This is a genomic window from Streptomyces sp. NPDC005784 (assembly GCF_042871525.1).
Taxonomy (GTDB): domain Bacteria; phylum Actinomycetota; class Actinomycetes; order Streptomycetales; family Streptomycetaceae; genus Streptomyces.
Genome location: NZ_JBIAIQ010000003.1, coordinates 1 through 57100, shown reverse-complemented (window position 1 = coordinate 57100; position 57100 = coordinate 1). Strand labels below are relative to the sequence as shown.

Here is a 57100-nt window from a genome sequence, read left to right as displayed (position 1 = left end):
TGGTCCGCGACGGCCGGCTCGTGCTCCGGCTGCACGTGGAGCGGGCGTACGGGATTCCCGGACGCTGACGTACTCTCCCGCTGCCGGTCCGCGGTCCCAGGGCTGCGGCGACGGCACCCGACGAGGGCTCCGCGCACACCGGCCGTCCCTGAATCCGGCCGGGGTACGCGGAGTCTCCCTCCCAAGGGTGCCGCAGAAGCGAGCGTTTCGGGGAAGGTGATCGTCGGGCCCGGTGCCACGGCGTACCAAATGCCCTACAGGGCGCGGATGTTCCGGTCGGACCGGGGGCCGGTGCGCACGGATGTTCCGGTCGGACCGGGGAGCCGGTGCCGTGACAGCGACGCTCGCCCGGAAGGGCGCGCGCCGGTTCCTACCGGTGTGAGGTGACCTTGTAGCTGCCGTGCTGCTTCACCTTCAGGTAGACGTAGCCGGATTCAAAGTGGCCACCGGTGACTCCGGCCGCAGCGGCGAAGGCCCCGTGGCGCCACACCACCTTGCCGTTGACGGCGACGGTGTCGGCCCGGCCGGAGACCGGGATCGCGATGGTGCCACTGGTGGCCTTGGGGGCATTGACGGTCAGACTGAACCGATCAGCGCCAGTCCTGGCAGTCCAGCGGACGTCGATGACGCCGTGCGGGGTGGGAACGCTTCCTCGCGTCCAGGTGAGGTCTCCGGGGTGGGGCTGGACTGTCCAGCTGGTGTATCCCGCTGTGTCCGGACGAACGCCCAGGATGTAGGTCGACAACGCGGATGTCGGGGCTGTGGACCACCCGTGGGACAGACTCGTCCCCGACCCCAGGCCAGGTGTCCCGTCGCGGCCGGAGATGTTCTCCCACATCGTCCCGGTCTGGTTCGGGCCTGGAGCGATCATGTGACCCCACACATTGTGCAGGAGCTCCTGCGCGTTCGCGGTGTCGCCGGCCGCCAGGCGTGCCTGGAGTTCGAACCCGCTGATGAAGGGGCTGACCAGGTCTTTGTTGCCTGCGTCGGAGGAGAAGGGAAGTGGTCCGTAAGGGGTGCTCCACAGGGCCGACTTGAGCTTGGCCAGGATCTCCTCATGCTTCGAGGACGGCGCGACTCCGTACAGGACGGCCAGGGCGTTGGCGTCCTGCGCGACTCCTGACTGGGTGTCACTGATTTTGTAGAGGCCGCTCTTCGAGTCGTAGAGACGCTCATTGATCCGCGTCTTCAGCGTCTCGGCATCCGCCCTGTAGGCAGCGGCTTGGGAGGCCTCTCCTGCGGCTGTCGCCAGTGCCGCACCGTCAAGCAATGTCTTGTAGTAAAGGATGTTGTAAGCGGAGACCTCGCCGCCCTTGTCGCTGTCGTAGAAGTTCCAGTCCGCGCCGTCGATTCCGGCTCTGGTCGAGAACAAGCCGTTCCCGTCGAGCCGCGTCGCGTTCCAGGCGAGCTCACGCTTGATGACGGGCCACTGCCTGTCGACGAAGTCCTTGTCGCCGGTGTGAAGGTAGTAGCTTGCCAGGCCCGCGACGAAGTACATGGAGTACGTGGCCGAGTAGGTGGTCGTGTCGCCCGGGGTGAGCGGTCCGAGGTGCGGCACGGTCGCCGGGTGAAGGGCGCCGGGAACGAACCCGCTGGAAAGCTGCCGGCTGCCCAGCAGGTTCAGGGACTGCTTGATGTACTCCGGGTTGTTCACGGAGTAGTAGTCGGTGAGGCCCTCGACCAGGATGTCGCCGCTCCAGATCGCACGGTCGCGCCTGGCTCCGTCGAGGACCGACGCCAGCGCGTTGGACCCCGGTGGAGTGAAGTCGGCGAGCGCGGCGGGAGTGCTCAGAGGGGTGCTGTAGAGCGTCGTGCCTGTACCGCTGACGACAGTGAGGTCCTTGAAGGCAGCCTTCTCGTCGCCGAACTCACGAAACCCTATGGTCCCAGCGGGATCGGCAACGGCGCCGGAGGGCAGGGCCGACGTGTCGACGCGGTCGATCTGCCTGCCGTCCAGCGAGATCGTCATGCCGGTTCCGGACACCGTGGTAGCCACTGTGTGCCAGGTCCCCTCGTCCACGGAGGACGGCAGTGCCACGGAGCCGAGGCTGGTGTAGGCCCCGTCATGGACGTTGAACTTCTGCAGCGTGTTCGGGGCACCGCCGGTGTCGGTGCTGTCATCAAGAATGAACAGGTAGCCGTTCTGAGAGTTCTGCGCGCGGACCATCCATCCGGCCTGGTTGTGAAGAATCTTCGTCCGGAAGGTCGTCGTGTAGTCGCTCCAGGAGGCTCCACGATTCAGGACCCCGGCACCGTCATTGATCTTCGAACCGCCGGCATTCAAGGCGCCGTCCTGGACGGACCAGGACCCGGGAAGGGAGTCGGCCGGAACGAGATCGGTCTGCAAGGTGTAAGCACCGGCGTACCAGATCTTGTTCAACTCGTCCGAACTCGAGAGGAAGTGGCCCCCGTACCCGTCCGCCTGGGTGCGGTCGGCGATGTAGTTGATTCCCACCTTGCTCAGTGTCAGGCGGCCCGGGGTGGAGAGCGTGATCTGCTGGTACCGCTCGCCTCCCTGTGCGGAGCGGTTGGTGATCGTGCCCGGCCCGGAGACCTGGTAGGTGTCGGATCGAGAACTGTCGCCGTCGGCCCATGGCGGCGACCCGTCACCGGACGGGCTCATGTACTGCAGGCCCTCGCTGTACGCGGCCTTCAGGGTCGGGGACCCGGATTTGGCGGCGACGTTGAAGTAGGGCAGGCCGCCTACCTCCTGGGCATAGTCGAGAAGGATGGTCGGTGCTTCTCCGCCGTCGACGTAGGTCAGCGTCGCTCCGCCCGACCCGCCGCACAGAAGGTTCCGGGCGCCTTCGACAGCACCCGACGTGCTGACCACGGAAACCGGGCACACATCGGAACGCTTCGGAGTCCGGACGTACTCCCGCCAGTCACTGGGGACCCGGGGCGCCTTGGAGTCCGCCGCATGCCCTGCGGAGACGAGAACCGGCGCGGACAGTGCCATCGGCTGCGCGAGCATGGCGAGGACGAGGGCGAGGCCCAGCGAGATGGCTGCGCCGACCGGGCCGCGTCTGCGGGGTAGATGCCTGCTGCCGTAAATGATCATGCGTACTCCGAGGTTGCGGGTGCTTCCCTTGATGATCCGGACGCGACGAAGCTCCGCCGAGGAATGTGCAGGCCAGGGCGGGCGGATGACGGCTCGAATTGTTTTGAAACGATTCAATCCGATTCTGCAAGACGCAAGCTATGCAGGGGCTGCAAGTACGTCAACCCATAGCGCAGGCCTTGTCGTGACAACCAGGCCTGGCGGCGGGCCGAGGAGGCTCTCGGGACCGGTGGGTGCTGCTGGACCGGTCCGGTGATCACCGAGCGTTCGGCCTCGGTGATCCGTCGTTTGCGGCCCTGCCCACCCAGATCCTCCGGCCCGTCCAGGCCCAGGCGGAGGGTGTGCGACTACGGACGAGATTGTTGTGGTGCGTGGTGAGCCGGAGACGTTCGCGACGGAGGCGTCCGGACCGTTTGCGCGCACGGACCAGCGCCGGTGGGGGCAGACGGGTCCCACCGAAAGATCTTCCCGTGCTCAGTCCGCCGCGCGGTCCGCCGTCAGATAGGCGATGACCATGTCGCCGAGCATCGCGCGATAGTGTTCCCGCTGGTCCGGTGCGATCAGATCGCGGCCGAACAGGGCGCCGAACGTATGGCGGTTCGAGACCCGGAAGAAGCAGAAGGCGCTGATCATCGCGTGCAGGTCCACGGCGTCGACGTCGGCGGTGAACAGGCCCGACTTCCGGCCGGTCGCCAGGATCCGGCCGATCACGTCGAGCGCGGGCGAGCCGATTCTGCCCAACTCCTCGGAGGTGACGATGTGTTCGGCCTCATGGATGTTCTCGATGGTCACCAGGCGGATGAAGTCGGGGTGCGCCTCATGGTGGTCGAAGGTCAGCTCGGCGAGCCGGCGGATGGCCGCGACCGGGTCCAGATGCTCGACGTCCAGCTCCTGTTCGGCCTGCCTGATCACCGAGTAGGAGCGCTCCAGGACCGCCGTGAAGAGCTGCTCCTTGCCGCCGAAGTAGTAGTAGATCATCCGCTTCGTGGTGCTGGTGCGGGCGGCGATCTCGTCGACCCGGGCGCCCGCGAAACCGGCGCGGGAGAATTCCTGGGTCGCCACGTCGAGAATCTCGGCCTTGGTGCGGGCGGCGTCGCGGACGCGCCCGCCGGGTCGTGCCGGTTCTTCGACGCTGGTCATCGGGTTCCTTCGGGCGGACGGTCGGTGCCCGCGATTGTAGAAGCAGGGCGCGGCGACGTGGGGTCGCCCAGGCTCCCTCTCCGCACATCGCCCTCGCCACCGACGACGTGACCGACGCCGCCAGGCGCTTTCGCGCGGCGGGCGGCCGTCCGCCGGCGATGCCCGCGAACCACTACGACGACCTGGCGTCCTCGGACGCGCCGGAGCCCCGGCCACCGGGTCGGCCCGCCCGCCCCACCGGAGGTGTCGAGCGGGTCGGAGACCTGGTGCGCCGGGGCCGGCCAGCGGGAGGACCCGGAGTCGCGGTCCTACAGGTCGAACTCGTGCGGCGGCAGCTCGAGCGTGAAGCACGCCTCCCGCACGACGGCCTGCTCGGTCTTGTCGAAGTCGCCGTCGGCGCCGCCGATGACGATGCCGATCTGGATGACGGCGCGCGCCTCGGCGGGCTTCTTCTTCGCCTTGGCGATCTCCTGGAGGACGCTGACCTTGCCGAAGGCGAAGTCGGCGGTCAGCTTGTTCAGGTTCTCGTCGAAGCGGCGCTGGAGGTCAATGGCGTCGAAGTTCTGCAGCACCTCGTTCGTGGCGATGAGCTGGGCCACCCGCTGCCGCTCGGACGGGTCGATCGAGCCGTCCGCCGCGGCGACGAGCGCGCACATAGCCATGCTCGCATCACGGAAGGCGCCGCTCTTCAGATCGTTCTTCTTCGCCACGAGCTGGGTCTGCATCGTCGACGCGGACTCCTTGATGCGGTCCCACAGAGCCATGAGAACTCCATATGTAGTCAAGAGTCCGGTCCGCCCGAGCGGGCGGACCGGAAACCTCTTCGGTTTCCACGGACCGGAAACCTCTTCGGCTTCTACAGCACCGTGGAAACTACTGGACCGCGACGGAAGTTCCCGGTTCGTTCCACGTGGCGATCACCGGATCGCCGTGCTCCGTGGAGAGCCGGCTGACGGTCCCGGTCGAGAGCTGGAACAGCCGCCCCGACTCGGGCGGCAGCCCCAGCCGGCGGGCCGTGAGGACGCGCAGGAAGTGCGCGTGCGCCACCAGCACCACATCGCCGGGGTGGTTGCAGAGCGCGGCGTCCACCCGGGAGAGCACCCGGTCGGCGCGCACTCCCACTTCGCGGGGCGACTCGCCGGGGTGGCCGTCCGGGCCGGGCGGCACCCCGTCGTTCCACAGCACCCAGTCGGGCCGGGCCCGGTGGATGGCGATGGTGGTGATTCCCTCGTAGCCGCCGTAGTCCCACTCGTGCAGATCGGGGTCGATCCGCGCGCCGGACAGCCCCGCGAGCTCGGCGGTCCGGACGGCGCGGCCGAGGGGACTGGTGAGGACCTGGGCGAAGGAGTGCCCGGCGAAGAACGGCGCAAGGGACTTGGCCTGCTCCTCGCCGTGCCCGGTGAGCGGAAGATCGGTCCAGCTGGTGTGCTGCCCTGTCAGCGTCCACTCGGTCTCTCCGTGGCGGACCAGGATGAGATCGCCCATGGTCCGGCCTACTTCGCCGACTCGACGGCGTGACCGCCGAACTGGTTGCGCAGCGCCGCGATCATCTTCATCTGCGGCGAGTCGTCCTGGCGGGACGCGAAGCGCGCGAAGAGGGACGCCGTGATGGCGGGGAGCGGAACGGCGTTGTCGATGGCGGCCTCGACGGTCCAGCGGCCCTCGCCGGAGTCCTCCGCGTGGCCGCGCAGCTTGTCCAGGTGCTCGTCGCCGTCCAGGGCGTTGACCGCGAGGTCGAGCAGCCAGGAGCGGATGACGGTGCCCTCCTGCCAGGAGCGGAACACCTCACGTACATCGGTGACCGAGTCGACCTTCTCCAGGAGCTCCCAGCCCTCGGCGTAGGCCTGCATCATCGCGTACTCGATGCCGTTGTGGACCATCTTGGAGAAGTGGCCCGCGCCCACCTTGCCGGCGTGCACGAAGCCGAAGTCGCCCTCCGGCTTGAGCGCGTCGAAGACCGGCCGCACCTTCTCGATGTTCTCGGCGTCGCCGCCGACCATCAGCGCGTAGCCGTTCTCCAGGCCCCACACACCGCCCGAGACGCCCGCGTCGACGAAGCCGATGCCCTTGGCCGCCAGCTCCTCGGCGTGCTTCTCGTCGTCGGTCCAGCGGGAGTTGCCGCCGTCCACGACCGTGTCACCGGCCTCCAGCAGGTCGCCGAGTTCGTCGATGACGGACTGGGTGGGGGCGCCGGCCGGCACCATCACCCAGACCACGCGCGGGCCTTCGAGCTTGCCCACGAGTTCGGTGAGGCTGTGCACGTCGGCGAGGTCCGGATTGCGGTCGTAGCCGACGACGGTGTGTCCCGCGCGGCGTATCCGCTCGCGCATGTTGCCGCCCATCTTGCCGAGACCGATGAGTCCGAGCTGCATTGTCAGTTCTTCTTTCGGAGAGTGCGGTAAGCGGCCACCAGAGCGGCCGTGGAGGGGTCGAGACCGGGTACGTCGGCACCCTCGGTCAGGGCGGGCTCGACGCGTTTGGCGAGCACCTTGCCGAGTTCGACGCCCCACTGGTCGAAGGAGTCGATGTTCCAGATCGCGCCCTGGACGAACACCTTGTGCTCGTAGAGGGCGATCAGCTGGCCGAGGACCGAGGGGGTCAACTCGCCCGCGAGGATGGTGGTCGTGGGGTGGTTGCCCTCGAACGTCTTGTGCGGCACCAACTCCTCGGGCACCCCCTCGGCACGTACCTCGTCCGGGGTCTTGCCGAACCCCAACGCCTGCGTCTGCGCGAAGAAGTTCGCCATCAACAGGTCGTGCTGCGCGGCCAGTTCGGCGCTGAGTTCACCGACCGGGTTGACGAAGCCGATGAAGTCGGCGGGGATCAGCTTCGTGCCCTGGTGGATCAACTGGTAGTACGCGTGCTGACCGTTGGTGCCGGGCGTGCCCCACACCACCGGGCCGGTCTGCCACTCGACCGGACGGCCGTCGCGGTCCACGGACTTGCCGTTGGACTCCATGTCGAGCTGCTGGAGATAGGCGGTGAACTTGGACAGGTAGTGCGAGTACGGCAGCACGGCGTGCGACTGCGCGTCGTGGAAGTTGCCGTACCAGACACCCAACAGGCCGAGCAGCAGAGGCGCGTTGGACTCCGCGGGAGCGGTGCGGAAGTGCTCGTCGACGAGGTGGAAGCCGTCGAGCATCTCGCGGAAGCGGTCCGGGCCGATCGCGATCATCAGCGAGAGGCCGATCGCCGAGTCGTAGGAGTAGCGTCCGCCGACCCAGTCCCAGAACTCGAACATGTTGGCCGTGTCGATCCCGAAGTCGGAGACCTTCTCGGCGTTCGTCGACAGCGCCACGAAGTGCCGCGCCACCGCCTTCTCCTCACCGAGCCCGGCCAGCAGCCAGGCGCGCGCGGAGGTGGCGTTGCTGATCGTCTCGATCGTGGTGAACGTCTTGGAGGCGATGACGAACAGCGTCTCCGCCGGGTCCAGGTCCCGCACGGCCTCGTGCAGGTCGGCGCCGTCCACGTTCGACACGAAGCGCACGGTCAGCGAGCGGTCGGTGAACGAGCGCAGCACCTCGTACGCCATCGCCGGACCGAGGTCCGAGCCGCCGATACCGATGTTGACGACGTTCTTGATGCGCTTGCCGGTGTGCCCGGTCCACTCGCCCGAGCGGACCCGCTCGGCGAAGCCCGCCATCCGGTCGAGGACCGCGTGCACGGCCGGCACCACGTTCTCCCCGTCGACCTCGACGACCGCGTCCCGCGGCGCCCGCAGTGCGGTGTGCAGCACCGCCCGGTCCTCGGTCACGTTGATCTTCTCGCCCCGGAACATCGCGTCCCGCAGCCCGAACACATCGGTGGCGGTGGCCAGTTCCTGGAGCAGCGCCAGGGTCTCGTCGGTGATCAGATGCTTGGAATAGTCGATCCGCAGGTCGCCGACCCGTACGACATAGCGCTCGGCGCGGGCCGGGTCGGCGGCGAACAGGTCACGCAGCCGCGGGTGGAGCAGCGCGGTGGCGCGGTGGTCCTCCAGGGCCACCCACTCCGGACGCCGGGTGGGCTTGGGGTAGTCAGACATGGCGGGGGGTCTCCTTGGGGGCCTCGCCGCGCAGGGCGATGGCGTACATCTCGTCCGCGTCGAGGCGGCGCAGTTCCTCGGCGATCAGCTCGGAGGTGGAGCGCACCTTCAGCGCGAGGGTGCGGGAGGGCTGGCCGGGCAGGGACAGGGTCGCGAGGGGGCCTTCGGGGCGGTCGATCACGATCTCGCCGTTGTCGGTGCCGAGCCGGACGGCGGTCACCACGGGGCCCGCGGTGACGACGCGCTCGGCCTTGACCTGGAGGCGGGCCTCCAGCCAGCGGGCCAGCAGTTCGGCGCTCGGGTTCTGCGCCTCGCTCTCGACGGTCGCCGCGATCACCTTCGTACGGGCCTGGTCGAGGGCCGCCGCCAGCATCGAACGCCACGGCGTCAGCCGGGTCCAGGCCAGGTCGGTGTCGCCCGGCGCGTACGAGGCGGCGCGGGCGTCCAGTGCCTGGAGCGGGGTCTCGACGGCGTACATGTCGGTGATCCGGCGCTGCGCGAGGGCGCCCAGCGGGTCCTTGACCGGGATGTCGGGCGCGTCCACCGGCCACCAGACGACGACCGGGGCGTCCGGCAGCAGCAGCGGCAGGACCACCGAGTCGGCGTGGTCGGAGACGTCACCGTACGTCCGCAGCACGACCGTCTCGCCGGTCCCCGCGTCGGATCCGACGCGCACCTCGGCGTCCAGACGGGAGTTGGTGCGGTCGCGCGGGGTGCGGGCGACGCGCTTGATGACCACCAGAGTGCGGGAGGGGTGTTCGCGGGAGGCCTCCTCGGCCGCCTTGATCGCGTCGTACGCGTTCTCCTCGTCGGTGACGATGACCATCGTCAGGACCATGCCCACGGCGGGGGCGCCGATGGCACGGCGCCCCCGTACGAGTGCCTTGTTGATCTTGCTTGCCGTGGTGTCGGTCAGGTCGATCTTCATGGCCTGCGCCAGCTCCGTCCGTCTCGTGCGAGCATCTCGTCGGCTTCCTTCGGGCCCCAACCGCCCGAGGGGTACTGCGCGGGCGTTCCGTGCGTGTCCCAGTACCCCTCGATCGGGTCGAGGATCTTCCAGGACTCTTCCACCTCCTGGTGACGGGGGAAGAGATTGGCGTCGCCGAGCAGGACATCCAGGATCAGCCGCTCGTACGCCTCCGGGCTGGACTCGGTGAACGACTCGCCGTACGCGAAGTCCATGGTGACGTCCCGGATCTCCATCGAGGTACCCGGCACCTTCGATCCGAAGCGCACCGTCATGCCCTCGTCGGGCTGGACGCGGATGACGATCGCGTTCGCGCCGAGTTCCTCGGTGGCGGTGGAGTCGAACGGGGAGTGCGGGGCGCGCTGGAAGACCACCGCGATCTCCGTGACGCGTCGGCCGAGGCGCTTGCCGGTCCTGAGATAGAACGGGACGCCCGCCCAACGGCGGTTGTCCACCTGGAGCTTGACGGCCGCGTAGGTGTCGGTCGTCGACCCGGGGTCGATGCCGTCCTCCTGGAGGTAGCCGCGCACCTGCTCGCCGCCCTGCCAGCTCGCCGCGTACTGGCCGCGCACGGTGTGCTCGCCGAGGTTCTCCGGCAGCTTCACCGCCTTGAGGACCTTGAGCTTCTCGGCGAGCAGCGACTCGGCGTCGAAGGCGGCCGGTTCCTCCATGGCGGTGAGCGCCATCAGTTGGAGGAGGTGATTCTGGATCACGTCCCGGGCGGAGCCGATGCCGTCGTAGTAGCCGGCACGGCCGCCGATTCCGATGTCCTCGGCCATCGTGATCTGGACGTGGTCGACGTACGACCGGTTCCAGACGGGCTCGTACATCTGGTTGGCGAAGCGGAGCGCCAGAATGTTCTGGACGGTCTCCTTGCCGAGGTAGTGGTCGATCCGGAACACCTGGTCCGGGTCGAACACGTCGTGCACGATCCGGTTCAGTTCGCGCGCGCTCGCCAGGTCGTGGCCGAACGGCTTCTCGATGACCGCGCGCCGCCAGGAACCTTCCGGAGCGTCGGCCAGCCCGTGCCTCTTGAGCTGCTGGACGACCTTCGGGAAGAACTTCGGCGGTACGGAGAGATAGAAGGCGTAGTTGCCGCTGGTGCCCCGTGAGGCGTCCAACTCCTCGACAGCCGACCGCAGTTGCTTGAACGCGTCGTCGTCGTCGAAGTCGCCCGGGATGAACCGCATGCCCTCGGCGAGCTGCTGCCAGACCTCCTCGCGGAACTCGGTCCGCGCGTGCTCGCGCACCGAGTCGTGCACCACCTGCGCGAAGTCCTCGTCCTCCCACTCACGACGGGCGAACCCGAGGAGCGAGAAGCCCGGCGGCAGCAGACCGCGGTTGGCGAGGTCGTACACGGCCGGCATCAGCTTCTTGCGGGACAGGTCGCCGGTGACACCGAAGATGACCAGACCGGAGGGGCCCGCGATCAGGGGGAGCCGGCGGTCGCGGGGGTCGCGCAGCGGGTTGTCCCAGTCGGGCGCCGGGACGCCGAGCGCCTCGGCGAGGTCCTCGGGCGTCAGGCCGCCCGGTTCCACGGACGCGTCACCAGATCCCTGCGGCGCGGTGGCCGCACCCTGCGGGTTGCCGTCGGAAAGCGCCTCACCCTTGGTCATTCCCCCTCAACTCCCTTGCCGCGCAGCGAGGTCGCCACCGCGTCGAGAAGATCTTCCCAGGCCGCCTCGAACTTCGAGACGCCCTCGTCCTCCAGCTGCCCGACGACCTCGTCGTAGGAGATCCCGAGCGCTTCTACCGCGGCCAGGTCGGTACGGGCCTCGGCGTAGCCGCCGGTCACCGCGTCGCCGTGGATGTCGCCGTGGTCGGCGGTGGCGTTCAGTGTCCCCTCCGGCATGGTGTTGACCGTGCCGGGCGCGACCAGTTCGTCGACGTACAGAGTGTCCTTGTACGCGGGGTCCTTGACGCCGGTGGAGGCCCACAGCGGACGCTGCTTCTGGGCGCCGGACGAGGCGAGCGCCGTCCAGCGGGTGCCGCCTTCCGCCGAGCCGTCGGCGGAGCCGAACACGCCCTCGTACGCCTCGTAGGCCAGCCGGGCGTTGGCGAGCGCCGCCCTGCCCTTGAGCGCGAGGGCCTCGTCCGTGCCGACCTTCGCGAGCCGCTTGTCGATCTCGCTGTCGACCCGGGAGACGAAGAAGGAGGCGACCGAGTGGATGCCGGCAAGGTCGATGTCCGCGGCCTGCGCCCGCTCCAGGCCCGCGAGGTAGGCGTCCATGACCGCGCGGTAGCGCTCCAGGGAGAAGATCAGCGTGACGTTGACGCTGATGCCGAGGCCGATGACCTCGGTGATCGCCGGGAGTCCGGCCTTCGTCGCCGGGATCTTGATCATCACGTTCGGGCGGTCGACCAGCCAGGAGAGCTGCCTGGCCTCGGCGATCGTGGCGGCCGTGTTGTGCGCCAGCCGGGGGTCGACCTCGATGGAGACGCGGCCGTCGCGGCCGCCGGTCGCCTCGAACACCGGGCGCAGGATGTCGGCGGCGGCGCGCACGTCCGCGGTCGTCATCATGCGGACGGCCTCGTCGACCGTCACGCCGCGCACGGCCAGGTCGGCGAGCTGCCGCTCGTATCCCTCGCCGGAGCCGATGGCGGCCTGGAAGATGGACGGGTTGGTGGTCACGCCCACCACATGGCGGGTGGCGACGAGTTCGGCCAGGTTGCCGGATTCGATCCGCTTGCGGGAGAGGTCGTCGAGCCAGATGGAGACGCCTTCGTCGGAGAGGCGCTTCAGGGTTACCGCGGGCGCGGTTGCTTCGGTCACAGTGATCATCTTCCTTCGTGCGATCGGATCAACCGCGCAGGGCGGCTATGGATTCCCGCGCGGCGGCGGCGACGTTCTCGGCGGTGAAGCCGAACTCGGCGAACAGCGTCCCGGCGTCGGCCGAGGCGCCGAAGTGCTCCAGCGAGACGATGCGTCCTGCGTCACCGACGTACCGGTACCAGGTCAGACCGATGCCGGCCTCGACCGCCACGCGGGCCTTCACGGACGGCGGAAGGACGCTCGCCCGGTACTCCGCGGACTGCTCCTCGAACCATTCGACGGACGGCATCGACACCACGCGGGTGCCCACGCCCTCGGCTTCGAGCCGCTCGCGGGCCGCGACGGCGAGCCGCACCTCGGAGCCGGTCGCGATGAGGAGGACGTCCGGGGTCTCGGTGGAGGAGTCCCGGAGCACGTAACCGCCGCGCGCGGCGTCGGAGTTGGCCGGGTAGGTCGGGACGCCCTGACGGGTGAGCGCGAGACCGTGCGGGGCCGGGTTCGTGGCGTGCCGCTTGAGGATCTCGGCCCAGGCGATCGCCGTCTCGTTGGCGTCGGCCGGGCGGACGATGTTCAGGCCGGGGATGGCGCGCAGCGAGGCGAGGTGCTCGACCGGCTGGTGCGTCGGGCCGTCCTCGCCGAGTCCGATCGAGTCGTGCGTCCAGACGTACGTCACCGGGAGCTGCATCAGCGCGGAGAGCCGGACGGCGTTGCGCATGTAGTCGGAGAACACCAGGAAGGTGCCGCCGTAGATACGGGTGTTGCCGTGCAGCGCGATGCCGTTCATCTCCGCGGCCATCGAGTGCTCGCGGATGCCGAAGTGGATCGTGCGGCCGTACGAGTCGGCCTCCGGCAGCGGGTTGCCCTCGGGGAGGAAGGAGGACGTCTTGTCGATCGTGGTGTTGTTCGAGCCGGCCAGGTCGGCCGAGCCGCCCCACAGTTCGGGGAGTACGGCGCCGAGCGCCTGGAGGACCTTGCCGGAGGCGGCGCGGGTGGCGACGGACGTGCCCTCCTCGAACACCGGCAGCGCGGACTCCCAGCCCTCGGGCAGCTGGCCGGCGACGATCCGGTCGAAGAGCTTCGCGTTCTCGGGCCGCTCGGTGCGCCACGCGCCGATCCGCTTGTCCCAGGCGGCGTGCGCCTCGGCACCCCGGTCGAGTGCCTGACGGGCGTGCGCCAGCACCTCGGCGTCGACCTGGAAGGTCCGCTCCGGGTCGAAGCCCAGGATCCGCTTGGTGGCGGCGATCTCCTCGGCGCCGAGCGCCGAACCGTGCGAGGCCTCGGTGTTCTTCGCGTTCGGGGCGGGCCAGGCGATGATCGTGCGCATCGCGATGATGGAGGGGCGCCCGGTCTCGGCCTGCGCCGCCCTGAGCGCCGTGTACAGGGCGCGGACGTCGATGTCGCCGTCGGACGCGGGGTCGATCCGCTGCACATGCCAGCCGTACGACTCGTAGCGCGCCAGCACGTCCTCGGAGAAGGCCGTCGCCGTGTCGCCCTCGATGGAGATGTGGTTGTCGTCGTAGACGAAGACGAGGTTGCCGAGCTTCTGGTGGCCGGCGAGCGAGGATGCCTCGGCGGAGATGCCCTCCTCCAGGTCGCCGTCGGAGACGATCGCCCAGATGGTGTGGTCGAAGGGGGACTCGCCCTCGGGGGCCTCGGGGTCGAAGAGGCCGCGCTCGTAGCGGGCGGCCATCGCCATGCCCACCGCGTTGGCGGCACCCTGGCCGAGCGGCCCTGTCGTCGTCTCCACGCCCGCGGTGTGCCCGTACTCGGGGTGACCGGGCGTCTTGGACCCGTGGGTACGGAACGCCTTCAGATCGTCGAGGCCGAGTTCATAGCCTGACAGGAAGAGCTGCGTGTAGAGAGTCAGGGAGGTGTGGCCGGGGGAGAGGACGAAGCGATCGCGGCCGGTCCACTCCGGATCGGCCGGGTCGTGACGCATCACCTTCTGAAAGAGCGTGTACGCCGCCGGGGCCAGGCTCATCGCGGTCCCGGGGTGACCGTTGCCGACTTTCTGAACGGCGTCGGCGGCCAGAACGCGGGCGGTGTCGACGGCGCGGCGGTCGAGCTCGGTCCAGGTGACTCCGTCGGAGCTCTGCGTACTCATCTTCAAGAAGTCCTCACGGGATGGGGAGTGGCTAGGTCAATGCGTTCAAACCTAAAAGTCAGACTTTTGCTGGGGAAGGTGCCCGTGTGTCAGCCTTCGGTGAAAGTGGGACACGCAGAGTCGTGGCGAGCCGACGCGAGAAGGACATGGCAGACAGAACCACCCAAGGCGGCACCGGGAGCGAAGGCGGCCAGGACGGGATCAGGACGTTCCCCTTCCCGGCCGATCTGAGCCTGCCCGGCGTCGGCATGCAGGTCGGCGCGATGGGGACCGGCCGCACCTGGCACGCGGACGCCCCGCTGGAACGCGTGCACCGCATCGACTTCCACGTCGTGATGCTCTTCCACGAGGGCCCCGTCCGGCACATGATCGACTTCGCCGAGTACGAGGCCCGCGCGGGCGACGTCCTGTGGATCCGGCCCGGCCAGGTGCACCGCTTCTCCAGCACCGACCGCTATCGCGGCACCGTGCTGACCATGCAGCCCGGCTTCCTTCCCCGCGCGACCGTCGAGGCGACCGGCCTCTACCGCTACGATCTGCCCCCGCTGCTGCGCCCCGACGCGGGTCGGCTGGCCGCCCTGGAGCACTCGCTCGCCCAACTGGAGCGCGAGTACGTCGACACGACCACGCTGCCGCTCAGCCTGCACACCTCGGTGCTGAGGCACTCGCTCACGGCGTTCCTGCTGCGCCTCGCGCATCTCGCGGCGAGCTCCGACGAGGCGGCCCGCGAGCACACGGACACCACCTTCACCCGCTTCCGGGACGCGGTCGAGAAGGACTTCGCCGTCAACCACAGCGTCAGCGCCTACGCCGACACCCTCGGATACTCGCGCCGCACCCTGGTCCGCGCGGTGCGCGCCGCCACCGGTGAGACGCCGAAGGGGTTCATCGACAAGCGGGTCGTCCTGGAGGCCAAGCGGCTCCTCGCCCATACGGACATGCCGATCGGGCGCATCGGGGTCGCCGTCGGCTTCCCGGACGCGGCCAACTTCTCGAAGTTCTTCCACCAGCACACGGGGGCGACCCCGGTGGCCTTCCGGGCCGAACTGCGCTGAGAGGGGCGGACCTCGTGGGTCCGCCCCTCTCGGTCGGCCGTACGGCGGTCGATCACCGCCGCCCGGTGCCGGTTGGCTGCCCGGTCGGGCCAGGAGTGATCATCCGTCAGTTCGCCCGTCGGCGGCCGAAGGCGCGGCCGCCGAGGTCCTGGCCGCCGAAATCTCGGCGGCCCAGGGCTCAGTGCCCGAAGTCGAACCAGTTGACGTTCACGAAGTCCGCGGGCTGGCCGCTGGTGAAGGTCAGATAGACATCGTGGGTTCCGGTGACGGAGCTGATGTTCGCGGGCACGGTCCTCCAGGACTGCCAGCCACCGGTGTTGCCGAGCGCGAAGCTGCCGACCGGAGTGCTCGTACGGCTGTCGAGGCGCACCTCGACGAGGCCGCTGACCCCGCTCGCCGCGCCGCTCGCGACCCGGCCGTAGAACTGTGTGGCCGCCGAGGAGCCGAAGTTGACGCCCTTGTAGAGCGCGTAGTCGCCGTTCGCGAGCGAGGCGATGTTCTGGCCGCCCCCGGTGTCCGTGGTGGTCTCGGTGCCGACGCCCGCCTGCGAGTCGTACGACTCCGCCTGAATGGCGCTGTACGCGTCACGGTTGCCGGTGGGCGGCGGAGTGGTGCCGCCACCGCCGCTGCCGGCCGACTGGAGCACCTGCACGTAGTCGACGACGAGCGGGTGGCCGGGTACCGTGCCGCTGTCCGGGCCGCCGCCGAAGGCGCCCGGGAAGCCGCCGCCCATCGCGACGTTCAGGATCATGAAGTAGCCGTGGTTGGTGGCGTTCGCCCAGGTGGTCGCGTCGACCTGGTTCGCCTTCACCGTGTGGAAGTTGACGCCGTCGAGGTAGAAGCGGATCTCCTCGGGGCTCGTCGACTTGTCCCACTCCATCGCGTACGTGTGGAAGCCGGCCTGGCAAGTCGTCCCGGTGCAGGGTGTGTTGTTGCCGATGCCGCTGGTCTCGTTGCACGGGCCACCCGGGTTGGTGCCGCAGTGCATCGTGGCCCACTCGGTGTTGAGGCCCTGGACGTTCTCCATGATGTCCAGTTCGCCGACGCTCGGCCAGTTCTGGTAGTTGCCGCGGTAGGGCGCGCCCAGCGCCCAGAAGGCGGGCCAGTAGCCCTTGGCGGCGGCACCGGTCACGTTCGGCATCTGCAGCCGCGACTCGATGCGGAGCTTGCCCCCGGCGGGCGGCTGGAAGTCGGTGCGCGTGGTCTCGATGCGGCCCGAGGTCCAGTTGCCCGAGGCGTCGCGGCGCGGGGTGATCTGCAGGTTGCCGCTGCCGTCCAGGGCGACGTTGTTGGTGCTGGAGGTCATCGTCTCGACCTCGCCGGTACCGAAGTTGGCGGGCCCGCCGGGGTAGCTGGTGCCCGTCGTGTACTGCCAGTTGGCGGTGTTGACGCCACTTCCCGCGGCCCCGTTGAAGTCGTCGAGGAAGACCTGGGACCAGCCGGTGGGGGGTGTGGGGGCGGACGCGTTCGCGGGCAGGGTGGCCGCGGTGGCGGCAGCCGCCGCCAGGCTCAGCGTGCTGAACACGGCGATGAGCACGCGCCGGACGGAGCCGCGTCTGGGTGTGCCGGAAGTTTCACTCATGGGTGCCTCTTCGCGTACGGAGTGTGGGGTGCGCGGGTGGGGGTGTGAGAGCGCTCCCATGGCCATTTGAGAGCGCTCTCACAGCAGCTGCGCGGCCAATGTGCTCTCTGTCACTCCGGTCGTCAAGAGGTGAAGCCGAGAAAGTCCTTTCGCTGTAAGGGAGTTCACGCCGTGAAAGAAGGGACGGCTCGAACGGGCCTGCCAGCACGGCCCGTTGGGGCCCGTCGTTCGGGTGCGGCCGTCAAAGGGCGCTCCCGGCCGTCCAGTCGGCCCACGACAGGTTCCAGCCGTTCAGGCCGTTCGACGCTTCGACGGTCCGCTCGCCCGAGTTCTCGACGACCACCACGTCACCGAGCATCGAGCTCTCGTAGAACTTGTAGCCCGGCACGGAGCTGTCGTTCGCGCCCTTCGTGTCGTGCAGGCCGACGCAGCCGTGGCTGGTGTTGCTGCTGCCGAAGACCGAGGCCGAGGCCCAGTAGTTGCCGTGGATGAAGGTGCCGGAGGTGGTCAGGCGCTGGGCGTGCGGCACGTCCGCGATGTCGTACTCGTCGCCGAGCCCGACCGTCGAGGACTCCATCCGGGTCTCCTTGAACCGCTCGCTGATCACCATGATCCCGGACCAGGTGGTGTGGTCCGCGGCGCCGCCGCTGACCGGGTAGCGGGCGAGGGTCGCCCCGTCCCGTTCGACCGTCATGGTCTTCTTCGCGAGGTCGATGGTGCTCACCTGGCGGCGGCCGATGCGGAAGGTGACGTCCTTGGACTGGACGCCGTAGACGCCGTCCGTTCCCTCGACGTCCTTGAGGCGCAGGCTGAGCGTGATCTTCGTGCCCGCCGCCCAGTACCGCGCGGGACGGAAGTCGAGCCGGGTGTTCCCGAACCAGTGACCGACCAGCTCGACCGCCGGCTCCGCCGTCACCGTGATGGCCTTTTCGACGGCGGCACGGTCCGTCACGGCCTTCGTGAAGTTGATCGACACGGGCATGCCCACGCCGGAGGTCGAATTCGCCTCGGGCGTGAAATAGCCCGCGAACGTCTCGCCCGGGGACTTCGTGACGAAGGTCGCGGTGTGCTCAGAGGCACCCTCCGCTTTCGCCGTGACCGTGTATTTGGTGCCCGAGTACGGATTCCTGGCGGACGTCCAACGCGTGCGGTCGTCATTGAAGGATCCGGCCAGAGTGGAACCGTCATTGCCCGACACCTCGACCGTCGAGAGCGTGCCGTCCGCCACGGAGACCTCGACCGGACTGGTGAAGTCGGCCTTCTTCGTGCCGTCGGCGGGGGAGACGGTCACGGTCGGCGTCCTCGCCTGGGACTTTGTCTCCGTCCCGGCCCCGGTGCCGCCGGTCGCCGTCGCGCCCTTCCCCTCGGCGGCGTCCGCCGGGTCGCCGCACCCGCTCAGCGCGAGAGCCGGTACGGCGGCGCCGAAGGACGCGAGGATTCCGCGCCGCGACCAGGCAGGACGCCCCGGACGAGGCCGCGCCCGTCCCGGGGCACCTGGCGCGTACTCGGGCCGATTCGATATCTCAGGGACGCCCACGGAACGCCTTTCCTCGGTTCTTCGCTCACCACCACTGCGGGTGCATCCTGCGCGACTTCCATGGGTTGATTCTTTGAATCCGGCTGCTCCAACCTGAGATTCCGGTGAAGACGCCCGGAGAGACGGCCTGAATCCACGGTTGCCGGGCCGCGTCGGATTGTGAACAGAGTATGAAGCGCCCTACCGGATCCCTGAATTTTCCGTGAGATCCCCCTTCCGGGAGCCCTTTCCGGTCTCTCCGGCCGCACGAGTGAAGGAGAAGTTCCGCTTGCCGGTTCCGCCCCAGACCACGCCGGAGGTATCCGTGAATCCAGCCCGTGAGCGGCACACCGTGGCCATCGTCGGAGCGGGTGCCGCCGGTACGCTCACCGCCTTGCAACTGTGCGAGACGGCGGCCCGCCGCCGCACCCCCCTCGATCTCGTCCTGGTCGACCCCGCCCCCGAGGCCGGACGCGGCACCGCCTACGCCACCACCGATCCCCGGCACCGGCTGAACGTGCCCGCCGGCGGCATGAGTTGCTACCCCGACGACCCCGGCCACTTCACCCGCTGGCTGTGCCGGCACGGCGAACCCACCGTCAGAGGAACCGACTTCGCCACCCGGTACCGCTACGGCGCCTACCTCGCCGACACCCTGGCCCAGGCGATCGTCCACGCCCACGGCACCGTCGCCGTACGCCGGCTGCGGACCAGGGCGGAGGGCTGCGCCCCTGCCCCGGACGGAGGGCTGGAGATCCGACTCGCCGACGGGGAAAGCCTGCTGGCCGACAGCGCGGTCCTCGCCACCGGACCGGCGGCCACCACCGGCGACTGGGCCCCGCCCGGACTCCATACCTCCGAACGGTTCATCGGGTCACCCTGGGCGCCGGGAGCCCTCGACGGGCCGCTCGCCGAACCGACCGCCGCCCTCGCGGAGGGCGACCTGAGGGACGGCGTGCGTGCCGACGTCCTGCTGGTGGGCACCGGGCTCACCGCGGTCGACCTCGCGCTCAGCCTCGACCGTCCCGGACGCACCGTGCACGCACTCTCCCGGACCGGACTGCTGCCGCAGCCGCACGCGCTGAGCCCCGCCCCGGCGATGGCCGCACCCGAAGGGCTCGACGCGCCGACCCTGTCCACGCTGCGCCGGACCGTCTACCGCCACATCGGCCGCGCCGTGCGCGCCCATGGCGACTGGCGCCCCGCGCTCGACAGCCTGCGCCCGCACACCGCGCGCCTGTGGCGCAGCCTCACACCCGAGGAACGTGCCGCGTTCCTGCGGCGGGAGGGCGCGTTGTGGAACACCCACCGGCACCGCATGGCACCGACGACGGCCGAGTCGGTGGCCCGCGCCCGTACCGCCAGACGTCTGCGGGTGCACACCGGCAGGATCACCGACGCCGCCGCACGGCCCGACGGCTCCTTGCTGCTCACGCTCTCCAACGGCCCTCGCATCACGGTCGGTTGGGTGATCGACTGCACCGGACCGGGTCCGCGCCCCGAAGACCCCTTGTGGCGCTCGCTGTTCGACACGGGTGCCGCCGTGCCCGGCCCGCTCGGCCTGGGCGTCGCGACCCGCGACGGCCGGCTCCTCGACGCCGATGGCCGGGCCCCGCTGCCGGTGTTCACCCTCGGAGCCCCGCGCCGCGGCGAACTCTGGGAGACGACCGCCGTTCCCGAGATCCGCGTCCAAGCCGCCGCGCTGGCAGCGGAGTTGCTCGCGCCACTGACCCCGCGGCCACGCCTCGCGCGCCGTCGGCCCGTCGACGCGCACGGGCTTCCGCTGTCCACCCACGCCGAGGCGGCGGCCGCCCACCGCACCGGCCTCGAACGGGTCCTCAAGGTCAGGGCCGGCGCCGAGGACGCCTTCGCGCGCGCCGTCGCCCTCGACCCCGGCTTCGCGCTCGGGCACGCCGCCCTCGCCCTGCTCGGCCATGAGTGCGGCGCGGACGTCGACGTACCGCGGGCGCTGGCCGACGCGCAGCGCTGCGCGCGGGAACGGGCCGACGAACGCGAGCGCTCCTTCGTCGCCGTGGTGACCCGCCGCGTGCACGCCGACTCCCCGGACGGAGGCGCCGGTGCCCTGCTCGGGCACCTCGCCGCGCACCCGGCCGACGCGCTGGCGCTCGCCGTCGCCGTGCCCACCATCGCCTTCTCCGGCATCAACGACCTCGACTCTGCCTACGCGTTGAGCCTGGTCGAGCGCACCTCGCCCGCTTACGACGGACACTGGTTCCCGGCCTCGCTCCTCGCCTTCCTGCGCCAGGAACAGGGCCGCTACGACGAGGCCGCCGAGCTGGCCGGTCGTGCACTGGCCGCAGAACCGGCCTCCGGACACGCCGTGCACGCACTCGCCCACGTCCACTACGAGTCCGGGGCCCACGAGACGGGCCGCGACTGGCTGGACGCCTGGCTGTCGGGGCACGGACGCGGCGCCGTCCACCGGGCCCACTTCTCCTGGCACATCGCCCTGCACGAACTGGCCCTGGACGATCCCGCCGCCCTCCGCAGACGCTGGTTCGCCCAACTCGCGCCGGGGCGGGTGACGGGCGTACGCGCCCTGGTCGACTCGGGGTCGCTGCTGTGGCGGGCCCGCCTCAGCGACAGCTGGCAGGGGCGGGTGCCGGCCGCCGACGTCCTCGACAGCGTCGCCCGCGAGATCGTGGAACGGCCCGCGACCGCCTTCACCGCGCTGCACGCGGCGGTCGCCCTCACCGCCGCTGGTGACCTCGCGGCGCTGCGTCGGCTGCGCGACCATGCCGCCGGGGCCGACCCCGTGCAGCGCGAGGTCGTCGTCCCCCTCTGCGAGGCCTTCGCCGCCCTCGTCGAGGAACGCTTCCACGAAGCCGCCCGGGGACTGGGCGCGCTACTCCCCGTTCTCGGCAGGGTCGGCGGCAGCGCGGCCCAGCGCGAGGTCGTCGAGGAGACGCTGCTGTACGCCCTGGTCGCGGGGGGGCGCGGCGGGGGGGGCCCCCCCCCCCCGGGCCCCCCCCCCCCCCCGCGCCCCACCCCCCCCCCCCCCCCCCCGCGGGGCCCGCGGGGGGGTTGGGGGGGGGGGGGGGGCGCCCCCGGCCCCGGGGGGGGGGGGGGGGGCGCGGGGGGTGCCCGCGGGGGGGGGGGGGGGCGGGGGGGGGGGGCCCCCCCGCCTCCTGGACACCCGCCTCGACCGGAGCCATTCCCCCCGCGACCGCCGGCTGCTGGCCGCGCTGACTGATTGAGGCGGCGCGGGGGCCGCCCGGTTGGGCGGCGGTCGCGTGATGGGGGAGGTTGGCCGCCTGGTGGGGTGTTGGTGGTGCGTTTGCGTGATGGGGACGGTTGGCCGCTTGGCGGGGTGGTTTGCGGGATGGGGACCGTGCCGGGTGTGCCGAGGTGGGCCGGCACTTCTCCATCGGCGAGGGGCGCCGGACCGCCTCGGGTTCGCTCCTGCTGCAAGGGCGTGGCGGCAGGGGTCGATCCGCGTCCGTGCCCCTACCTTGCCCCTCCCGTGCCCGTGCCCGCGTTTATGCTCGGCTCCGTGTCGGCGTCCGTGCCCGTGCCCGCGTTTATGCCCGGCCCGGTGCCGGCGTCCGTGCCCGGGCCGACGTCCACGGTCGGCTCTGTGCCCGCGTCCGCGTCAAGCGTGCGGATCCGGCCGGGTCGTCGGGCGCCAGCCGAGGGCCCGGGAGATTCCGCGGGCCGCCAGCCGTATCGCCGGGATCAACGCCGGTACCTGCGCGTCGGCCTCGGGCACGACGAGCGACACGGCAGCGACGACCGAGCCGTCCGTGCCGCGGACGGGCGCGGCCACCGACAGGGCGTCGTCGGTCACCTGACGGGTACTCACCGCAACTCCGGTACGCCGGACTTCGGCCAGAGCGCGCCGCAGGCGGACCGGATCGGTGATGGTGTACGGCGTGTAGGCGGCCAACGGTCCGGCACAGTAGGCGTCCTGGAACGCGGGCTGCGCGTGCGCGAGCAGCGCGAGCCCGACGCCCGTCGCGTGCAGCGGCCAGCGGGCGCCCACCTGGATGCGTACGCCGACGGACGAACGCCCGGCGATCCACTCGATGTAGACGACCTCGGCGCCGTCGCGGACCGCCAACTGCACGTTCTCGTGCGTCGCTTCGTACAGGTCCTCCAGGTACGGCAGGGCGATCTGCCGCAGCGCGAGACCGCGCGGGGCGAGCGCCGCGACCTCCCACAGGCGCAGGCCGACGTGGTACACGCCGTCCGCGTCCCGCTCCAGCGCACCCCACTCGGTGAGCGCGGCCACCAGTCGGTGGGCGGTCGTGAGACTGAGGCCGGCCCGGCGGCTGATGTCCGTCAGGGAAAGCGCCGTGTGCTCGTGGTCGAAGGCGGCGAGCACGGCGAGGAGGCGGCCCGGAGCGGACAGGGCGGTCATGAGTTCAGTTCGGTGTCCGCGATCCGTTGCAGCAGCGCGTGCAGGGTCTCCCGCTCGGCGGGATCCAGGGGCTGGAGCAGGTCGTTCGTCACGCGCAGTCCGGCCTCGTCCGTGTCGCGCAGGAAGGCGCGGCCGTCCGAGGTGAGAACGACGATCCGGCTGCGGCGGTCGTCGGGAGAGAGCCTGCGCTCCGCGAAGCCGAGCTTCTCCAGGTCGTCGACGAGCCCGACGATCGCGCTCGGGTCGTAGCCGAGCCGTGAACTCAGCTCCCGCTGCAACGCGCCCTTCGAGGTGGCGAGGAACCGCAGCAGCGCGTAGTGGCGCAGCCGCAGCCCGGACTCCTGGAGGAACGCGTTGAACAACTGGCCCGAGCGCAGGCCCAGCCGGTACAGCAGATAGCCGGTGTCCGCGTGCAGGCCGCGCATCCACGGCTCCTCGGCGTCGATGCGGGCGGGGCCTCGGGGGTGTTCTGCGGCGCGCTGCTGACCTGCGATGGCGGGCTCCCTGGGGCCTGGCCCCGGGCGGGGGCGGTTCGGCTGTACGAACCCAGCATGCCGTATGGAACGGACGGCAACAACTATTGACGTCAACAACTATTGCTCTTAGCTTCGATCTAGACGTCACCCCCTGCGGGCAGCCGCGCTCCGGGCAGCGCCCGCACCACGTGAAGGGACCCCTCGTGCCCCCCATCGATCTCACCGGCAAGGCCGCCGTCGTCACCGGCGGCGGCCGTGGTCTCGGCCTGGCCTACGCCCGTGCCCTCGCGGCCGTCGGCGCCCGCGTCGTCGTCAACGACATCGACGAGGACGTCGCCGAGCAGGCCGTGAAGTCCATCGCCGAGGCCGGTGGCCAGGCCGTCGCGGAGGTCGTCGCGGTCGGCACGGCCGAGGCCGCCGACCGGCTCGTCGGCCGCGCCGTAAGGGAGTTCGGCCGGCTCGACATCCTGGTCACCAACGCGGGCATCCTGCGCGACAAGGTCCTGTGGAAGATGACCGACGACGACTTCGACGCGGTGATCACCACGCATCTGCGGGGCACCTTCACCTGCGCCCGTGCCGCCGCCGTGCGGATGCGCGAGCAGGGCGAGGGCGGCAGCCTGATCCTGGTCGGCTCACCCGCCGGACAGCGCGGAAACTTCGGGCAGACGAACTACTCCGCCGCGAAGGCGGGCATCGCCGCCATGGCCCGCACCTGGTCGATGGAACTGGGCCGCGCGGGCATCACCGTCAACGCGATCGTGCCCGTCGCCGCGACCGCGATGACCGAGACGATCCCGGCGTTCGCCCCGTACGTCGAGGCCCTGCGCGACGGCACGCCGCTCCCGGACTTCCTGCGCAAGGGCGAGGGCTTCGGCACCCCCGAGGACTGCGCGGCCCTGGTCCCCTTCCTCGCCTCCGAGGCCGCGCGCGGGATCACCGGGCAGGCCATCGGCATCGGCGGCGACAAGGTGGCCCTGTGGTCGCATCCGCAGGAGATCAAGACGGCCTACGCGGACGGCGGTTGGACCCCGGAGGCGCTCGCCGACGTCTGGGCCGGCTCCCTCGGCTCCGAACCGCAGACGGTCGGGATTCCCGTCCCGAAGACTCCCGCGCCGAAGACGGCGGGGGTGTGATGACTCCTCCCATGAACCCGGACGAGCTCGTCGCGATCGACGTCCACACCCACGCCGAGGTCTCCTCCAGGGGCCACTCCTCGCTCGACGACGGTCTGCACGACGCCTCCAGCGCCTACTTCAAGGTCGAGGGCGAGCGAAAGCCGACCCTGGAGGAGACGGCGGCGTACTACCGCGAGCGGAGGATGGCCGCCGTGATCTTCACGGTGGACGCCGAGTCCGCCACCGGCACCGAGCCCGTCCCGAACGAGGAGGTCGCGGAGGCGGCCGCCGCCAACCCGGACGTGCTGATCCCCTTCGCCTCCATCGACCCCTTCCGGGGGAAGGCCGGGGTGCGCCAGGCGCGGCGGCTGGTCGAGGAGTACGGGGTGAAGGGCTTCAAGTTCCACCCCAGCATCCAGGGCTTCTTCCCCGACGACCGCTCCGTGGCGTACGGCCTCTACGAGGTCATCGAGGAGACCGGCACCATCGCCCTCTTCCACACCGGGCAGACGGGCATCGGCGCCGGAGTGCCCGGTGGCGGCGGGATCCGGCTCAAGTACTCGAATCCGCTCCATGTGGACGACGTGGCCGCCGACTTCCCGCAGCTGAAGATCATCCTGGCGCATCCGTCCTTCCCCTGGCAGGACGAGGCGCTCGCCGTGGCCACGCACAAGCCGGGCGTGCACATCGACCTGTCGGGCTGGTCGCCGAAGTACTTCCCGCCCCAACTGGTGCAGTACGCCAACACCTTGCTCAAGGACAAGGTCCTCTTCGGCTCCGACTACCCCGTCCTCACCCCGGACCGCTGGCTCGCCGACTTCGAGAAGCTGCCGATCAAGGACGAGGTCAGGCCGAAGATCCTCAAGGAGAACGCCGCCCGGCTCCTCGGGCTCACACCGTAAGGGGCGTCAGATGCGCAACGAGGGACTGGGGTCATGGCCCGCACGCCGGGCCCGCAAGACCCCGCACCGCACCGCCCTGATCCACGGCGACGACGCGATCGGCTACGCCGAACTCCACACCCGCACGACGAAGCTCGCGCGCACCCTGCGCGCCCAGGGCATCCGACGCGGGGACCGGATCGCCTATCTGGGCCCCAACCACCCCTCCTATCTGGAGACGTTGTTCGCCGCGGGCCTCCTCGGCGCCGTCTTCGTGCCGCTCAACCCACGCCTCGCCGGGCCCGAAATCGCCTACCAGCTCGCCGATTCGGGCGCCAGGGCCCTGGTCCACGCGCCGGCCCCGACCGGGATCCCCGCCGGGCCGCCGGACGGCACCGATGTCCATACGTCCATCGAAGTGGGGCATTTCTACGAGGAGTTGATCGCCGACGCGCCCGACGAGCCGATCGACGAACCGGTCACCGCCGACGACCTCTGCGTCATCATGTACACCTCGGGCACCACGGGCCGCCCCAAGGGCGCGATGCTCACCCACGGCAACCTCACCTGGAACGCCGTCAACGTCCTCGTCGACCACGATCTGACCGCCGACGAACGCGCCCTCGTCTCCGCCCCGTTGTTCCACACGGCGGGACTGAACATGCTCACCCTGCCGGTGTTCCTCAAGGGCGGCACCTGCGTCCTGACCGAGTCCTTCGACCCGGCGGCCACCTTCGACCTGATCGAACGGCACCGGATCACCTTCATGTTCGGCGTGCCCACCATGTTCGACCGGGTGGCCCGGCATCCCCGCTGGGCCGACGCCGACCTGTCCTCCCTGCGCATCCTCACCTGCGGAGGATCGCCCGTGCCGACCCCGCTCATCGCCGCCTACCAGGACCGCGGGCTCACCTTCCTCCAGGGGTACGGGATGACCGAGGCGGCGCCCGGCACCCTCTTCCTGGACGCCGAACACGCGGTCGCCAAGGCCGGTTCGGCGGGCGTTCCGCACTTCTTCAGCGATGTCCGGGTGGTCCGGCCGGACTTCACCCCGGTCGACGCGGGAGAGACGGGGAAGACAGGGGAGATCGTCGTCCGCGGACCTCATGTCATGCCCGGCTACTGGGGACTGCCCGAGGAGACGGCCGCCGCCTTCACCGACGGCTGGTTCCGCAGCGGGGACGCCGCCCGCGTCGACGACGACGGCTATGTCTTCGTCGTGGACCGTATCAAGGACATGATCATCTCGGGCGGCGAGAACATCTATCCCGCCGAGATCGAGGACCTCCTCCTCGCCCACTCCGGAATCGTCGAATGCGCCGTGATCGGTGTCGCCGACGACAAGTGGGGCGAGGTCCCCCGCGCGGTCGTCGTGGCCCGTGACGGCGTCGAACTGGACCCGGACGAGGTCCTCGCCTCGCTCTCCGGCCGCCTCGCCAAGTACAAGATCCCCAAGTCGGTGGTCGTCGTCGACGAACTGCCGCGCACCGCCTCCGGAAAGCTCCTCAAATCCCGCGTCCGTACGCGCTACGGCACCGGCTACCGCACCAGGCAGGGAAACTCGTGACCATCACCGTGAACGGCCTCGACGAACTCAGGAAGCTCGCGGGCGGCGACCTCGGCACCAGTGAGTGGATCGAGGTCACCCAGGAGCGGATCGACACCTTCGCCGACGCCACGGGCGACCACCAGTGGATCCACGTCGACCCGCGGCGGGCGGCCGAGGGGCCGTTCGGCGCGCCCATCGCCCACGGCTATCTGACTCTTTCCCTCTTCATCCCGCTCTTCACCGAGCTCCTTGAGGTGGAGGGCGTCACCACGAAGGTCAACTACGGCCTGAACAAGGTGCGTTTCCCCGCCCCCGTGAAGGCCGGCTCGCGCATCCGGCTGGTCGCGCGGCTCACCTCGGTCGAGGACGTACCGGGCGGAGTGCAGATCGCCGTCGACGGCACGGTGGAGATCGACGGCGGCGGGAAGCCCGCCGCCGTCCTGCAGAGCCTGTCGCGGTTCTACGTCTGAGGCCGAGGGCTGTCCGGGCGGTGCTCCGGGTCCCCTCCGCTCGGCCTCCTACCTGAGCCGGTACGCGTACACGGAGGTCGCGACACCGCACACGCCGGGCTGGACCACCTCGGCACGCAGTGTCCCGCTCGCCGTGTCGTAGTCGACGCCCTCCGCCTCGTACGTCCCGTCCGTGCACAGGCTGCGCTGCGGCAGGGCGAAGAGGCTGGTGACATGTCCCGTGACCGGCCGGCCGTCCACCTTCCGCTCCAGGTCGACCTGGAGCAGCGGCCGGTCCTCGGGGAAGAGGGTGCGCGAGCTGTCGTCCGAGGCGCAGAGCAGCCGGGTGTCGTCGACGAAGTCGCAGCCCTGGATGTCGCGCACGGGCTTGTCGAGGGTGATCTGCCCGGCCTGCGGCAGGGCGCCGCCGGTGGGCGGGGTCGACGGATTGAGCAGCGGGGCAGGGAAGACCTGGAGCCGGTTCTGGTCGTCCCACTCGCCGGAGACCAGCCACTGTCCGTCGGGCGACACGGTCGCGAAGGAGTTGTTCAGCTTCTCGCCCGGGTCGAGCCGGTGGACGTACTCGAAGCGCTTGCCCGCGGGTGTGGTGACGGCGAACATCTTCGAGGTCGCCGTGTCCGGCCCCTGGTAGGCGTCGAACACGGAGCCCTGGGCGATGTCAGGGTCGCCGACATGGTTCCAGCCCTTGACGCGCAGGACGAGCGGAATGGAGGCGAGCCCGCGGTGCAGCAGCGAGCCGTCCGCGCGGCTCGCCAGCCCCTGTCCACCGCTCAGCGAGTCGACGTACGACGTGCCGGTCTCGGTCCACACCGGTTCGCCGGCCACCGCGGACGACGTACTCATGCTGACCGTCAGCACGCCCAACAGGCAGGCCAGGGACATTAAGTGACGCTTCATCAGCAGCCTTCCACATCGACGAACACGGGGTTGGAATAGAACCATGTGTCGACCCACGGGTCGCCGTTTCCGGGCACGTGCGGAATCGGGCCGTGCGGGTCGATCGCCGCACCGAGGTACCCGGCGCCGTTCCTGTTGCCGTCGCTGCCGCGCAGCCGGACGTAGAAGGACTCGTCCCCGGCGGTCAGCGGGATGCGCAGGGTGTACGTCCCCCTGCGGCCGCTCACGTCCTCGGTCCGGACGACCTCGGTGTCGGGGGCCCGCCACGCGTCGCGGTCGGCCGTCGGGCCGCGCACCGCGCCGCGGATCAGGTCGACATGCGCCAACTTCGGGAGGATCCCCCGCGGGTTGGGGCGTGAGGCCGTCGTCACGGTGACCGACAGAGTGAGCCTGTCGCCCTTGCGGACGCGGATCCGGCCGCCCAGGGTGACGCCCGCCCCGTGGTCGTGGTCCCGCTTCAGGCGGACGTCGAGTCCGTCCAGCAGATGGCCGTGGTCCAGCCAGACCCGGCCCGCGCGCAGGCCCGCCATCACCGAGCGGTAGCCGTAGCGGGTCACGCCGACATGGGTGCGGCTGAACTGGCCGGGCCAGAAGTCGCCGCCCGGCTGCTGGGTGTCGGTGTTCACCGGGTCGGGGACGTGCCCGGTGTTGTCGAAGTTCTGGCCGGGCGCCCAGTCGCCGTTCTTCCAGGTGTCGAAGACGACGCGGTGCACATCGGAGTTGGTGGTGATGGTGAACAACCGGCCCTCGGCGAGCATCGCGTCCCACATGCCGCCGACCGTCGCCGTCATCCAGTCGAAGCCGCCGTACAGGACGTACGCGTCCTCCGGGTAACCGGCGAAGGAGTTCTCCGAGGGCTTGTTGACGTACTCGCCGCGCTGTTGGCCCGAGCCCACCCAGCCGGGGATGCCGCCGCCCTGGGCGCCGGGCGCGCCCTCCATGCCGATCATGACCTCGGGGGCCGCGTCGCGCCAGTCGCGCATCTCGTGCGGGGAGTCGATCCCCAGGCGCAACGGGTGGTTGGCGAGGACCAGTACGTCGTCGACGTATCCGGTGCGGCGCTGCTCGGCCAGCCACTGGATCGCCTTGACGGCGTGAGCCTCGTTGCGGGCCGTGTCGGGACTGGCGGGCGAACCCGCTGTGTAGCCCAACAGCTTCCCGTCGTAGGCGAGTTCGAACCGGGTGAGCAGGTTCACCTCGTGCGGTCCGGGGGCGGCGAAGACAGTGGCGTGCTCGGCGGCCGGGATGTACCACTCCAGACCCTGGAAGATCAGCTGGCGCGGGTTCGCGGCGCGCGCCTTCAGGATCTCCTGATGCTCCAACAAGGCGCCGTAGGAGGCGTGCCCGAAGTTGGAGTGCTCGTTGAAGACCATCCAGTCGAGGCCGTACTCGGCCCCGGCGCGGGCGAGTTGGGAGAACGTGTACTTCGCGTCGTGGCTGTAGACGGAGTGGATGTGGTGGTCGCCCACGAGATAGGCGAGGCGCGGGTCGCTGCCGCCGTAGCCTCGCCCGGACGCCGCCGCGGGCGCGGCGAGCGAGCCGACCGCGAAGGCCGCCCCGAACAGGCCCGCGCCGCGCAGCAGCCCGCGTCGCGACAGGCCCTGCGGATCCAGTGCGGCGGGGGAGACGGACGGATCGGCCCAGGCGGGCAGTTGCTGCTCGGTCATGGTCGTGTGGTCCCTAGGTCAGAGGGCATGAACGACGTGACGGGGAAGGCGCGTTCGTCGCGCGGGGGTGGCGGCGGCCGTATCCGCCGTGCGGTCGCCGCCGTAGACCCGGAGGTGGCGCTTCGCCGTGCCGCCGTCGTCGTACGGTCCTGCGCCGCCGCGCCCGGCCGATCTTCTGTCGTTCACGCGTTGGAGAATGGCGCGGTCCCAGGACCCCGGGATGACACCGCACTGAAGCCCAGGGGTCGACTCGATGGCGGCCCAGTGGTCGCCGGGCTCGCCGTCGCCCGTCGCCCGTCGCGTGCGACACCGCGAGAACGAGAGTCCTCGGCCCGGGGACTCGACGTGGCGGTGCCGGACGAGCCCGTGGCCGCGGTGGCACGCTGCTTCCTGGAAGATGTGGGTGGGACAGGTGGTCGTGGCGTGCTCCCTCGCCGCGCGGCCTGCTTCCCCGCACGAACTGCGAAGGTGGTACTTGCGTGAGGCTGACCATTCTGGGCGGCGGCGGATTCCGCGTCCCGCTCGTGTACGGGGCGCTGCTCGGGGACCGCGGCGAGGGCCGCGTCACCCGGGTCGTGCTGCACGACCTGGACGCGGGACGGCTCTCCGCCGTGGCCCGCGTCCTCGCCGAGCAGGCGGCCGGGGACCCGGACGCTCCGGAGGTGACCGTCACCACCGACCTCGACGAGGCCCTGCGCGGCGCCGACTTCGTCTTCTCCGCGATCCGGGTCGGCGGCCTGGAGGGGAGGGCGGCGGACGAGCGCGTCGCCCTCGGCCAGGACGTCCTCGGCCAGGAGACGGTCGGCGCCGGCGGCATCGCGTACGGCCTGCGCACCGTGCCCGTCGCCGTGGACATCGCGCGGCGCGTGGCCCGGCTCGCCCCCGACGCCTGGGTCATCAACTTCACCAACCCGGCCGGACTGGTCACCGAGGCCATGTCCCGCCACCTCGGCGACCGCGTGATCGGCATCTGCGACTCGCCGGTCGGCCTCGGGCGCCGGATCGCCAAGGTCCTCGGCGCGAACCCGCGCGAGGCGTGGATCGACTACGTCGGCCTCAACCACCTCGGCTGGGTACGGGGACTGCGCGTCGCGGGCCGCGACGAACTCCCGCGACTGCTGGCCGATCCCGGACTGCTCGGCTCCTTCGAGGAGGGCAGGCTCTTCGGCCCGGAGTGGCTCCAGTCATTGGGCGCCGTCCCCAACGAGTACCTGCACTACTACTACTTCAACCGCGAGGCCGTCCGCGCCTACCAGCGGGCCGACAAGACACGCGGCGCGTTCCTGCGCGACCAACAGGCCCGGTTCTACGACGAGATGAAGCAATCCGACGCCGCGGCCCTGACCGCCTGGGACCGCACCCGCGCCGAGCGCGAGGCCACCTACATGGCGGAGAACCGGGACGCGGCAGGTGCCGGAGAACGCGACGACGACGACCTCTCCGGCGGCTACGAGAAGGTGGCGCTCGCCCTGATGCGGGCCATCGCCCGTGACGAACGCACCACCCTGATCCTCAACGTCCGCAACCGCGGCACGCTGAGCGTCCTCGACACCGAGGCCGTCATCGAGGTGCCCTGCCTGGTCGACGCGAACGGCGCGCACCCCGTCGCCGTCGACCCGCTGCCCGGTCACGCCACCGGACTCGTGTGCGCGGTCAAGGCGGTGGAGCGGGAGGTGCTCTCGGCCGCCGAGTCGGGGTCCCGTACGACCGCGGTGAAGGCCTTCGCCCTGCACCCGCTCGTCGACTCCGTGAACGTGGCACGCGCACTGGTCGACGGCTACACGGCCGTACATCCGGGCCTGGCGTACCTGAAGTAGGCCTCGAACGCGGGGACTTACGGTGCCAGACCCGCGTATGCCCGCGATCGGCGAGGGCCCGAGGCACCGGGGAGGGCCGGGCGCGGGGATGCCCGCCTCCGGTGCCCGGCCCGGCGCACAACTGAGCCACCCGGCTTCCGCCGGACTCCGCACGGACTCGGCGCACGGATCCGGAGCCCGCAGGTGTTGCCCGAGTCCGTCTGGATGACGCCCGCTTTGCGCACCGGACTTGCCAACGCCTTGACGATCCGTTTCCGCCGTGTTCAACCGGCCGTCTGTGCCCGCGTTGTGTGTTGTGCCTAAGGTCCCTGAGTGCTTCAAGTGCTTCGAAGAAAGGGACTCGTGACTCCTCCCCCTCGTAACGAGGGGGCTTCTCACTCGACTCCGAGGAGTTTCGTGACGGCCAAGCTCTGACCGCCGCCAGAGGCAGCTGCAGAGCATCTACGCCGCTTCGAGGCTCCGGCACTCAGGATGCCTTTCCGGCCCGTCCTGAAGGCCGGGATTCCCACGCAAGGAGAAGGATGGACAGACCTCTCGCCGTCCGGGCTCGCGGGATCACCAAGTGCTTCGGCGACACCGTCGCACTCGACGGCGTCGATCTGGATGTGGCGCGGGGTCAGATCCACGGCCTGGTCGGACCGAACGGAGCCGGCAAGACGACCCTGCTCGGTCTCCTGCTGGGCCTGGCCGTCGCCGACGAAGGCCGCCTCGAGATCCTCGGCACCCCGCTCAGACGGGCGCTCGCCGCCCCCGACGGTGTCGCCGGTTTCGTGGACGGGCCCGGCCTGTACCCCTCGCTCACCGCCCGTCAGAACCTCGCCGCCCTGGCCGCACTCCGCGGCCAGGGCACGCGGGCGGCCGGGGTCGACGACGTGCTCGACCAGGTCGGGCTCACCGATGTCGCCGACGATCCGGCCCGCGGCTACTCCCTCGGCATGCGTCAGCGGCTCGGCCTCGCCGCCGCCCTGCTCGTCGAGCCCCGGCTGCTCGTGCTCGACGAACCGTCCAACGGCCTCGACCCGGCCGGCAAACGACATGTGCACGGTGTCCTCGACCGGCTCGCGGCGAACGGAACCGCAGTCGTCCTCTCCAGCCACCGCATGGACGACCTCCAGGCGCTGTGCTCCGAGGCCACCGTCCTCGCGACCGGACGGGTCGTCTTCTCCGGCCCGCTGAGCAAGCTGGCCGCCGAGAACCGTGAACTCGACTACCGGGTACTCACCTCCGACCCCGCAGCCGCCCGCCTGCTGGCCCTCGACACGGCCGGGATCCGGGTCGTCGACGACGCCGCGCCACGGCACGACGCCGACGTGCTCGTCGTGCGCGCGCTGGTGTCCGCCGTCGACGAACTGGTCGTGCGGCTCGTGCGCGCCGGCATCGCGCTGCGCGAACTCGCCCCCGTCGTCTCGCCTCTCGAAGCCGCGTTCCTCGCCCTCACCGAGCAGAAGGAGACCGGCGGATGACAGCGACCGTCGCCGAGGACGGTGACCTCGGAGCGCAGGGCCCGGAGGAAGCCGTCGCCGCCGCCCCCCGTGTCTCGATCGCGCGCGCCTACCGCTTCGAGCTGGTCAAACTCGTCTCGCAGTGGCGGATCCGGCTGCTGGTCCTCGCCTGCTGGATCGTGCCGGCGCTCTTCGTCGCCGCGGTGAGCCGGCAGAGCACGCTCCCCGTGGACACCCTCTTCGGCCGCTGGATGCACGCCACCGGGTGGGCCGGAGCGCTGGTGATGCTCGGATTCGCGGGCACCTGGGCACTCCCGCTGCTGACCTCGGTCGTCGCCGGCGACGTGTTCGCCTCCGAGGACCGGCTCGGCACCTGGCGCCATCTGCTCGTGGCGGTCCGCTCGCCGCGCCGGATCTTCGCGGCGAAGGCACTGGCCGGCCTCACCGTCATCCTGCTGCTCGTGGCCGGACTGGTCGCCTCCAGCTCGGCCGGTGGGGCCGTGGCCGTCGGCGACCAGCCGCTGGTCGGCCTCGACGGCCACCTCCTGACACCGGCGGACGCCGCCGGCAAGGTCCTGCTCGCCTGGGTCTGCGTCCTGGCCCCGACCCTGGCCCTCGCCGCGATCGGGCTGCTCGGGTCCATCACTCTGGGACGGTCCCCGATGGGACTGCTGCTGCCCGCGCTCGTCGCGCTCGCGATGCAGCTCGCCCAGATGATGCCGCTCCCCGTCGCCGTGCGCCTGGCCCTGCCCAGCTACGCCTTCATCGCCTGGAGCGGTCTGTTCACCAGCCCGGCACAGCTCGGCCCGCTCCTGATCGGCATCGGGGTCAGTCTGCTGTGGGCCGTGACCGCGACCGTGTCGGCCTATGTGCTCTTCATGCGGCGCGACTTCACCGACGTGGCGCACGACGGCTCGGGCCGCAGCGCGGTCACCGCCGGAGTCCTGCCGCTCGTCGCGCTGGCCGCCGTGACGGTCGCGGTCGTCGGCGCCGCCACGGGGGCCACTGGCTCCGGGATCGGACAGGACAAGGTGCAGCGCTCGGCCGCCACGGCGTTCGCCCACCTCTACCGGCTCCAGACCAGGCAGCTCAACCGCCCCGCCGTCACGGAGGCACAGCTGAAGGTCACGGCGTCCTGCGACAAGGGCAGCGTCAAGGTCGCGGCCGAGGGGCCGGGCAACGACTGGCGCTGTGTCGTCTCCTGGCATCTCCCCGGCGTCGACGCCGTCGGGACGGCCGTCTACCAGCTCGATGTCACCCCGGACGGCCGATTCATGGCCGACGGCGACGGACCGAAGGAGGTGAACGGCTACTTCCTGGTCCGCACACCGACCGGGGACGCACCGAACCCGCTGTGGCAGTTCGACGGGAATGTCGACCTGCTTGCCACCTCGAAGGGATGACTCCATGCAGGTAACGCGCCGCCGCCGGCGTGACGTGAAGGGGCGTTCGGGCCTTTTCGGCAGACGCGCCGGCAGACGGATACCTCTGGTGACGGCGGGCACCACCGTCCTCGCCCTCGTCGCCACCGGGGCCGCATTCGCCCAGACGCACCAGTTCGGCACCGACCAGGTCGGTCAGATCACCGACCGGGGCCAGGTCGTCTCCAGCGACCAGTACATCGCCCCGTACGGCGACCGGCTCGTCGTCGACAACGGGAAGATCATGTCGTCCTCGGTGAGCCCGGACGGCACGCACCTCGCGGCCTCGGTCACCGACGGCGGGAGCGCGCTCGCCATCGTCGACCTGAAGAACTGGAAGGTGCAGCAACTCGTCAGCGCCGCCGCGTCGTCGAGCCCGCGCCTCAGTGGCAACAGCGTCGGGCAGGAAGGCCCCACGTACTCGCCCGACGGTTCGCAGCTCTGGCTCGGTCAGACCGACGGATACACCAGGCTGACCGTGAACCCGGACGGCAGTGTCAGCAGTCCGACGTTCGTCCCGATCCCGGCGGACGGGCCCAAGCACGCGCTGGTGGGCGAGGCGGTGTTCTCGCCCGACGGCTCCACCGTCTACTCCGCGGTCAACGGACAGAACCGGGTGGTCGCCATCGACGCGGCGACCGGCACCGTCCGGCAGAGCTGGACCGTGGGCAACGCCCCGCGTGACCTGGTCCAGGTGGGCACCGAGCTCTACGTGAGCAACGAGGGCGGGCGTCCGGCGCAGGCCGGCGACACCACGATCAACTCCTACAACACCCAGGTGCCGGCCGACCCGATCACCGCTGCCACCACCACCGGCACCGTCAGCGTCATCGACCTGGCCGACCCGGCCGCCGCCGTCGCGAGCATCCCCGTCGGTCTGCACCCCACAGCCCTGTACGCCAAGAACAAGGCGCTGTTCGTCACCAACACCGCCACCAACGACGTGTCGGTCATCGACACCGTCAAGAACAAGGTCGTCCAGACGATCGCGACCCAGCCGTGGCCGGAGGCGTCGGTGGGCTACGAGCCCGACGGGGTGACGCTCACCGACGACGGCCATCTGCTGGTGACGCTCGGCCGCGCCAACGCGGTGGCCGTCTACCGGAACCGGAGCCCGCAGGATCCGGTCCGTTACATCGGCCTGCTCCCGACGGACTACTTCCCCGCGGAGATCGCCTCCGTCGGCAAGGAGGTGGTTGTCTCCAACACCCGCGGTATCGACGCCCGTCGGTCCACCGTCAGCGGCGGGCACGGCACCCACGACACGACGTCGAGCGTGCAGCGGTTCACGCTGCCGGACGACAGCGTCATCAGGGCACAGACGGCCAAGGTCTTCCGGCAGAACGGCTGGACCCATGGCTCGGTCACCCAGTCCAAGGGCAGGGGTCACGCGAAGCCGGTGCCCGTCCCGCTGCGGCTCGGCGAGCCCTCGACGATCAAGCACGTCTTCCTGCTCGTCAAGGAGAACCGCACCTACGACCAGGTCTTGGGGGATGTCCCGGAAGGCAACGGCGACCCGTCGCTGGCGCAGTTCGGCGAGAACGTGACGCCGAACCAGCACGCCCTGGCCGAGCAGTTCGGGCTGTACGACAACACCTACGACATCGGGACGAACTCCGCCGAGGGTCACAACTGGCTGATGCAGGCGGACGATCCGGAGTACACAGAGTCCTCCGCCGGTGAGTACGCGCGCAGTTACGACACCGAGGACGACGCCCTCGGCCACCAGCGGACCGGCTTCCTGTGGACCGGCGCGCAGGCGAAGGGGAACTCGGCGCGGGACTTCGGTGAGTTCCAGCAGTTCCTGACCAAGCCGGCGGACGCGAGCTGGCAGAACCTGTACTGCGACTCGAAGAACATGGAGTCGACCGGGCAGGACACCGCGTACACACTGAACTCGTCCTCGCCGATTCCGTCGCTGAACGACGTGTCCGTGCACGGCTTCGCGAAGTTCGACACCAGTGTCCCGGACGTCTACCGGGAGGAGATCTGGAAGCGTGACTTCGAGCAGAACGGGCCGGCCAACCTGAACATGTTCTGGCTCTCCAGCGACCACACCGGCGGTCCGGCGAACGCGACCGCCCAGGTCGCGGACAACGACCTCGCGACCGGCCGGATCGTCGACGAGATCTCGCACAGCAAGTACTGGAAGGACTCGGCGATCTTCGTCGTCGAGGACGACTCCCAGGCCGGCCTCGACCACGTCGACGGCCACCGTGCTCCGATCCAGATCATCAGCCCGTGGGCCCGGCGCGGCATCGTCGACAGCCACTACTACTCGCAGATCACGCTGATCCGGACCATCGAGCAGGTCCTCGGGATCCACCCGATGAACCAGAAGGACAGCGCGGCCAGCCCGATGCGTGCGGTGTTCACCCAGCACCCGGACTACACGCCGTTCACCGCGCTGCCCAACCGGACCTCGCTGACCGACGGCCTCAAGACCCCGCCCTCCTGCGGCCTGGACACCCCCGCGCCGCAGGATCCGAGCGCGGCGGCGGTGCCGTCGGCGAAGGTGCCGGCGGACAAGCGGGCACTCGCGGCGAAGTGGGAGACCTGGAAGACGCACCAGCGGCTGACCGGGCCCAACGCCATTCCCGACTTCGCCAACCCCGCGCAGATGAACCACTTCACGTGGTACCAGACGCACGGGTGGACCAAGCCGTACCCCGGCGAGCACCGGATCTTCGCGCCGCAGGACGTGCCGGGCGCCTACCTCCCGTCGTCGGAGTCCGACGGCTGACCGCTGTCGGCTGTCGGCTGTCGGCTGTCGGCTGACGGACGACAGCCGACAGGTGACAGCTGATGTATGAGCGTGACGCGATGGGCCGCCCGGATTCTCCGGACGGCCCATCGTGTTGTCCCACGCGTTGTCCTGCTGTCGTCGTCCTCAGCCCGTGAAGCCGGCCGTGATCGACGTGAACTGCCAGGTGTTCTGGCTGATACCGGAGCAGTTGCTCACCACGCCGCCGCCGGGGCAGGACCGGTCGCGGTTGACCGCCCAGTAGGCGAGCCGGGCGATGTGGTGGGAGTTCGACCAGTCACGGATCGAGGTCCAGATCGCCGGGGTGGTGTTCTCCTGCTGGTCGGACAGGCCGTTCATGCCGGAGATGCCGATGTGGGAGTAGGCCGTGGCGTCGTCCCAGCCGAAGGTCGACTTCAGCTTGGTCTTCAGCCCCTCGGCGGCGTTGACCGTGTTGCCGTACATGTCGGAGCCGCCGCCGAAGTCGAACGGCATGATGGTGAAGACGTCGATGTTGGCGTTCAGGGACTGCGCCTGCTCGATGAGCCGGTTGCCGTAGTAGGTCGGGCCGGTCGTCGAGGTGCCGAAGGTGACGATCGTCCTCAGGCCGGGATTGTTGGCCTTGACGGTCTTCAGCGCGGTCAGGATCTTCGCCTGGACGGCTTCGTTCTCGAACTCGTCGGTGTTCTCGATGTCCATGTCGATCGCCTTGAGGCCGTAGGCGTCGATCACCTTCTGCAGAGCACCGGCGAGCGCGCTCGCCGAGGAGCAGTTGGCGCCGAGCTTGCTGCCCTGCCAGCCGCCGAACGACGGGACGATGTCACCGCCCGCGGAACGGATCTGGTTGATGGCCGTCTGGTCGACGCCACCGGTCAGCGCACGGCTGCCGTCCCAGGCAGGGGTGCAGCCGCCGGAGTCCAGCACGAACGCCATCGTGAACCACTTGATGCCGGTCGCGTTCATCACCGTGGTCGGGTTCGGGGGATCGCCCCAGCCCTCGTACAGATAGGGAGCGGCCTGCTTGAAGCCGGTGCCGCCGCCACCGCCGCCCGCGTCCGTCGTGACGCTCACGGAGTTGGAGGCCGCGGAGGTGTTCCCGGCCGCGTCCCGCGCCTTGACGGTGAACGAGTAGGCCGTGCTCGCTGACAGCCCGCTGACCGTGGCACTCGTGCCCGACACGCTGAGCAGCTGGTTGGAGCCGCTGTAGATGTCGTACGCGGTGACGCCGACGTTGTCGCTCGACGCGCCCCACGACAGTGACACGCTGGAGGAGCTCTTGCCGGTGGAGGTCAGGTTGGTGGGCGCGGTCGGCGCCTGGGTGTCGGAACCGCCACCGCCGCCGCCGGGACCGTCCAGGCTGATGTCGTCGGCGTAGTAGGTGCCCTGCGCGTACCAGCCGTGGACGTAGATCTTGACGCTGGTCTGCGAGGCGCCGGTGGTGAAGGGCACGGTGAGCTGGCTGTACGCCGACGTGGACGTCGTCCAGTTCGAGGCACCGCCGTCCACACCGAGGTAGACGTAGCTGCCGCGGACCCAGCCCGAGAGGTTGTACGTCGTGTTCGGCTGGACCGAGACGGTCTGGGTGCACTGCGCGTTGTCGCTCGAACTCGCCGCCCCCGCAAGGGCTTTGGAGCCACCGTGCACGGGGCTTGAGACGATCGAACCCAGGTTGCCGGAGCAGGACCAGGGGGAGAGGCTGCCCGTCTCGAAGCCGGGGTTGGACAGGATGTTGGCCGCCTGGGCCGTACCCGGCAGGGCGACCGCGCCGGCGAGGGCCAGCGCGGCCGTGCCCAGCAGGGCGAGGAAGCGATGTCTGGAACGTCTGAGCATGGTGATACGCACGCGATCTCCCTGGAGATATGGGGGTGTTCGGGAGTGCAGAGAGGTGCGCAACCAAGTTGGTATGGACCAATCCCGCTGTCAAGACGCTGAGCGAGAATTGGTCCAGACCGGTAAATGCGTATGGACGGCCTAGGCGGGTGCGACGGCCGCGGCCGCGGCCGTGGTGGCCTGGGCGGAAACGACGGAGGCGGTCGCCTCGACCGGGGCGGACGACAACGCGGACGCGGACTCCGTGATCGGCGAGGGGACCGCGGACAGCGTCGGCACGGGCTCGTCGGTCCGCTGCGGCGGCAGCGACACCGGACGCACCGGACGCGGCCCCGAGACCACCGTGTAGTCCTGTCCGAGGAACGGCGGGATCACCTCGCCCGTCTCCTCGCCGAGCGCCAACTGCACAGCCGCCCAAGGGGCGTTCACCCCGCACTGGGCGATCTGGTGCAGTCCGCCCGCCGGACGGGTGTTCACGTCCATCAGGACCGGCTCGTCACCGTACATACGGAACTGGATGTTCGACAGATAGTGCAGCCCGAACGCCTCGGCGAGCAGCCGGGCGGGCTCGATCCACGCGTCGTCGAGGGTGAATCCGCGGCGCCGCCCGTTCTTGGTACGGCCGATCGCCATGCGCACTCGGCCGTCCGGCCCGGTGAGGCAGTCCACCGACACCTCCGGCTGTCCGAGGTGCGGCATCACCAGCCAGTCGACCGGCTCGTCGGCCGCGCGCAGCGCCTCCACGACCAGGTCCATCGGCACGTACGCGCTCGGGAACCCGTTGAGGTGCATCAGCGAGAAGGGAGTGCGGGTGATCACCCGGAAGCCCACCCCGCCCGCTCCGGCCGCGGGCTTGAAGCAGGCCCGCTGACCCGCGGCCTCCAGCTCTTCGACCGCCGCGACCAGTTCCTCCTCCGTGCGCACCCGCCACCACGGGGGCACCGGAATGCCCACGGCCTCGACGGCCTGGTACGCGGTGGCCTTGTCGTGGAAGACCGCGACCGCCTCCGCCGGCGGTGCCAGCAGCGCCGTACCGAGCGCCGCGAACTCGGCGCGCTGCGCCACGATCGCCGCCTGGTGCAGGACCGGCACGAACACGTCGATGGAACGGCGCGCGCACATGTCGAGGGCGTACTCGACATAGGCGCGCGGCGACAGGCCCTCGGGCTCCGGCTCGGCGGTGTCGGCGGCGGCCAGTACGGGAGAGTCGGCGTCGCCGTGGGTGGCATGGATCTCGACCGCGCGGTGCTGCGGATTGCTTCGCAGCTGATCCATGAAGAACACGTTCTCCGCGTACGTGCGGTTGAGCCAGACGCGTACGCGAGAGCCCATGCAAGCCACCTTTCACGGTTTGCGGGCACGGCGGAGCGGGCCGGGCCCGGCCAGGGGTAGGGGAGGTACACCGAGCCGTCGCACGCCAAGGCGGAATCGAGCGGTGGTGTTGGGGCGATCATAAGGGGCGCGGGACCCTGGTACTGCTACGGGGATGTTACGGATTCACCGACCCGCCCGCCGGGGCCTCCTTGTCCGGCGGCGGGCGCGTGTGTTCTTGTGTTGACATCGGCTTTCCAGGGGGTGGCGCGTGCGGCGAACAGACGGCGGTGGCGGGAACCTGCTGGCCATCAGCGACCTGCACATCGGCTACGCCGAGAACCGCGCCCTCGTCGAGAACATGCGCCCCGAGTCCGACGACGACTGGCTTCTGGTGGCCGGTGACATCGGTGAGATCGTCGACGACATCCGGTGGACCCTGGAGACGCTCGCCGGCCGCTTCCGCAAGGTCGTCTGGGTGCCCGGGAACCACGAGCTGTGGACCCACCCCAAGGACCCCGTCGAACTGCGCGGTGTGGCCCGCTACGAGCATCTGGTGGCCCTGTGCCGGGAGTTGGGCGTCACGACGCCCGAGGACCCCTACCCCGTCTGGAACGGCCCGGGAGGCCCCGCCGTCGTCGCGCCGCTCTTCCTGCTCTACGACTACTCGCTCCTGCCGCAGGGCTGCGCCACCAAGGCCGAGGGGCTGGCGTACGCCCACGAGACCGGCATCGTCTGCACGGACGAGTACCTGCTGCACCCCGACCCCTACCCGAGCCGCGAGGCCTGGTGCCGGGCCCGGGTGGCCGAGACCGAGCGCAGACTCACCGAACTCCCCGACGGCCTGCCGGTCATCCCGGTGAACCACTACCCGCTCCACCGTCACCCGATGGACGTCCTGTGGCACCCCGAGTTCGCCATGTGGTGCGGCACGCTGGCGACCGCCGACTGGCACCGCAGGTTCCGCGTCGAGACCATGGTCTACGGGCATCTGCACATTCCGCGGACCACGTGGCACGAGGGTGTCCGCTTCGAAGAGGTGTCGGTGGGCTATCCGCGAGAATGGCGTACGCGACCGGGACCGCCGGGCACGCTGCGCCGCATTCTGCCGATGGAGGTCAAAGCCGGTGATGGAGGAACTGCTTCCGGAGTCGGTCGTGGCCGTGGAGAGCCACGGTGACGACGCGGCCGAGGACGCGATCCTGTACCCCGAGGAGCTGGCGGTCCTGACGCGCGCCGTGGGCAAGCGGCGCCGCGAGTTCACCACCGTACGGGTCTGCGCACGGCGTGCCATGGAGAAGCTGGGAGTGGCCCCGGGCCCCGTGCTGCCGGGCGAGCGTGGGGCCCCGCAGTGGCCGACGGGGGTCATCGGCAGCATGACGCACTGCGAGGGCTACGGCGCCGCCGCACTCGCCCGCGCCACCGATCTGGCCTCCCTCGGCATCGACGCCGAACCCCACCTGGCACTCCCCGACGACGTCCTGGACGCCGTCGCCCTCCCCAGCGAGTCGGACCGCCAGGACCGCCTCCGCGCCCGAGCACCCGGCGTCCACTGGGACCGGCTGCTGTTCAGCGCGAAGGAGTCCGTCTACAAGGCGTGGTTCCCCCTCACCGGCAAGTGGCTGGACTTCTCCGAGGCGGACATCGACATCTCCCTCGACCCGACGCCCGCCACCGACAGCCTCTCGGGAAGCCCCCGCCTCAAGGGAGGCTTCCACGCGCGACTCCTGGTCCCGGGGCCCGTGGTGGACGGCGTTCGCGTCCAGGCCTTCGACGGCCGCTGGACCGTGCAGCGCGGGTTGGTCGCGACGGCGGTCACGGTGCCCAACACACGATCCGGTCCGGGGCCCGGGTCCGACGACTGAACTGGCCGATGGGCAAAGGCCGTTGACGTTCGCGTCGCCACGTCGCGCCCGTCGCCGGCCCACTGCTCCCATTTCGCGGGGACCGGGAGGAGGACCGCGCCGGTTGCGTACGCTCGGCACCGTGACGGACGACATCGCGGCACCCATCACGGCACCCATCACGGCACCCATCACGAACGACATCGACACGCTGCTGGCCGCGTACGACGCACAGATGCGCGGAGTGCTCCCGGTACTGCCGGCCGGGGTCCGATGCGAACGCGACGGACCGCTGCTGCGCGTGGTCGGACACTTCTGCGGTTTCGTCATCGCCCCGCGCGACCTCGCGCTGAGCGGTGCCGACCTGGACCGGCTGATCGTCCGGCAGCGCGACTATTTCGCCGGACGGGGCGAGGCGGTCGAGTGGAAGACCCGCAGCCATGACATGCCGACGGACCTCACCGACCGCCTCCGTGCCGCCGGCTTCGTCCCCGGGAACCCGCAGACCGTGCTGATCGGACGTGCGGCCGACACGGTGGCAGAGCCGGTGGTACCGGCCGGTGTCGTGCTGCGCCGTGTCGCGGAGGATGCCGACATCCGCCGGATCGCGATGATGGAGTCCACCGTGTGGGGCATGGACTGGCGCCGACTCCACGGTTTCCTGGGCGGACAGATCGCGGCGGCACCCGACGACATCGCCGTCCTGGTCGCGGAGGCCGACGGCGAAGTGGTCTCCGCCGCGTGGCTGGTCATCAGCCCCGGAACGGCCTTCGCCGGGCTCCGGGGCGGTACGACAGTACCGGCCTGGCGAGGCCGCGGAATCTACCGGGCACTGATCGCGGCCCGAGCCCGACTCGCCGTGGCCCGCGGAGTCGAGTACCTGCATGTCGACGCGTCCGAGGACAGCGCCCCGACCCTCGAACGCCTGGGCTTCCGGGCCGCGACCACCGCGACGCCGTACGTCTGGACGCCCGGCGGCGCCTGATCGGGCCCGGGCTGTACGGCGGAGGCCACAGGTGAACAAGAGGCCCGATCCGCGACGGCCGGCCGTGACGGTGCTCCTCTGTGCTACGGCCCTTCCGGGGCCTCGGGCGAGAGCGGGAGACGGGCGACGATGCGGGCGCCGTGCGGGTGGGGCTCGGCCGTGAGGGTGCCCTGGTGGTGGCCCGCGATGTCACGGGCGATGGCCAGGCCGAGGCCGGCTCCGCCGAGGTCACGGCTGCGGGCGTCGTCCAGGCGCGTGAAGCGCTCGAAGATCCGGTCGCGGTCGGCATCCGGAATGCCGGGTCCGTCGTCGCTCACCTCCAGCACGGCCGTGCGAGTGGCTCGGTCGGCGTGCAGAGCCAGCTCGATGTGCTGGTCGGCGTGACGTTGGGCGTTGTCGAGCAGATTGGTGAGGAGCCGGGTGAGGCGGCTGTGATTGCCCTCGACGATGAGGCCGGCCGGCAGTTCGGCGTCGATCCGGATCCGGTCGCCGTGGCGTGCGGCGAGGGTCGTACGGCAGAGGTCGGCCAGGTCCAGCGGACCGCTCTCCACGGGCTCGGCCGCGTCCAGCCGCGCCAGGAACAGCAGGTCGGCGGCGAGGTCCTGGAGCCGAACGGTGTCCTCCAGGACCTCGCTGACCAGATCCGGCCACAGCTCCGGGTCCGGATGGGCGAGGGCGACCTCCAGCTGGGTCCGCAGGACGGTGATGGGGCTGCGCAGTTCGTGCGAGGCGTCGGCGATGAACCGGCGCTGGCGGACGACCGCGTCCTCCAGGCGGTCGAGGGTGACGTTCATGGTGCGGGCGAGGCGGGCGATCTCGTCCTGGGAGTCGGGGACGGGCACCCGGCGGTGCAGCGCGTGCCCGGTGATCTCGGCGACCTCGGACCGGATGGCTTCCACCGGACGCAGGGCCCGGCCGGTTACCCACCAGGTGACCAGGGCGACGGTGGCCAGCAGCAGCGGGGTGCCGATGCCCAGGGCGGCGGAGGTGATCTCGTCCGCCTGGTCCGCGTCCCGCAGTGAGGTGCCCGCGTACACGGTGACCGTGCCGCTGGGGGTTATGGCGGTGACGGCGACGATCCGCTGGCGGTGTTCGTCGTGGAACGGCTCGCCGGACCAGGTGGCGCGCAACGTGCCCTCGTCCGGGCGGAGATGTCCGACGGGCGGGCGGTCGGCGAGGTTCTGGCTGGCGGCCACCACGCGGCCGTCGGCGTCCACGACCTGGATGAAGTCGGCGCCGTGGGCGAGGGGCAGCAGGTCCGGGAGCCTGCCCTGGGTGGCCAGCCGCCCCACGGTGTCCGCCTGCTGGGTGGCGGCGTCCTTGGCGCTGCGCTGGAGGTCGGCGTGCAGGATGCCCAGGAGCGCGAAGGAGGCCGCGGTCAGCGCGAGGGCGACGACCGCGGTCGCCCCGAGCGTCGCCCGGGCTCGCACCGATCCAGGCCACAGACGTCGCGCGAGCCTTACCACGGTGGAGCGCAGGCGCCGGGTCATGGCCAGGCTCTCGTCGCGACGTCGGAGGAATCGCCTAGCCACCGTTGGCCGCCAGCCGGTATCCGGCGCCTCGGACGGTCTCCAGGGCGGACCGACCGAACGGGGCGTCGATCTTGCGGCGGACGGCACTGACATGGACCTCGACGAGATTGAGGTCCGCCTCGAAGGCGGAGTCCCAGACGTGTTGGAGGATCTCGCGCTTCGTCACCACCTCGCCCGCGCGCCGGGCGAGGTACTCCAGGATGGCGAACTCCCGCGTGGTGAGCCGTACCTCGTTGCCGTCGCGGCTGCACGTGCGACGGGCCGGGTCGATCACCAGGTCGCCGAGCTCCAGGGTCGGAGGGAGCCGGCGGCCGGTGCGACGGTGGAGTGCGCGGAGCCGGGCGACCAGGACGACGTAGGAGAACGGCTTGGACAGGAAGTCGTCGGCACCGGTGTCCAGCGCCTCGGCCTCGTCGTACTCGCCGTCCTTGGCGGTGAGCATCAGGATCGGCGTCTCGCTCCCGACCGCGCGCAGCCTGGCGCAGACCCGGTAGCCGTTGAGGCCGGGCAGCATGATGTCGAGCACGATCACGTCATAGCTCTGCTCCAGGGCGAGCCACAGCCCCTGGTTCCCGTCGTGGGCCACATCGACGGTGAATCCCTCGGCCGTGAGGCCTCGCTGCAGGGCGGCGGCCAGCCGCCTCTCGTCCTCGACCACCAGTACACGCACGGAGCACAGCCTCGCATGCCGCCCGGACGGCAGCTGAAGAGGCCTTCAGCTGCCTTCAGCCTGGCTTCAGCAACGGTGCTACAAGCTGACCGCAGGAGCCGGCATTGGGCCGGCCGACGCGATCAGGAGCCCGAGCATGTCCCAGCCCGTCCCGCCGGAGCAGTCCGAGTCCACGCCGACCAAGTCGTCCGGGAGGCGCCTCCCGCGCCTGCCCCAGCTGGGGCGGAGCCGCTGGCTGGCACTCGGCGTCGGGGGCGTCCTGCTGGGCGGAGCCGTGGTCGGCGCCGCCGCGGTCGCGGACCATGACCGCGGCGAAAGGGGCGACCGCAAGCACATTGAGGCAGTGCGCGACTGGAAGGGCGGCGACCGCGGCGAGCTCCGCACTCGCGGAGAGGACCGAGGCGAGAGCGGCTACCGGAACGACGAGTCCAGAACGCGTCAGAACACCGGGAGCGACCAGGACGGTCAAAGCGGTCTCGCGCCCGCACCGGTACCGGCGGTGTCCGCCGCCACGGCGATCGAGGCGGCCGGCAAGGCGGTCCCCGGTGGCAAGCCGGACGCGCTGCGCGTGGTGGCGCAGCAGGGCGGTGGAAGCGCCTGGGAGGTCGAGGTGCTGGGCGCCGACGGCGTCCGACACCTGGTGACGCTCGACGGTGCGACCGGCAAGGTGACCGGCAACACCGTGGCGTCCGCCGCCCAGCTCTCCGGACGCTGAAGAAGGCGACTCTTCTGAAGTGCTGACGGCACCCGCGGCTTCGGCGGTTCGACCATCCGCGGTGCGCCGTACGGACGCAAGCCGCCCCGGACACCGCGAGACCGGCCCCTCCAGAAGAGCCGCACCGGGGCTCGTGCTCAATTCGGTTCCTGGGACCCGGCTCACGTCCAGTCCGGTTCCGGGCACCAGGAGTGCAGTAGGTCGAAGAACGCCTCCTCGTTGCCAGCGAGGCCTGCCGCCTTCAGGGCCCGCTCGGCCTCGGCGAGTACGGCGGGCGGGACCATGGGTGGTCGGCCTCCGTCCGGCGGGCCGTCGAAAGCCGCTCGTACCGTCTGGAGAAGGCGGAGGTAGGCCTGCACGGCGGCACGTTCGTGTTCGGTCAGTACGGCGGTCGGCATCGGACGGCTCTCCCGGGTCGGCTTGTCGTGACACTGGTCCTGACCCCAGCTTGCCGTCCGCCACTGACAATCCGGTTTCGGTCCGTGGAGGTTCGCCCGCTTAGCGGAGGCGAAACCTCACGGAAATCCCTTGTGGGACAGGGGCCCTACGCTGGAGACGAGAGCTGGGGCCGCCTGCCGGACGGCCCTGAAGCCGCCATTCCGGCGGCTCGGGTGCCGTCCTCGCGGCGGCCTGGGAACGGGAGGTCGGCCCGTGGTCGACGTACAGCCTCGGCAGCCGCGGCGAACCCCGCGGCTGCGTTCGGTCGGTGACGGAGAACTGCGCCTGCGCCACCGTGTCGTGCACGGCTACCGGCGCGCCTACCGGATGGCCGGTGAGGGCCCCGCGCTCGTCCTGATCCACGGCATAGGCGACTCCTCCGCGACATGGGCGGAGTTGATCCCCGACCTCGCCCGCACCCACACCGTGATCGCGCCCGACCTGCTCGGCCACGGCGCGTCCGACAAACCGCGCGCCGACTACTCGGTGGCCGCCTACGCCAACGGCGTGCGCGATCTGCTGGCCACGCTCGACATCGAGTCCGCCACGCTGGTCGGGCACTCGCTGGGCGGGGGAGTGGCGATGCAGTTCGCCTACCAGTTCCCCGAGCGCACCGAGCGGCTGATCCTGGTCAGCGCGGGCGGGGTCGGGGGTGAGGTCAACCCCTTCCTGCGGGCGGTGTCGCTGCCGGGCGCCCATCTGATGCTCTCCATGCTGCAACTGCCCGGTATGCGCCTTCAAGTGGGTCTCTTCTTACGCCTGATGCACCTGCTCGACACCGATCTGGCCCAGGACGCGCCGGAGTTGGTGAACCTGGTGGACGCGCTGCCAGACGCGACCTCCCGCAGCGCGTTCATCCGGACTCTGCGGGCGGTGGTCGACTGGCGTGGCCAGGCGGTCACGATGCTCGACCGCTGCTATCTCACCGAGGGCATGCCCACCATGCTGCTCTGGGGAGACCGGGACAGCGTGGTGCCGGTGCGGCACGCCCATGGGGCGCACGAGGCCATGCCCGGCAGCCGTCTGGAGATCTTCGAGGGGGCCGGTCACTTCCCCTTCCACAGCGATCCGGCGCGTTTCCTCGCCCTGGTCGAGGAGTTCACGACCACCACCAGTCCGGCCGACTGGAGCCGTGAGACCTGGCGGGAGCTGCTGCGTGCCGGGCGCCCGGGTACGGCGGCGGGGCAACCGGACACCGTCCGGAACCGCGCGGTGGAGAGGGACTTGCGGGAGGCGAGCGAACGCAGCGCGACCTGAGGGGGCCCCGCGGCGCCCGTCATGGCTAACCCGCCGGCTCGCGGGCGTCGCTCCCCGATCTGGTCGTGGCGTGCCCTCGGGCGGCCGCGACCACGGGTGACCGGCGCAGGGCGCTGGACATCCGCACGAGGTCGCGGGGGCCGTCGGTGTGCGTGAACGGGGATCCGGTCGCGGGTGGTTCGGCCGCCGCCTCCGCCGTGCTGATGACGCGGCCCTCCGGGTCGGCGGCCCTGGCCCGCACCGCGACCGTCACCATCGTCGCGTCCGCCTCGGCATGTGCCTCGGTTGGAGAGGAGCCCGCCGCGACGGCGGCGCCGTATGCCCGGGAGCGCACCTTGGCGTCGAAGTAGGGGTAGAGGCTCAGCATGCCGTCGTGGATGTCGGACTCCCGCTGGGTGACCTGGAGTTCGGCGGGCGACCACCAGGAGATCCGCACCGCGCGGTCCTCCGGCACGGAGACCGGCCTCAGTTCGCGCCACAACGGCCCGAGTCTGCGATAGGTCGACCAGGTGTTCCAACTGTCCCCGATGCGCCGCCAGGCCAGGGGGAGGCAGAAGCCGACGGCGGTGATCTGGGCCCCGGCCGAGGCCAGCAGGGGCGCCACATTGGTGCTCAGGCCGTCGAGGTCCGTGTCGTTCCAACGGGCCACCACGGCCGTGAACTTGGCGGCGGAGTAAGGGATGTTGCACAGGGAGCCGAACGCGATGATCACCAGCCCGGCGCGCAGTCGGCCACGCACCTGGATCGCCCAGCGCCAGCACATGACGTTCATCGCGACACCGGCGACGGTGAGCGACGCGAGATAGAGCACGATCATCTCGCGGATGAAGGGGGTGTTGGCGTAGTAGGTGTCGAGGTCCCGCAGTCGTTCGACGTGGGCGTCCCCGAGGGCGAACAGGGCGATCAGCGCCACACCGACGACGGCGTACCCGAGGATCCAGCGGCGTGACAGCCGGCGGGTCACCTCGGGCGGTCCGCCGCGCCAGTTGATGATCAGTACCAGGCAGGAAGCGCTGTAGGCACTCAACAGGCAGTAGACGAGGGGGGCCGAGACGTTGGGTATCCCGGTGATGTCGTTGATCGCGGCGATGGTCGGCGGGGCCGCGAAGAGGAACACCAGGCCTGCGAGGGCGAGCAGTACGCCCACGGAGCGCAGCAGCGGGTCGCGCCAGCCGCGCAGCAGCGCGGGCCCTTTGAAGGCGATCGCGGCGCCCATGGCGACGGCCGGGGTGTAGTAGCTGGATCCGTCCATGGCGCCAGGACCTTCAGCCCCGCGGCCCGCGACAGCCCAGGGACGCTTCGATGCGGCCGGCCAGACCGTCCCGCTGCACCGGGCCGCGCAGCGAGGAACCGGCCAGCCAGGTGCGGCACTTGCTGGCGAGCAGGAGACCGAAGCTCTCGGCCTCCTGCTCGTCGGCGAGGTCGAAGCGGGTCCGCGCGGCCACTTTCAGGACGGTGGCCTGAAGGTCCGCGTGGTCGCTGAGTAAGCGTGCCGCGACGGCCGCGCCGTCGACGTGATGGCTGCAGTGCCCGGCCTTCATGTGCCACAGCTCGTGGCCGAGAATGACCAACTGGTGGTCGGGCGCGGTGCGTTCCTCGATGACGACGAGGTCTTGTTCGGCCATGTCGAGCCACAGGCCGCTGGCGGTGCCGGGCGGGAAGGCGGCCGTACGGAACTGGACGGGACGGCCACGGCGTCTGCTCATCGCGCAGCACAGCGCGGTGTAGAGGTCGGCGGGTGCAGCCGGCGCCGGGAGCGAGAGCTCCGAGACCAACTCGCCGCACAGGCGGCGCATTTCCCTTCCGATGCCCACTGATCTCCCCCGGCTCACGACTCTGGCCGTTTGACGCTCTCCAGGAGCATGTCCAGCCATTCCGCGACCTTGTCCCGGTGCTGGTCGGTGGGCAACTGGGCGGCCCGCCAGGCGATTCCGCGGACGCCGTGGTCGAGGAGCAGTCGCTCCAGCGGATCGCGGGCGACTGAGGCCGCCGCGCGTTCGCGGTCGGCGAGCCGCTGCAGGAGTTCCTGCTCCGAGCGCTGGAGGGCACCTATGAGCGCTTCGGAGTCCTCGGCCGTGAGGAATCCGGCGTGCACCCGGAAGAAGCGCTGGATGGCGTCGCAGTGCTCCATGGTGGGGCGCCGGTCGCCGTTGATGAGGGCGCCCGCCTGCTGGCGCGACATGCCGGCGCCGTCCGCGATCTCCTGCTGGGTGTAGCGGCGGCCGTTGGGCTTGAGCCGGGTGCGGCGCAGCAGGTCAAGACGCTGCAGGAACCGTGCCTGCAGATCGGGTTCGCCTGCGGGGCGGCCGTTGAGCAGGGCCCTCGCCACGGGTTCGGGGACGCCGGACTCGGCCGACAGCCGCCGGACGTCGAAGACTTCGGCGTGCAGCACGCCGAGCCGGTCGGCGAGTGCGGTGACCCTGGCCACGACGGCCTGCAGCAGAACCGTCGCCGTGGCGCACGGAACCTCGAAGCCATCCGTCACCGACAGATCTCCTACGTCTCTCTCAGGTGGCTCTCACGAAGTTCGGGAACCATGTGGACACGAAGGTCAGAAACCATCCCGGCGACAAGACCGGGGAGCCAACCGGAGCGTAGCCCCTCGCTCGAACTCACATCCAGGTCTCGCCACAACTGTGGCGAGATTCAGCCGTCAACGGGCGCCAAATGCCACGATAGTTGACACGCCCGTCCTCGGGGCAGCAGGATCGGGGCGCCGCGTGAAGGCCGCAGCGGCAAGAGGGGTGACCTCCCGATGGCGTACCAGGCAGGAAGGCAGCGGTCCCAGCCGCGACCTGTCCCCGAGAGTCTCGAAGCGCAGGCGTACCTCCAGGACTACGCCACGCTGCTCGAGGCTGTCCCCTTCCCCTCCGTCGTCTTCGACCACCGCTGGGACGTCGTTCTGTCCAACGCCGCGTTCGAGACACTTTTTGACGGTGTCGGCCCTCATCCGACCGCCATGCCGGGCGACAACTTCCTGCGCTTCGTCCTGTTTCATCCGGACGCGGGGTCGATCCTCGGTGACCACGAGTCGAGTTGGTGCCTGCCGATGCTGGCGCACTTCGCGGCGGCGGTGGAGAGGAACGGCCAGGACCGCGGACTCCAGTCGATCCGCCGGGACATCGGCCAGGATCCGATCATGGACGCCGCGTATCGGCACGGCCTGCCGCACTGGATCCAGGCGGTCGGCCCGCGCGCGGTCGAGCACGACGGCGCGGTGCGCCCGCTGGTCCACCCCGACCCGCGCTGGGGCAGTACGGACTGCCGGATCGTCGACGACACGCCCAAGACCCTTCAGGGCATGGGCTATACGCGGATGACCCTGGTGCTGCGCGAGGCGGTCCGGCCGGTCACGGGCGGACCGCGCAAGGCCCGCAAGACACGCAACGGCGCGGCGGAGCTGCGGGCGGTGTGACCCGCGGCGCTGGTGCGAGCCCGCGCCCGGTTCGACCCGCCTGCGTCGCCGGTGCACGTCCCCACCCGCGCGTTGCTCCGCGTCGCCGAAGGTTCCGGCGACCTCCCGGGGACCCCGGGAAAGGGACCGTTCAGTCGGCCGGCATCACGAGGACGAGGGGCACGCCGTCGCAGGGGACGAGCCGCAGGTCCTCGTGGCGTGTGCTCCGGGCCGCCGCCAGCACGGCCGCGAAGTCCGGTCCCTTGGTGAGTGATCCGGCCAGATGGGCCGGGTCGGCGGACGCGGCCACCCGACCCCGCGCGTTCACCAAGTAGGCGGCTCCGGGCAGCCGTTGGAGGAGCGGGACGACCGCGCCCTCGAAGTGCCGCAGATACACGTCGGCCGCGGCGACCCCCACGAAACGGCCTTCCACGTTGACGGGCGCGGACAGGGTCAGGCTGTACTCGTCGGAGCAGAGGTAGTCGACATAGGGCCCGGCGACCGCGCGCTGCCCCGTGTCGCGGGGTAGGGCGAACCAGTCCCAGTGCGTGTAGTCCGAGTACGCGGAGTGCGCCGGATCGAGGTCGAGCAGCAGCGGTCGTACGCCTCCGTCGCGGCCCTGCTGCCACCATTCCAGCCACGCCGGTACGTCACCGAGCAGGCCCGGTGCCGCCACGAAGCCGGCGCCCGACACCAGCTCCTGCCGGGTGAGCCGCAGATGCAGCCCCGGGCGCAGTGCCGCCAGATCCACCGTCGCGGGGCGGCGCCCCTGCGCGGCGACGCGGGTGAGCAGCGCGGTCGTATCGGCCCGGGTGTCGGCGACCGCGTCGAAGACGGCCTCCAGAGTGCGGCGGACCCGCGCGGCGACGGCCGCCTCGGCGGTGCCGTCAAGCGTCGCCGTCGCGCCGACCGGACCGGGCCTCCTGCTCATGGGTGCCCTCCAGCGGACGCCTGCCTGAAGCGGCGCGCGGCATCGCGAGGCGGAGGGCGATGAGCCGCGCCGTCGAGTCCTGTACGCACCGCTCGGCCAGTGCTCTGGCCGAATCGTGGGCCCCATCTTGCACGGCTGAGATTACGGAGCGGTGACGGTCTGCGACTTCTTCACGATATTCGTCGTCCCCGAGCACGAGGCACATCAGGGCGCCCACCTCGGTCTGGAGCACGACCTGCTCACGGGTCAGCCGGGCGGACTGCGCCGCCGCGGCGAGCTCGACATGGAAGCGGCCGTATACCCGGCTGCGTGCGGCGGCGTCCTCGGCGGACCCCAGGTCGTCCAGAGTGCGCCGCAGGGCCTTGAGATCGTCCGGTTCCGTCCGCTGCGCCGCGAGCCTGGCGGCCGCTCCGGACAGAGCTGCCCAGTGGTCGCCCAGGTCGCGCAGTTCCTCGGTGCTCCAGCCGGCCAGCCGGGCCAACAGCCGCTCCTCGCCCGGAACTTCGGGCAGCGACACGAAGCTGCCGCCGCCGCGCCCCCGCCGCGTGGTGACCAGTCCCTGCTGGCGCAGGGCCATGAGGGCCTCGCGCAGGGTGACCGTGGACACGCCGAGCTGCCCGGCCAGTTCCATCTCACCGGGCAGCTGCTCGCCGTCGGCGAGCAGCCCGAGCTCGATGGCGTCGCCGATCCGGTGTACGACCGTCTCGACGCGCGCGCGGTTGTCCACGCGCGTGAAGACGGCTCTGCGGACGCCGTCGCCCCTGTGTTGCTTCACGGTCACCACCTTGTGCGTTGACTCAACCTTTACTCTAAGGGGGTCTTGAAGTTTGAACTATGGCTTCATATCTTTCCGGTCAGTGTTGCAAACGTACCTCCGCACCAGAAAGGTTCCCCGCCCATGGAGGCAAAGGCGATCCGGCTCCAGGGCCTGCGAAAGGCGTTCGGTGAGACGACCGCCGTGTCCGGGGTCGATCTGGAGATAGCCGACGGCGAGTTCTTCTCGATGCTCGGCCCGTCCGGCTCGGGCAAGACGACCGTGCTGCGGATGATCGCCGGATTCGAGAGCCCGACCGCGGGCCGGATCGAACTGGCCGGCCAGGAGGTCACCGGTCTCGCCCCCTTCGAACGGGACGTCCACACCGTCTTCCAGGACTACGCCCTGTTCCCGCACATGACCGTCGAGGAGAACGTCGCCTACGGCCTCAAGGTCCGCAAGGTGCCCAAGGCGGAGCGGCTGGTCCGGGCCCGCAAGGCGCTCGCCGACGTACGCCTGGAAGGGTTCGGCCGACGCCGCCCGAGCCAGCTCTCCGGAGGCCAGCGCCAGCGCGTCGCCCTCGCCAGGGCCCTGGTCGGCCGCCCCCGGGTCCTGCTGCTCGACGAGCCGCTCGGCGCCCTCGACCTCAAGCTGCGCGAGCAGATGCAGGTCGAACTCAAGGCGATCCAGCGCGAGGTCGGCATCACCTTCGTGTTCGTCACCCACGACCAGGAGGAGGCCCTGACGATGAGCGACCGGATCGCCGTCTTCCACCAGGGCCGTATCGAGCAGGTCGGCACCCCCGCCGAGATCTACGAACGCCCCGCCACACCGTTCGTCGCGGGCTTCGTCGGCACCTCCAACCTGCTCGACGGCCAGTCGGCGCAGCAGGTCGTCGGCGCCCCGGGCACGTACAGCATCCGGCCCGAGAAGATCCGGGTCATCAAGGAGTCCGCCGAGGCCGACGCGTCCGACGAGCCGGAGCTCTCCACCGCCACCGGCACCGTCGCCGAGGTCGTCTATCTGGGCTATGCCACCCGCTTCCTGGTGGACCTCGACGCGGGCGGCCGCCTCACCGCGCTCCAGCAGAACCTGGAGACCTCCTCCGAGGACGTCGCCGCCCTCCGCGGCACCCGGGTCCGGCTCCAGTGGCACCGCCGCCACGCCTTCCGGGTCCCCGACCCCCGCTGACTTCCACGCTCAGTCCACCGTCACGTATGGAGTTCGCCGTGCGCCTCACCCCAACCCTCAAGGCCGCCGCCGCCGTCGCGGTGCTCCTCGCGGCCACCGCCTGCGGTTCGTCCGGCAGCGGATCCTCCGCGGCCACCGGCTTCAACCCGCCCGACCTCAAGGCGCAGTCGAAGCTCGGCAAGACCGAGGGGCAGGTCAACCTGATCGCCTGGGCCGGCTATGTCGAGGACGGTTCCAACGACCCCAAGGTCGACTGGGTCAGCGACTTCGAGAAGCAGACCGGCTGCCAGGTCAACTCCAAGGTGGCCGCCAGCTCCGACGAGATGGTCAAGCTGATGAAGACCGGCCAGTACGACGCGGTCTCCGCCTCCGGAGACGCCTCCCTGCGCCTCATCGCCTCGGGCGACGCGGCCCCGGTCAACACCGGCCTCGTACCGAACTACAAGGACGTCTTCAGCGGCCTGAAGAAGGGTGCCTGGAACTCCGTCGACGGTCAGATGTACGGCATCCCGCACGGCCGGGGCGCCAACCTCCTGATGTACAACACCCAGAAGGTCACCCCCGCCCCCACATCCTGGTCCGCGGTCTTCGACGACGCCTCGGCGAACAAGGGCCACGTCACCGCGTACGACTCGCCGATCTACATAGCCGACGCGGCGCTCTATCTGAAGTCGGCCAGGCCCGAGCTGAAGATCAAGGACCCCTACGCGCTCGACCAGAAGCAGTTCGACGCGGCCGTCGCGCTGCTGAAGAAGCAGAACGCGAGCGTGGGGGAGTACTGGAGCGACTACCTCAAGGAGATCTCCGCCTTCAAGAGCGGCGACTCCGTGATCGGCACCACCTGGCAGGTAATCGCCAACCTGACGGCCGGCGAGGGTGCCAAGATCAAGGCCTTCGTGCCCAAGGAGGGTTCCACGGGCTGGTCCGACACCTGGATGATCTCCGCCAAGGCCAAGCACCCCAACTGCGCCTACAAGTGGATGGACTGGATCATCTCGCCGAAGGTGAACGCCCAGGTCGCCGAGTACTTCGGTGAGGCGCCCGCCAACGCCCAGGCGTGCCAGTACACCAGCGACAAGTCCTTCTGCGACACCTTCCACGCCACCGACGAGAGCTACTGGAAGAACATCGCGTTCTGGAACACGCCCATCGAGCAGTGCCTCGACGGCCGCACCGACGTCAAGTGCGTCCCGTACGCGAAGTGGGTCCAGGCCTGGACCGAGATCAAGGGCTGATCGAACGATGACCACCACCGCGCAGGCCGCCGGACGCTCCCCCGTCCGGCGGCTCGCCGGGACCCTGCACCGGCGTCCCCGGCTGCGGCTGTCCCTGTTGCTGACCGCCCCCCTGCTCTGGCTGGCGGTGCTCTATCTCGGCTCGCTGGCCGTGCTGTTCGTCTCGGCGTTCTGGACGACGAACTCCTTCACCTCCGAGGTCGTGAAGGTCTGGTCGACCGACAACTTCAACCAGCTGTTCACCCTGCCCGTGTACCGGCAGGTGATCCTGCGCAGCATCGGTGTCGCCCTCGCGGTGACCGTCCTGTGCGCGGTGATCGCCTTCCCGATCGCCTTCTACACGGCCCGGATCGCCCGGCCCGATCGGCGCCCGCTGCTCGTTGTCGCCATCCTCACGCCGCTGTGGGCGAGTTACCTCGTCAAGGTGTACGCCTGGCGGCTGATCCTCTCCCAAGGCGGCCTCGCCGACTGGGTGTTGAAGCCCCTCGGACTGAGCGGACCCGGGTACGGGCTGGTCGCGGCGATCATCGCGCTGACCTATCTCTGGCTGCCGTACATGATCCTGCCGATCCACGCGGCGCTGGAGCAGCTGCCCGCCAACCTCCTCGACGCGTCGGCGGACTTGGGGGCCGGGGCGGCCCGCACCTTCCGATCGGTCGTGCTGCCGATGGTCCTGCCGTCCGTGGCCGCCGGTTCGGTCTTCACCTTCTCGCTCAGCCTCGGCGACTACATCACCGTGCAGATCGTCGGCGGCAAGACCCAGCTCATCGGCAACGTCGTCTACTCCAACATCGAACTGAACCTGCCCATGGCCGCCGCGCTCGGCACGGTCCCCGTCGTGGTCATCGTGGTGTACCTCCTCGCGATGCGCCGCACGGGCGCCCTGAGCAGTCTCTGAGGAGCCCGCTGTGCAACTCTCCCGTTCCGCGCGCATCGCGCTGCGCGCCGCCGCCGGGCTCGGCTTCGCGTTCATCTACGTGCCGCTCGCGCTCGTCCTGGTCAACTCCTTCAACCGGGACCGCAGCGCCAGTTGGCCGCCGTCCGGGCTCACCTTCCACTGGTGGTCGGTCGCCTGGGAGAACGAGGGTGCCCGCGCGGCGCTGTGGGTCTCGGTCAAGGCCGGTCTCGGCGCCACGGCGATCGCGCTGGTCCTGGGCACGCTGATCGCCTTCGCGGTCGCCCGCCACCGCTTCTTCGGCCGGGACGCCATCTCCTTCGTGGTCGTCCTGCCGATCGCGTTGCCCGGCATCGTCACGGGCATCGCGCTCAACTCGGCGTTCAGCACGGTGCTCGAACCGCTCGGCGTCGGACTCGGCATGTTCACCGTGATCGTGGGCCACGCGACCTTCTGCATCGTCGTCGTCTTCAACAACGTGGTCGCGCGACTGCGCCGTACGTCAGGCACGTACGAGGAAGCCGCGATGGACCTGGGCGCCGACACCTTCCGGGCCTTCGTCGACGTCACCTTCCCGCTGGTGCGCTCGGCGCTGCTGGCCGGCGGACTGCTCGCCTTCGCGCTGTCCTTCGACGAGATCGTGGTGACGACGTTCACGGCCGGGCCCGGCATCGAGACCCTGCCGATCTGGATCTTCAACAACATGACCAGACCCCAGCAGGCACCGGTCGTGAACGTGGTGGCCGCCGTGCTCGTCCTGCTCTCCGTGATCCCGATCTACGCGGCGCAGCGGCTGTCCGCGGACACGGCCGCCGAGAGCCGGATCTGATCCGGGCGACGAACCGCCTGTGCGGGGAGGCGGGTTGACGCCGGTGAGGGGCGGCCGGGGTCCGCCGCGCACGGACTCCGGCCACCCTTCGCGGGCGGGTTGAACGACGGGCGTACGTCCAGCAGCTCGGGCATCGTCCCAGCTCAGAGGAGGTGGAGAAGGTGTAACCGGGCGTCAAGTTCAGGACAGCCAGCCGGTGTGAGTC

The 57100-nt window shown here is 70.5% G+C and carries 47 protein-coding genes (1 of these 47 cut by a window edge); 21 read left to right on the top strand and 26 right to left on the bottom strand.

Features of this window, described 5'->3' with window-relative positions; genetic code table 11:
• Window positions 1-68, top strand: partial view of a PPOX class F420-dependent oxidoreductase gene (locus ACFYR3_RS05745; RefSeq protein WP_355850035.1) — the final stretch only. Its footprint begins 382 nt before the window's first position; the window shows 68 of its 450 coding nt (coding positions 383-450); its start codon lies off the left edge, out of view; it ends in the stop codon at window positions 66-68.
• A gap of 302 nt (window positions 69-370) precedes the next feature.
• On the opposite strand, the gene ACFYR3_RS05740 is transcribed toward ACFYR3_RS05745, so the two are convergent.
• From ACFYR3_RS05740 to tkt, 10 genes are all read right to left on the bottom strand, one after another.
• The gene (locus ACFYR3_RS05740; RefSeq protein WP_389281662.1) at window positions 371-3061 is read right to left on the bottom strand and encodes an alpha-L-rhamnosidase C-terminal domain-containing protein; all 2691 of its coding nucleotides are present in this window, start codon (window positions 3059-3061) and stop codon (window positions 371-373) included.
• Window positions 3062-3535: 474 nt separating this feature from the next.
• The gene (locus tag ACFYR3_RS05735) at window positions 3536-4201 is read right to left on the bottom strand and encodes a TetR family transcriptional regulator (RefSeq protein ID WP_389281660.1); all 666 of its coding nucleotides are present in this window, start codon (window positions 4199-4201) and stop codon (window positions 3536-3538) included.
• Window positions 4202-4509: 308 nt separating this feature from the next.
• Entirely contained in the window at window positions 4510-4965 is a 456-nt protein-coding gene (locus ACFYR3_RS05730) for a TerB family tellurite resistance protein (protein ID WP_355850044.1), read from the bottom strand.
• 109 nt (window positions 4966-5074) lie between these two features.
• Window positions 5075-5686 (bottom strand): histidine phosphatase family protein, encoded by a 612-nt coding sequence (locus tag ACFYR3_RS05725; protein ID WP_389281658.1) that lies wholly within the window; start codon window positions 5684-5686, stop codon window positions 5075-5077.
• Between the two features lie 8 nt (window positions 5687-5694).
• A complete protein-coding gene (gnd, locus tag ACFYR3_RS05720; protein WP_356783363.1) occupies window positions 5695-6573 on the bottom strand; it encodes a phosphogluconate dehydrogenase (NAD(+)-dependent, decarboxylating) in 879 nt (292 codons plus the stop codon).
• Between the two features lie 2 nt (window positions 6574-6575).
• Window positions 6576-8225: a glucose-6-phosphate isomerase gene (gene pgi / locus ACFYR3_RS05715; RefSeq protein ID WP_389281656.1), complete on the bottom strand. Its 1650-nt coding sequence runs from the start codon at window positions 8223-8225 to the stop codon at window positions 6576-6578.
• The gene (gene opcA / locus ACFYR3_RS05710; RefSeq protein WP_355854545.1) at window positions 8218-9153 is read right to left on the bottom strand and encodes a glucose-6-phosphate dehydrogenase assembly protein OpcA; all 936 of its coding nucleotides are present in this window, start codon (window positions 9151-9153) and stop codon (window positions 8218-8220) included. Before opcA ends, pgi begins: the two co-directional genes overlap by 8 nt.
• On the bottom strand, window positions 9150-10808 hold the full coding sequence (zwf, locus tag ACFYR3_RS05705) for a glucose-6-phosphate dehydrogenase (RefSeq protein ID WP_355854548.1): 1659 nt from the start codon (window positions 10806-10808) through the stop codon (window positions 9150-9152). The genes opcA and zwf overlap by 4 nt, the downstream gene beginning before the upstream one ends.
• Window positions 10805-11974, bottom strand: coding sequence for a transaldolase (gene tal / locus ACFYR3_RS05700; protein WP_389281653.1), 1170 nt, complete (start codon window positions 11972-11974; stop codon window positions 10805-10807). The genes zwf and tal overlap by 4 nt, the downstream gene beginning before the upstream one ends.
• A 19-nt stretch (window positions 11975-11993) precedes the next feature.
• Window positions 11994-14069 (bottom strand): transketolase, encoded by a 2076-nt coding sequence (gene tkt, locus ACFYR3_RS05695; protein WP_389281651.1) that lies wholly within the window; start codon window positions 14067-14069, stop codon window positions 11994-11996.
• 146 nt (window positions 14070-14215) lie between these two features.
• Between tkt and ACFYR3_RS05690 the strand changes: the two genes are divergently transcribed.
• Complete coding sequence (locus ACFYR3_RS05690; protein WP_389281649.1) at window positions 14216-15124, top strand: helix-turn-helix domain-containing protein; 909 nt, start codon at window positions 14216-14218, stop codon at window positions 15122-15124.
• Window positions 15125-15302: 178 nt separating this feature from the next.
• Here ACFYR3_RS05690 and ACFYR3_RS05685 read toward each other — a convergent pair whose 3' ends face one another.
• Window positions 15303-16706: a glycoside hydrolase family 16 protein gene (locus tag ACFYR3_RS05685; RefSeq protein WP_355854560.1), complete on the bottom strand. Its 1404-nt coding sequence runs from the start codon at window positions 16704-16706 to the stop codon at window positions 15303-15305.
• Window positions 16707-16947: 241 nt separating this feature from the next.
• Complete coding sequence (locus ACFYR3_RS05680; RefSeq protein WP_389281646.1) at window positions 16948-18243, bottom strand: Ig-like domain-containing protein; 1296 nt, start codon at window positions 18241-18243, stop codon at window positions 16948-16950.
• A gap of 304 nt (window positions 18244-18547) precedes the next feature.
• Between ACFYR3_RS05680 and ACFYR3_RS05675 the strand changes: the two genes are divergently transcribed.
• On the top strand, window positions 18548-21436 hold the full coding sequence (locus ACFYR3_RS05675; protein ID WP_389281644.1) for an FAD/NAD(P)-binding protein: 2889 nt from the start codon (window positions 18548-18550) through the stop codon (window positions 21434-21436).
• 399 nt (window positions 21437-21835) lie between these two features.
• Here the strand turns inward: ACFYR3_RS05675 and ACFYR3_RS05670 are convergent, their stop codons facing one another.
• Entirely contained in the window at window positions 21836-22603 is a 768-nt protein-coding gene (locus ACFYR3_RS05670) for an IclR family transcriptional regulator (protein WP_355854566.1), read from the bottom strand.
• The gene (locus ACFYR3_RS05665) at window positions 22600-23028 is read right to left on the bottom strand and encodes a MarR family winged helix-turn-helix transcriptional regulator (RefSeq protein WP_389281642.1); all 429 of its coding nucleotides are present in this window, start codon (window positions 23026-23028) and stop codon (window positions 22600-22602) included. Before ACFYR3_RS05665 ends, ACFYR3_RS05670 begins: the two co-directional genes overlap by 4 nt.
• A 254-nt stretch (window positions 23029-23282) precedes the next feature.
• Between ACFYR3_RS05665 and ACFYR3_RS05660 the strand changes: the two genes are divergently transcribed.
• From ACFYR3_RS05660 to ACFYR3_RS05645, 4 genes are read left to right on the top strand one after another with little or no spacing between them, the layout of a single operon-like run.
• On the top strand, window positions 23283-24215 hold the full coding sequence (locus tag ACFYR3_RS05660; RefSeq protein ID WP_356783373.1) for an SDR family oxidoreductase: 933 nt from the start codon (window positions 23283-23285) through the stop codon (window positions 24213-24215).
• Between the two features lie 11 nt (window positions 24216-24226).
• The gene (locus tag ACFYR3_RS05655; RefSeq protein ID WP_355854575.1) at window positions 24227-25099 is read left to right on the top strand and encodes an amidohydrolase family protein; all 873 of its coding nucleotides are present in this window, start codon (window positions 24227-24229) and stop codon (window positions 25097-25099) included.
• Between the two features lie 10 nt (window positions 25100-25109).
• Complete coding sequence (gene menE, locus ACFYR3_RS05650) at window positions 25110-26645, top strand: o-succinylbenzoate--CoA ligase (RefSeq protein ID WP_389281639.1); 1536 nt, start codon at window positions 25110-25112, stop codon at window positions 26643-26645.
• Window positions 26642-27097 (top strand): MaoC family dehydratase, encoded by a 456-nt coding sequence (locus tag ACFYR3_RS05645; RefSeq protein WP_355854581.1) that lies wholly within the window; start codon window positions 26642-26644, stop codon window positions 27095-27097. Before menE ends, ACFYR3_RS05645 begins: the two co-directional genes overlap by 4 nt.
• 48 nt (window positions 27098-27145) lie before the next feature.
• Here the strand turns inward: ACFYR3_RS05645 and ACFYR3_RS05640 are convergent, their stop codons facing one another.
• Entirely contained in the window at window positions 27146-27994 is an 849-nt protein-coding gene (locus ACFYR3_RS05640; protein WP_389281637.1) for a hypothetical protein, read from the bottom strand.
• Entirely contained in the window at window positions 27994-29661 is a 1668-nt protein-coding gene (locus ACFYR3_RS05635; protein ID WP_389281635.1) for a histidinol-phosphatase, read from the bottom strand. The genes ACFYR3_RS05640 and ACFYR3_RS05635 overlap by 1 nt, the downstream gene beginning before the upstream one ends.
• Before the next feature lie 479 nt (window positions 29662-30140).
• Here ACFYR3_RS05635 and ACFYR3_RS05630 point away from each other — a divergent pair, with 479 nt between their 5' ends.
• The 4 genes from ACFYR3_RS05630 to ACFYR3_RS05615 all read left to right on the top strand — a co-directional run bounded on the left by ACFYR3_RS05630 (window position 30141) and on the right by ACFYR3_RS05615 (window position 37084).
• A complete protein-coding gene (locus tag ACFYR3_RS05630) occupies window positions 30141-31478 on the top strand; it encodes a 6-phospho-beta-glucosidase (protein WP_355854590.1) in 1338 nt (445 codons plus the stop codon).
• A gap of 521 nt (window positions 31479-31999) precedes the next feature.
• A complete protein-coding gene (locus ACFYR3_RS05625) occupies window positions 32000-32941 on the top strand; it encodes an ABC transporter ATP-binding protein (protein ID WP_389281633.1) in 942 nt (313 codons plus the stop codon).
• Window positions 32938-34323, top strand: coding sequence for an ABC transporter permease (locus ACFYR3_RS05620; RefSeq protein ID WP_355854596.1), 1386 nt, complete (start codon window positions 32938-32940; stop codon window positions 34321-34323). Before ACFYR3_RS05625 ends, ACFYR3_RS05620 begins: the two co-directional genes overlap by 4 nt.
• Window positions 34324-34327: 4 nt before the next feature.
• Window positions 34328-37084, top strand: a complete 2757-nt coding sequence (locus tag ACFYR3_RS05615; RefSeq protein ID WP_389281631.1) for an alkaline phosphatase family protein — start codon at window positions 34328-34330, stop codon at window positions 37082-37084.
• Window positions 37085-37231: 147 nt separating this feature from the next.
• Here ACFYR3_RS05615 and ACFYR3_RS05610 read toward each other — a convergent pair whose 3' ends face one another.
• Together ACFYR3_RS05610 and ACFYR3_RS05605 are read right to left on the bottom strand one after the other, a co-directional pair.
• Window positions 37232-38914, bottom strand: a complete 1683-nt coding sequence (locus ACFYR3_RS05610) for a carbohydrate binding domain-containing protein (protein WP_389282008.1) — start codon at window positions 38912-38914, stop codon at window positions 37232-37234.
• 141 nt (window positions 38915-39055) lie between these two features.
• Window positions 39056-40246, bottom strand: coding sequence for an ATP-grasp domain-containing protein (locus ACFYR3_RS05605; RefSeq protein WP_355854605.1), 1191 nt, complete (start codon window positions 40244-40246; stop codon window positions 39056-39058).
• Window positions 40247-40496: 250 nt separating this feature from the next.
• Here ACFYR3_RS05605 and ACFYR3_RS05600 point away from each other — a divergent pair, with 250 nt between their 5' ends.
• From ACFYR3_RS05600 to ACFYR3_RS05590, 3 genes are all read left to right on the top strand, one after another.
• Window positions 40497-41405, top strand: coding sequence for a metallophosphoesterase (locus tag ACFYR3_RS05600; protein ID WP_355854608.1), 909 nt, complete (start codon window positions 40497-40499; stop codon window positions 41403-41405).
• Window positions 41353-42090 (top strand): 4'-phosphopantetheinyl transferase superfamily protein, encoded by a 738-nt coding sequence (locus ACFYR3_RS05595; RefSeq protein WP_355854611.1) that lies wholly within the window; start codon window positions 41353-41355, stop codon window positions 42088-42090. Before ACFYR3_RS05600 ends, ACFYR3_RS05595 begins: the two co-directional genes overlap by 53 nt.
• A 214-nt stretch (window positions 42091-42304) precedes the next feature.
• Window positions 42305-43054, top strand: a complete 750-nt coding sequence (locus tag ACFYR3_RS05590) for a GNAT family N-acetyltransferase (protein WP_355854691.1) — start codon at window positions 42305-42307, stop codon at window positions 43052-43054.
• 83 nt (window positions 43055-43137) lie between these two features.
• Here the strand turns inward: ACFYR3_RS05590 and ACFYR3_RS05585 are convergent, their stop codons facing one another.
• Both ACFYR3_RS05585 and ACFYR3_RS05580 read right to left on the bottom strand, forming a co-directional pair.
• A complete protein-coding gene (locus ACFYR3_RS05585) occupies window positions 43138-44544 on the bottom strand; it encodes an ATP-binding protein (RefSeq protein WP_355854614.1) in 1407 nt (468 codons plus the stop codon).
• A gap of 34 nt (window positions 44545-44578) precedes the next feature.
• The gene (locus ACFYR3_RS05580) at window positions 44579-45256 is read right to left on the bottom strand and encodes a response regulator transcription factor (RefSeq protein ID WP_355854617.1); all 678 of its coding nucleotides are present in this window, start codon (window positions 45254-45256) and stop codon (window positions 44579-44581) included.
• Window positions 45257-45392: 136 nt separating this feature from the next.
• Between ACFYR3_RS05580 and ACFYR3_RS05575 the strand changes: the two genes are divergently transcribed.
• Window positions 45393-45971, top strand: a complete 579-nt coding sequence (locus tag ACFYR3_RS05575) for a PepSY domain-containing protein (protein WP_355854620.1) — start codon at window positions 45393-45395, stop codon at window positions 45969-45971.
• 161 nt (window positions 45972-46132) lie between these two features.
• On the opposite strand, the gene ACFYR3_RS05570 is transcribed toward ACFYR3_RS05575, so the two are convergent.
• On the bottom strand, window positions 46133-46369 hold the full coding sequence (locus ACFYR3_RS05570; protein WP_355854623.1) for a hypothetical protein: 237 nt from the start codon (window positions 46367-46369) through the stop codon (window positions 46133-46135).
• Window positions 46370-46622: 253 nt separating this feature from the next.
• Between ACFYR3_RS05570 and ACFYR3_RS05565 the strand changes: the two genes are divergently transcribed.
• Window positions 46623-47666: an alpha/beta hydrolase gene (locus ACFYR3_RS05565; protein WP_355854626.1), complete on the top strand. Its 1044-nt coding sequence runs from the start codon at window positions 46623-46625 to the stop codon at window positions 47664-47666.
• A 25-nt stretch (window positions 47667-47691) separates the two neighbouring features.
• Here ACFYR3_RS05565 and ACFYR3_RS05560 read toward each other — a convergent pair whose 3' ends face one another.
• From ACFYR3_RS05560 to ACFYR3_RS05550, 3 genes are read right to left on the bottom strand one after another with little or no spacing between them, the layout of a single operon-like run.
• Window positions 47692-48918: an MAB_1171c family putative transporter gene (locus ACFYR3_RS05560; protein WP_355854629.1), complete on the bottom strand. Its 1227-nt coding sequence runs from the start codon at window positions 48916-48918 to the stop codon at window positions 47692-47694.
• Window positions 48919-48931: 13 nt separating this feature from the next.
• Entirely contained in the window at window positions 48932-49462 is a 531-nt protein-coding gene (locus ACFYR3_RS05555) for a toxin-antitoxin system, toxin component (protein WP_355854694.1), read from the bottom strand.
• A gap of 32 nt (window positions 49463-49494) precedes the next feature.
• Entirely contained in the window at window positions 49495-50151 is a 657-nt protein-coding gene (locus tag ACFYR3_RS05550; RefSeq protein ID WP_355854632.1) for a helix-turn-helix transcriptional regulator, read from the bottom strand.
• Window positions 50152-50421: 270 nt separating this feature from the next.
• Here ACFYR3_RS05550 and ACFYR3_RS05545 point away from each other — a divergent pair, with 270 nt between their 5' ends.
• Window positions 50422-51081, top strand: a complete 660-nt coding sequence (locus tag ACFYR3_RS05545) for a hypothetical protein (RefSeq protein WP_355854635.1) — start codon at window positions 50422-50424, stop codon at window positions 51079-51081.
• 130 nt (window positions 51082-51211) lie between these two features.
• On the opposite strand, the gene ACFYR3_RS05540 is transcribed toward ACFYR3_RS05545, so the two are convergent.
• Together ACFYR3_RS05540 and ACFYR3_RS05535 are read right to left on the bottom strand one after the other, a co-directional pair.
• Complete coding sequence (locus tag ACFYR3_RS05540) at window positions 51212-51991, bottom strand: hypothetical protein (RefSeq protein WP_389281627.1); 780 nt, start codon at window positions 51989-51991, stop codon at window positions 51212-51214.
• Window positions 51948-52766 carry a GntR family transcriptional regulator gene (locus tag ACFYR3_RS05535; protein WP_355854641.1) on the bottom strand — a complete coding sequence of 273 codons (819 nt, stop codon included), beginning with the start codon at window positions 52764-52766 and terminating at the stop codon, window positions 51948-51950. The genes ACFYR3_RS05540 and ACFYR3_RS05535 overlap by 44 nt, the downstream gene beginning before the upstream one ends.
• Before the next feature lie 123 nt (window positions 52767-52889).
• On the opposite strand from ACFYR3_RS05535, the gene ACFYR3_RS05530 reads away from it, so the two are divergent.
• The 4 genes from ACFYR3_RS05530 to ACFYR3_RS05515 are packed head-to-tail and all read left to right on the top strand — an operon-like array spanning window position 52890 to window position 56895.
• On the top strand, window positions 52890-53936 hold the full coding sequence (locus tag ACFYR3_RS05530; protein WP_389281624.1) for an ABC transporter ATP-binding protein: 1047 nt from the start codon (window positions 52890-52892) through the stop codon (window positions 53934-53936).
• A 26-nt stretch (window positions 53937-53962) separates the two neighbouring features.
• Window positions 53963-55171: an ABC transporter substrate-binding protein gene (locus tag ACFYR3_RS05525; protein ID WP_389281622.1), complete on the top strand. Its 1209-nt coding sequence runs from the start codon at window positions 53963-53965 to the stop codon at window positions 55169-55171.
• 7 nt (window positions 55172-55178) lie between these two features.
• On the top strand, window positions 55179-56069 hold the full coding sequence (locus ACFYR3_RS05520) for an ABC transporter permease (RefSeq protein ID WP_355854649.1): 891 nt from the start codon (window positions 55179-55181) through the stop codon (window positions 56067-56069).
• Window positions 56070-56079: 10 nt separating this feature from the next.
• On the top strand, window positions 56080-56895 hold the full coding sequence (locus ACFYR3_RS05515) for an ABC transporter permease (RefSeq protein ID WP_355854652.1): 816 nt from the start codon (window positions 56080-56082) through the stop codon (window positions 56893-56895).
• Window positions 56896-57100: the final 205 nt, after the last annotated feature.

Excerpts from the sequence above, each read along its gene's own strand:
- menE (WP_389281639.1), top strand. The coding sequence starts at position 25,110 with ATGCGCAACGAGGGACTGGGGTCATGGCCCGCACGCCGGGCCCGCAAG.
- ACFYR3_RS05615 (WP_389281631.1), top strand. The coding sequence starts at position 34,328 with ATGCAGGTAACGCGCCGCCGCCGGCGTGACGTGAAGGGGCGTTCGGGC.
- ACFYR3_RS05555 (WP_355854694.1), bottom strand. The coding sequence starts at position 49,462 with ATGCGCCGCCTGTGCGGCGAGTTGGTCTCGGAGCTCTCGCTCCCGGCG.
- opcA (WP_355854545.1), bottom strand. The coding sequence starts at position 9,153 with ATGAAGATCGACCTGACCGACACCACGGCAAGCAAGATCAACAAGGCA.
- ACFYR3_RS05525 (WP_389281622.1), top strand. The coding sequence starts at position 53,963 with ATGGAGTTCGCCGTGCGCCTCACCCCAACCCTCAAGGCCGCCGCCGCC.
- ACFYR3_RS05740 (WP_389281662.1), bottom strand. The coding sequence starts at position 3,061 with ATGATCATTTACGGCAGCAGGCATCTACCCCGCAGACGCGGCCCGGTC.
- ACFYR3_RS05620 (WP_355854596.1), top strand. The coding sequence starts at position 32,938 with ATGACAGCGACCGTCGCCGAGGACGGTGACCTCGGAGCGCAGGGCCCG.
- ACFYR3_RS05735 (WP_389281660.1), bottom strand. The coding sequence starts at position 4,201 with ATGACCAGCGTCGAAGAACCGGCACGACCCGGCGGGCGCGTCCGCGAC.
- tal (WP_389281653.1), bottom strand. The coding sequence starts at position 11,974 with ATGATCACTGTGACCGAAGCAACCGCGCCCGCGGTAACCCTGAAGCGC.
- ACFYR3_RS05545 (WP_355854635.1), top strand. The coding sequence starts at position 50,422 with ATGGCGTACCAGGCAGGAAGGCAGCGGTCCCAGCCGCGACCTGTCCCC.
- ACFYR3_RS05530 (WP_389281624.1), top strand. The coding sequence starts at position 52,890 with ATGGAGGCAAAGGCGATCCGGCTCCAGGGCCTGCGAAAGGCGTTCGGT.
- ACFYR3_RS05640 (WP_389281637.1), bottom strand. The coding sequence starts at position 27,994 with ATGAAGCGTCACTTAATGTCCCTGGCCTGCCTGTTGGGCGTGCTGACG.
- pgi (WP_389281656.1), bottom strand. The coding sequence starts at position 8,225 with ATGTCTGACTACCCCAAGCCCACCCGGCGTCCGGAGTGGGTGGCCCTG.
- gnd (WP_356783363.1), bottom strand. The coding sequence starts at position 6,573 with ATGCAGCTCGGACTCATCGGTCTCGGCAAGATGGGCGGCAACATGCGC.
- ACFYR3_RS05570 (WP_355854623.1), bottom strand. The coding sequence starts at position 46,369 with ATGCCGACCGCCGTACTGACCGAACACGAACGTGCCGCCGTGCAGGCC.
- ACFYR3_RS05585 (WP_355854614.1), bottom strand. The coding sequence starts at position 44,544 with ATGACCCGGCGCCTGCGCTCCACCGTGGTAAGGCTCGCGCGACGTCTG.
- zwf (WP_355854548.1), bottom strand. The coding sequence starts at position 10,808 with ATGACCAAGGGTGAGGCGCTTTCCGACGGCAACCCGCAGGGTGCGGCC.
- ACFYR3_RS05625 (WP_389281633.1), top strand. The coding sequence starts at position 32,000 with ATGGACAGACCTCTCGCCGTCCGGGCTCGCGGGATCACCAAGTGCTTC.
- ACFYR3_RS05520 (WP_355854649.1), top strand. The coding sequence starts at position 55,179 with ATGACCACCACCGCGCAGGCCGCCGGACGCTCCCCCGTCCGGCGGCTC.
- ACFYR3_RS05670 (WP_355854566.1), bottom strand. The coding sequence starts at position 22,603 with ATGACCGCCCTGTCCGCTCCGGGCCGCCTCCTCGCCGTGCTCGCCGCC.
- ACFYR3_RS05655 (WP_355854575.1), top strand. The coding sequence starts at position 24,227 with ATGAACCCGGACGAGCTCGTCGCGATCGACGTCCACACCCACGCCGAG.
- ACFYR3_RS05610 (WP_389282008.1), bottom strand. The coding sequence starts at position 38,914 with ATGCTCAGACGTTCCAGACATCGCTTCCTCGCCCTGCTGGGCACGGCC.
- ACFYR3_RS05665 (WP_389281642.1), bottom strand. The coding sequence starts at position 23,028 with ATGCGCGGCCTGCACGCGGACACCGGCTATCTGCTGTACCGGCTGGGC.
- ACFYR3_RS05635 (WP_389281635.1), bottom strand. The coding sequence starts at position 29,661 with ATGACCGAGCAGCAACTGCCCGCCTGGGCCGATCCGTCCGTCTCCCCC.
- ACFYR3_RS05605 (WP_355854605.1), bottom strand. The coding sequence starts at position 40,246 with ATGGGCTCTCGCGTACGCGTCTGGCTCAACCGCACGTACGCGGAGAAC.
- ACFYR3_RS05730 (WP_355850044.1), bottom strand. The coding sequence starts at position 4,965 with ATGGCTCTGTGGGACCGCATCAAGGAGTCCGCGTCGACGATGCAGACC.
- ACFYR3_RS05725 (WP_389281658.1), bottom strand. The coding sequence starts at position 5,686 with ATGGGCGATCTCATCCTGGTCCGCCACGGAGAGACCGAGTGGACGCTG.
- ACFYR3_RS05575 (WP_355854620.1), top strand. The coding sequence starts at position 45,393 with ATGTCCCAGCCCGTCCCGCCGGAGCAGTCCGAGTCCACGCCGACCAAG.
- ACFYR3_RS05560 (WP_355854629.1), bottom strand. The coding sequence starts at position 48,918 with ATGGACGGATCCAGCTACTACACCCCGGCCGTCGCCATGGGCGCCGCG.
- ACFYR3_RS05540 (WP_389281627.1), bottom strand. The coding sequence starts at position 51,991 with ATGAGCAGGAGGCCCGGTCCGGTCGGCGCGACGGCGACGCTTGACGGC.
- ACFYR3_RS05685 (WP_355854560.1), bottom strand. The coding sequence starts at position 16,706 with ATGAGTGAAACTTCCGGCACACCCAGACGCGGCTCCGTCCGGCGCGTG.
- ACFYR3_RS05690 (WP_389281649.1), top strand. The coding sequence starts at position 14,216 with ATGGCAGACAGAACCACCCAAGGCGGCACCGGGAGCGAAGGCGGCCAG.
- ACFYR3_RS05590 (WP_355854691.1), top strand. The coding sequence starts at position 42,305 with ATGCGCGGAGTGCTCCCGGTACTGCCGGCCGGGGTCCGATGCGAACGC.
- tkt (WP_389281651.1), bottom strand. The coding sequence starts at position 14,069 with ATGAGTACGCAGAGCTCCGACGGAGTCACCTGGACCGAGCTCGACCGC.